This is a genomic window from Paenibacillus sp. Soil766, from assembly GCF_001428105.1.
Taxonomy (GTDB): Bacteria; Bacillota; Bacilli; order Paenibacillales; family NBRC-103111; genus Paenibacillus_E.
The window spans coordinates 1-55,330 of the sequence record NZ_LMSJ01000033.1 but is presented as its reverse complement, the minus strand read 5'-3'; the positions used below and the strand labels follow the sequence as shown (position 1 = coordinate 55,330).

General features: G+C 43.7%; 72 protein-coding genes and 1 other annotated feature (1 of these 73 cut by a window edge). Of the genes, 69 read left to right on the top strand and 3 right to left on the bottom strand.

Going from position 1 to position 55,330, the window contains the following annotated elements:
* From clpC to pssA, 4 genes are all read left to right on the top strand, one after another.
* Positions 1-1,304, top strand: the 3' portion of a protein-coding gene (gene clpC / locus ASG89_RS23570; RefSeq protein ID WP_057313474.1) for an ATP-dependent protease ATP-binding subunit ClpC. 1,141 nt of this gene lie to the left of the window's left edge; 1,304 of the gene's 2,445 nt are visible here — the last part of the coding sequence; its start codon lies beyond the left edge, outside the window; the stop codon is at positions 1,302-1,304.
* 187 nt (positions 1,305-1,491) lie between these two features.
* Entirely contained in the window at positions 1,492-2,859 is a 1,368-nt protein-coding gene (gene radA / locus ASG89_RS23565; protein ID WP_057313473.1) for a DNA repair protein RadA, read from the top strand.
* 39 nt (positions 2,860-2,898) lie between these two features.
* Positions 2,899-3,978 carry a DNA integrity scanning diadenylate cyclase DisA gene (gene disA, locus ASG89_RS23560; RefSeq protein ID WP_082593528.1) on the top strand — a complete coding sequence of 360 codons (1,080 nt, stop codon included), beginning with the start codon at positions 2,899-2,901 and terminating at the stop codon, positions 3,976-3,978.
* 85 nt (positions 3,979-4,063) lie between these two features.
* A complete protein-coding gene (gene pssA / locus ASG89_RS23555; RefSeq protein ID WP_057313471.1) occupies positions 4,064-4,822 on the top strand; it encodes a CDP-diacylglycerol--serine O-phosphatidyltransferase in 759 nt (252 codons plus the stop codon).
* 78 nt (positions 4,823-4,900) lie between these two features.
* Here the strand turns inward: pssA and ASG89_RS23550 are convergent, their stop codons facing one another.
* Positions 4,901-5,296: a hypothetical protein gene (locus ASG89_RS23550; RefSeq protein WP_057313470.1), complete on the bottom strand. Its 396-nt coding sequence runs from the start codon at positions 5,294-5,296 to the stop codon at positions 4,901-4,903.
* Positions 5,297-5,449: 153 nt separating this feature from the next.
* Between ASG89_RS23550 and ASG89_RS23545 the strand changes: the two genes are divergently transcribed.
* The 62 genes from ASG89_RS23545 to ASG89_RS23245 all read left to right on the top strand — a co-directional run bounded on the left by ASG89_RS23545 (position 5,450) and on the right by ASG89_RS23245 (position 51,543).
* Positions 5,450-6,517, top strand: a complete 1,068-nt coding sequence (locus ASG89_RS23545) for a PIN/TRAM domain-containing protein (RefSeq protein ID WP_057313469.1) — start codon at positions 5,450-5,452, stop codon at positions 6,515-6,517.
* Positions 6,518-6,618: 101 nt separating this feature from the next.
* A complete protein-coding gene (gene ispD / locus ASG89_RS23540) occupies positions 6,619-7,326 on the top strand; it encodes a 2-C-methyl-D-erythritol 4-phosphate cytidylyltransferase (protein ID WP_057313468.1) in 708 nt (235 codons plus the stop codon).
* A complete protein-coding gene (gene ispF, locus ASG89_RS23535) occupies positions 7,323-7,808 on the top strand; it encodes a 2-C-methyl-D-erythritol 2,4-cyclodiphosphate synthase (protein ID WP_057313467.1) in 486 nt (161 codons plus the stop codon). Before ispD ends, ispF begins: the two co-directional genes overlap by 4 nt.
* A 38-nt stretch (positions 7,809-7,846) precedes the next feature.
* Positions 7,847-9,304 (top strand): glutamate--tRNA ligase, encoded by a 1,458-nt coding sequence (gene gltX, locus ASG89_RS23530; protein ID WP_057313466.1) that lies wholly within the window; start codon positions 7,847-7,849, stop codon positions 9,302-9,304.
* A 344-nt stretch (positions 9,305-9,648) separates the two neighbouring features.
* Positions 9,649-10,305: a serine O-acetyltransferase gene (gene cysE / locus ASG89_RS23525; RefSeq protein ID WP_057313465.1), complete on the top strand. Its 657-nt coding sequence runs from the start codon at positions 9,649-9,651 to the stop codon at positions 10,303-10,305.
* Positions 10,302-11,702, top strand: coding sequence for a cysteine--tRNA ligase (cysS, locus tag ASG89_RS23520; RefSeq protein WP_057313464.1), 1,401 nt, complete (start codon positions 10,302-10,304; stop codon positions 11,700-11,702). Before cysE ends, cysS begins: the two co-directional genes overlap by 4 nt.
* Complete coding sequence (locus tag ASG89_RS23515) at positions 11,699-12,133, top strand: Mini-ribonuclease 3 (RefSeq protein ID WP_057313463.1); 435 nt, start codon at positions 11,699-11,701, stop codon at positions 12,131-12,133. The genes cysS and ASG89_RS23515 overlap by 4 nt, the downstream gene beginning before the upstream one ends.
* Positions 12,134-12,167: 34 nt before the next feature.
* Complete coding sequence (rlmB, locus tag ASG89_RS23510) at positions 12,168-12,908, top strand: 23S rRNA (guanosine(2251)-2'-O)-methyltransferase RlmB (RefSeq protein ID WP_057313462.1); 741 nt, start codon at positions 12,168-12,170, stop codon at positions 12,906-12,908.
* A 5-nt stretch (positions 12,909-12,913) separates the two neighbouring features.
* On the top strand, positions 12,914-13,426 hold the full coding sequence (locus ASG89_RS23505; RefSeq protein WP_057313461.1) for an NYN domain-containing protein: 513 nt from the start codon (positions 12,914-12,916) through the stop codon (positions 13,424-13,426).
* Between the two features lie 119 nt (positions 13,427-13,545).
* Complete coding sequence (sigH, locus tag ASG89_RS23500; RefSeq protein ID WP_028557511.1) at positions 13,546-14,190, top strand: RNA polymerase sporulation sigma factor SigH; 645 nt, start codon at positions 13,546-13,548, stop codon at positions 14,188-14,190.
* A 223-nt stretch (positions 14,191-14,413) separates the two neighbouring features.
* Positions 14,414-14,563 carry a 50S ribosomal protein L33 gene (rpmG, locus tag ASG89_RS35790; protein WP_079418041.1) on the top strand — a complete coding sequence of 50 codons (150 nt, stop codon included), beginning with the start codon at positions 14,414-14,416 and terminating at the stop codon, positions 14,561-14,563.
* Positions 14,564-14,582: 19 nt separating this feature from the next.
* Positions 14,583-14,795, top strand: a complete 213-nt coding sequence (gene secE / locus ASG89_RS23495; protein ID WP_047683213.1) for a preprotein translocase subunit SecE — start codon at positions 14,583-14,585, stop codon at positions 14,793-14,795.
* A gap of 24 nt (positions 14,796-14,819) precedes the next feature.
* Entirely contained in the window at positions 14,820-15,353 is a 534-nt protein-coding gene (nusG, locus tag ASG89_RS23490; RefSeq protein ID WP_028557509.1) for a transcription termination/antitermination protein NusG, read from the top strand.
* Between the two features lie 135 nt (positions 15,354-15,488).
* The gene (gene rplK, locus ASG89_RS23485) at positions 15,489-15,914 is read left to right on the top strand and encodes a 50S ribosomal protein L11 (protein ID WP_028557508.1); all 426 of its coding nucleotides are present in this window, start codon (positions 15,489-15,491) and stop codon (positions 15,912-15,914) included.
* 116 nt (positions 15,915-16,030) lie between these two features.
* Positions 16,031-16,723 (top strand): 50S ribosomal protein L1, encoded by a 693-nt coding sequence (gene rplA, locus ASG89_RS23480; RefSeq protein WP_057313460.1) that lies wholly within the window; start codon positions 16,031-16,033, stop codon positions 16,721-16,723.
* Between the two features lie 54 nt (positions 16,724-16,777).
* Positions 16,778-16,931 (top strand) — a sequence feature (ribosomal protein L10 leader region).
* Between the two features lie 67 nt (positions 16,932-16,998).
* Positions 16,999-17,508, top strand: coding sequence for a 50S ribosomal protein L10 (gene rplJ, locus ASG89_RS23475; protein ID WP_057313459.1), 510 nt, complete (start codon positions 16,999-17,001; stop codon positions 17,506-17,508).
* A gap of 65 nt (positions 17,509-17,573) precedes the next feature.
* Positions 17,574-17,939, top strand: coding sequence for a 50S ribosomal protein L7/L12 (gene rplL, locus ASG89_RS23470; RefSeq protein ID WP_057313458.1), 366 nt, complete (start codon positions 17,574-17,576; stop codon positions 17,937-17,939).
* Between the two features lie 188 nt (positions 17,940-18,127).
* Entirely contained in the window at positions 18,128-18,724 is a 597-nt protein-coding gene (locus ASG89_RS23465) for a class I SAM-dependent methyltransferase (protein WP_057313457.1), read from the top strand.
* Positions 18,725-19,080: 356 nt separating this feature from the next.
* On the top strand, positions 19,081-22,620 hold the full coding sequence (gene rpoB, locus ASG89_RS23460; protein ID WP_056618311.1) for a DNA-directed RNA polymerase subunit beta: 3,540 nt from the start codon (positions 19,081-19,083) through the stop codon (positions 22,618-22,620).
* 69 nt (positions 22,621-22,689) lie between these two features.
* Positions 22,690-26,310 carry a DNA-directed RNA polymerase subunit beta' gene (rpoC, locus tag ASG89_RS23455; RefSeq protein ID WP_057313456.1) on the top strand — a complete coding sequence of 1,207 codons (3,621 nt, stop codon included), beginning with the start codon at positions 22,690-22,692 and terminating at the stop codon, positions 26,308-26,310.
* Positions 26,311-26,494: 184 nt separating this feature from the next.
* Complete coding sequence (locus ASG89_RS23450; RefSeq protein WP_056618306.1) at positions 26,495-26,746, top strand: ribosomal L7Ae/L30e/S12e/Gadd45 family protein; 252 nt, start codon at positions 26,495-26,497, stop codon at positions 26,744-26,746.
* Between the two features lie 162 nt (positions 26,747-26,908).
* Positions 26,909-27,328: a 30S ribosomal protein S12 gene (rpsL, locus tag ASG89_RS23445; RefSeq protein ID WP_028557500.1), complete on the top strand. Its 420-nt coding sequence runs from the start codon at positions 26,909-26,911 to the stop codon at positions 27,326-27,328.
* A 44-nt stretch (positions 27,329-27,372) separates the two neighbouring features.
* A complete protein-coding gene (rpsG, locus tag ASG89_RS23440; protein ID WP_028557499.1) occupies positions 27,373-27,843 on the top strand; it encodes a 30S ribosomal protein S7 in 471 nt (156 codons plus the stop codon).
* 39 nt (positions 27,844-27,882) lie between these two features.
* Positions 27,883-29,958 (top strand): elongation factor G, encoded by a 2,076-nt coding sequence (gene fusA, locus ASG89_RS23435; protein WP_057313455.1) that lies wholly within the window; start codon positions 27,883-27,885, stop codon positions 29,956-29,958.
* 39 nt (positions 29,959-29,997) lie between these two features.
* Positions 29,998-31,188 (top strand): elongation factor Tu, encoded by a 1,191-nt coding sequence (gene tuf / locus ASG89_RS23430; protein ID WP_028557497.1) that lies wholly within the window; start codon positions 29,998-30,000, stop codon positions 31,186-31,188.
* A gap of 401 nt (positions 31,189-31,589) precedes the next feature.
* On the top strand, positions 31,590-31,898 hold the full coding sequence (rpsJ, locus tag ASG89_RS23425) for a 30S ribosomal protein S10 (protein ID WP_028557496.1): 309 nt from the start codon (positions 31,590-31,592) through the stop codon (positions 31,896-31,898).
* Positions 31,899-31,941: 43 nt separating this feature from the next.
* Complete coding sequence (gene rplC, locus ASG89_RS23420; protein WP_057313454.1) at positions 31,942-32,565, top strand: 50S ribosomal protein L3; 624 nt, start codon at positions 31,942-31,944, stop codon at positions 32,563-32,565.
* Positions 32,566-32,581: 16 nt separating this feature from the next.
* The gene (rplD, locus tag ASG89_RS23415; protein ID WP_028557494.1) at positions 32,582-33,208 is read left to right on the top strand and encodes a 50S ribosomal protein L4; all 627 of its coding nucleotides are present in this window, start codon (positions 32,582-32,584) and stop codon (positions 33,206-33,208) included.
* Complete coding sequence (gene rplW, locus ASG89_RS23410; protein WP_056618288.1) at positions 33,205-33,495, top strand: 50S ribosomal protein L23; 291 nt, start codon at positions 33,205-33,207, stop codon at positions 33,493-33,495. The genes rplD and rplW overlap by 4 nt, the downstream gene beginning before the upstream one ends.
* Positions 33,496-33,524: 29 nt before the next feature.
* Positions 33,525-34,355 carry a 50S ribosomal protein L2 gene (gene rplB, locus ASG89_RS23405; protein WP_057313453.1) on the top strand — a complete coding sequence of 277 codons (831 nt, stop codon included), beginning with the start codon at positions 33,525-33,527 and terminating at the stop codon, positions 34,353-34,355.
* A 48-nt stretch (positions 34,356-34,403) separates the two neighbouring features.
* Positions 34,404-34,682, top strand: coding sequence for a 30S ribosomal protein S19 (gene rpsS, locus ASG89_RS23400; protein ID WP_028557491.1), 279 nt, complete (start codon positions 34,404-34,406; stop codon positions 34,680-34,682).
* Positions 34,683-34,711: 29 nt separating this feature from the next.
* Positions 34,712-35,044: a 50S ribosomal protein L22 gene (rplV, locus tag ASG89_RS23395; RefSeq protein WP_028557490.1), complete on the top strand. Its 333-nt coding sequence runs from the start codon at positions 34,712-34,714 to the stop codon at positions 35,042-35,044.
* 13 nt (positions 35,045-35,057) lie between these two features.
* Positions 35,058-35,720, top strand: a complete 663-nt coding sequence (gene rpsC / locus ASG89_RS23390) for a 30S ribosomal protein S3 (RefSeq protein ID WP_028557489.1) — start codon at positions 35,058-35,060, stop codon at positions 35,718-35,720.
* Positions 35,721-35,723: 3 nt separating this feature from the next.
* Positions 35,724-36,158, top strand: a complete 435-nt coding sequence (gene rplP / locus ASG89_RS23385; RefSeq protein ID WP_028557488.1) for a 50S ribosomal protein L16 — start codon at positions 35,724-35,726, stop codon at positions 36,156-36,158.
* On the top strand, positions 36,148-36,345 hold the full coding sequence (rpmC, locus tag ASG89_RS23380; RefSeq protein WP_028557487.1) for a 50S ribosomal protein L29: 198 nt from the start codon (positions 36,148-36,150) through the stop codon (positions 36,343-36,345). Before rplP ends, rpmC begins: the two co-directional genes overlap by 11 nt.
* 27 nt (positions 36,346-36,372) lie before the next feature.
* Positions 36,373-36,636, top strand: a complete 264-nt coding sequence (gene rpsQ, locus ASG89_RS23375) for a 30S ribosomal protein S17 (RefSeq protein ID WP_057313452.1) — start codon at positions 36,373-36,375, stop codon at positions 36,634-36,636.
* Between the two features lie 35 nt (positions 36,637-36,671).
* Complete coding sequence (gene rplN / locus ASG89_RS23370; protein WP_028557485.1) at positions 36,672-37,040, top strand: 50S ribosomal protein L14; 369 nt, start codon at positions 36,672-36,674, stop codon at positions 37,038-37,040.
* Positions 37,041-37,095: 55 nt separating this feature from the next.
* The gene (gene rplX, locus ASG89_RS23365) at positions 37,096-37,449 is read left to right on the top strand and encodes a 50S ribosomal protein L24 (protein ID WP_081787661.1); all 354 of its coding nucleotides are present in this window, start codon (positions 37,096-37,098) and stop codon (positions 37,447-37,449) included.
* A gap of 33 nt (positions 37,450-37,482) precedes the next feature.
* Positions 37,483-38,025: a 50S ribosomal protein L5 gene (gene rplE, locus ASG89_RS23360; protein WP_057313451.1), complete on the top strand. Its 543-nt coding sequence runs from the start codon at positions 37,483-37,485 to the stop codon at positions 38,023-38,025.
* Positions 38,026-38,061: 36 nt separating this feature from the next.
* Positions 38,062-38,247, top strand: coding sequence for a type Z 30S ribosomal protein S14 (locus ASG89_RS23355; RefSeq protein ID WP_028557482.1), 186 nt, complete (start codon positions 38,062-38,064; stop codon positions 38,245-38,247).
* Positions 38,248-38,280: 33 nt separating this feature from the next.
* On the top strand, positions 38,281-38,679 hold the full coding sequence (gene rpsH, locus ASG89_RS23350; protein ID WP_028557481.1) for a 30S ribosomal protein S8: 399 nt from the start codon (positions 38,281-38,283) through the stop codon (positions 38,677-38,679).
* Between the two features lie 29 nt (positions 38,680-38,708).
* Positions 38,709-39,251: a 50S ribosomal protein L6 gene (gene rplF / locus ASG89_RS23345; protein ID WP_028557480.1), complete on the top strand. Its 543-nt coding sequence runs from the start codon at positions 38,709-38,711 to the stop codon at positions 39,249-39,251.
* A gap of 101 nt (positions 39,252-39,352) precedes the next feature.
* The gene (rplR, locus tag ASG89_RS23340) at positions 39,353-39,721 is read left to right on the top strand and encodes a 50S ribosomal protein L18 (protein ID WP_057313450.1); all 369 of its coding nucleotides are present in this window, start codon (positions 39,353-39,355) and stop codon (positions 39,719-39,721) included.
* Between the two features lie 27 nt (positions 39,722-39,748).
* Entirely contained in the window at positions 39,749-40,246 is a 498-nt protein-coding gene (gene rpsE / locus ASG89_RS23335; protein WP_056618277.1) for a 30S ribosomal protein S5, read from the top strand.
* 11 nt (positions 40,247-40,257) lie between these two features.
* Entirely contained in the window at positions 40,258-40,446 is a 189-nt protein-coding gene (gene rpmD / locus ASG89_RS23330; protein ID WP_057313449.1) for a 50S ribosomal protein L30, read from the top strand.
* A gap of 36 nt (positions 40,447-40,482) precedes the next feature.
* Positions 40,483-40,923, top strand: a complete 441-nt coding sequence (gene rplO / locus ASG89_RS23325; protein WP_056618269.1) for a 50S ribosomal protein L15 — start codon at positions 40,483-40,485, stop codon at positions 40,921-40,923.
* On the top strand, positions 40,923-42,227 hold the full coding sequence (secY, locus tag ASG89_RS23320) for a preprotein translocase subunit SecY (protein WP_057313448.1): 1,305 nt from the start codon (positions 40,923-40,925) through the stop codon (positions 42,225-42,227). Before rplO ends, secY begins: the two co-directional genes overlap by 1 nt.
* 86 nt (positions 42,228-42,313) lie before the next feature.
* Positions 42,314-42,964 (top strand): adenylate kinase, encoded by a 651-nt coding sequence (locus ASG89_RS23315; RefSeq protein ID WP_056618263.1) that lies wholly within the window; start codon positions 42,314-42,316, stop codon positions 42,962-42,964.
* Positions 42,964-43,716, top strand: a complete 753-nt coding sequence (gene map, locus ASG89_RS23310) for a type I methionyl aminopeptidase (protein ID WP_057313447.1) — start codon at positions 42,964-42,966, stop codon at positions 43,714-43,716. Before ASG89_RS23315 ends, map begins: the two co-directional genes overlap by 1 nt.
* A gap of 9 nt (positions 43,717-43,725) precedes the next feature.
* Positions 43,726-44,031 carry a KOW domain-containing RNA-binding protein gene (locus ASG89_RS23305; protein ID WP_057313446.1) on the top strand — a complete coding sequence of 102 codons (306 nt, stop codon included), beginning with the start codon at positions 43,726-43,728 and terminating at the stop codon, positions 44,029-44,031.
* Positions 44,032-44,033: 2 nt separating this feature from the next.
* On the top strand, positions 44,034-44,252 hold the full coding sequence (infA, locus tag ASG89_RS23300) for a translation initiation factor IF-1 (RefSeq protein WP_009676800.1): 219 nt from the start codon (positions 44,034-44,036) through the stop codon (positions 44,250-44,252).
* A 104-nt stretch (positions 44,253-44,356) separates the two neighbouring features.
* Positions 44,357-44,470 carry a 50S ribosomal protein L36 gene (gene rpmJ / locus ASG89_RS23295; protein ID WP_003333770.1) on the top strand — a complete coding sequence of 38 codons (114 nt, stop codon included), beginning with the start codon at positions 44,357-44,359 and terminating at the stop codon, positions 44,468-44,470.
* 19 nt (positions 44,471-44,489) lie between these two features.
* Positions 44,490-44,858, top strand: a complete 369-nt coding sequence (gene rpsM / locus ASG89_RS23290; protein WP_028557471.1) for a 30S ribosomal protein S13 — start codon at positions 44,490-44,492, stop codon at positions 44,856-44,858.
* Between the two features lie 18 nt (positions 44,859-44,876).
* Positions 44,877-45,272: a 30S ribosomal protein S11 gene (gene rpsK / locus ASG89_RS23285; RefSeq protein WP_028557470.1), complete on the top strand. Its 396-nt coding sequence runs from the start codon at positions 44,877-44,879 to the stop codon at positions 45,270-45,272.
* Between the two features lie 125 nt (positions 45,273-45,397).
* A complete protein-coding gene (locus tag ASG89_RS23280) occupies positions 45,398-46,342 on the top strand; it encodes a DNA-directed RNA polymerase subunit alpha (RefSeq protein WP_056618255.1) in 945 nt (314 codons plus the stop codon).
* 24 nt (positions 46,343-46,366) lie between these two features.
* Positions 46,367-46,732: a 50S ribosomal protein L17 gene (gene rplQ / locus ASG89_RS23275; RefSeq protein ID WP_057304263.1), complete on the top strand. Its 366-nt coding sequence runs from the start codon at positions 46,367-46,369 to the stop codon at positions 46,730-46,732.
* Positions 46,733-46,874: 142 nt separating this feature from the next.
* A complete protein-coding gene (gene truA / locus ASG89_RS23270; RefSeq protein ID WP_057313476.1) occupies positions 46,875-47,636 on the top strand; it encodes a tRNA pseudouridine(38-40) synthase TruA in 762 nt (253 codons plus the stop codon).
* Between the two features lie 174 nt (positions 47,637-47,810).
* Positions 47,811-48,248: a 50S ribosomal protein L13 gene (gene rplM / locus ASG89_RS23265; RefSeq protein WP_057313445.1), complete on the top strand. Its 438-nt coding sequence runs from the start codon at positions 47,811-47,813 to the stop codon at positions 48,246-48,248.
* 18 nt (positions 48,249-48,266) lie between these two features.
* Positions 48,267-48,659 carry a 30S ribosomal protein S9 gene (gene rpsI / locus ASG89_RS23260; RefSeq protein WP_057313444.1) on the top strand — a complete coding sequence of 131 codons (393 nt, stop codon included), beginning with the start codon at positions 48,267-48,269 and terminating at the stop codon, positions 48,657-48,659.
* Between the two features lie 206 nt (positions 48,660-48,865).
* Positions 48,866-49,558 (top strand): phosphoadenylyl-sulfate reductase, encoded by a 693-nt coding sequence (locus ASG89_RS23255; protein ID WP_057313443.1) that lies wholly within the window; start codon positions 48,866-48,868, stop codon positions 49,556-49,558.
* An 80-nt stretch (positions 49,559-49,638) separates the two neighbouring features.
* Positions 49,639-50,400, top strand: a complete 762-nt coding sequence (gene cwlD / locus ASG89_RS23250) for an N-acetylmuramoyl-L-alanine amidase CwlD (RefSeq protein ID WP_057313442.1) — start codon at positions 49,639-49,641, stop codon at positions 50,398-50,400.
* A gap of 54 nt (positions 50,401-50,454) precedes the next feature.
* A complete protein-coding gene (locus ASG89_RS23245) occupies positions 50,455-51,543 on the top strand; it encodes an Mrp/NBP35 family ATP-binding protein (RefSeq protein WP_057313441.1) in 1,089 nt (362 codons plus the stop codon).
* Between the two features lie 50 nt (positions 51,544-51,593).
* On the opposite strand, the gene gerD is transcribed toward ASG89_RS23245, so the two are convergent.
* Positions 51,594-52,367 carry a spore germination lipoprotein GerD gene (gene gerD, locus ASG89_RS23240; protein ID WP_057313440.1) on the bottom strand — a complete coding sequence of 258 codons (774 nt, stop codon included), beginning with the start codon at positions 52,365-52,367 and terminating at the stop codon, positions 51,594-51,596.
* A gap of 139 nt (positions 52,368-52,506) precedes the next feature.
* Between gerD and ASG89_RS23235 the strand changes: the two genes are divergently transcribed.
* The gene (locus tag ASG89_RS23235) at positions 52,507-53,103 is read left to right on the top strand and encodes a KinB-signaling pathway activation protein (RefSeq protein ID WP_057313439.1); all 597 of its coding nucleotides are present in this window, start codon (positions 52,507-52,509) and stop codon (positions 53,101-53,103) included.
* Between the two features lie 37 nt (positions 53,104-53,140).
* On the opposite strand, the gene pdaB is transcribed toward ASG89_RS23235, so the two are convergent.
* On the bottom strand, positions 53,141-53,923 hold the full coding sequence (pdaB, locus tag ASG89_RS23230; protein WP_057313438.1) for a polysaccharide deacetylase family sporulation protein PdaB: 783 nt from the start codon (positions 53,921-53,923) through the stop codon (positions 53,141-53,143).
* A 114-nt stretch (positions 53,924-54,037) separates the two neighbouring features.
* On the opposite strand from pdaB, the gene ASG89_RS23225 reads away from it, so the two are divergent.
* Both ASG89_RS23225 and ASG89_RS37860 read left to right on the top strand, forming a co-directional pair.
* Positions 54,038-54,649, top strand: a complete 612-nt coding sequence (locus ASG89_RS23225) for a stage II sporulation protein M (protein WP_057313437.1) — start codon at positions 54,038-54,040, stop codon at positions 54,647-54,649.
* Between the two features lie 154 nt (positions 54,650-54,803).
* Positions 54,804-55,034 carry a hypothetical protein gene (locus tag ASG89_RS37860; RefSeq protein WP_056618222.1) on the top strand — a complete coding sequence of 77 codons (231 nt, stop codon included), beginning with the start codon at positions 54,804-54,806 and terminating at the stop codon, positions 55,032-55,034.
* Positions 55,035-55,330: the final 296 nt, after the last annotated feature.

The window sequence follows — 55,330 nt, the reverse complement described above, 5'->3', positions numbered from 1 at the left end:
ACATCACAGATCGTTTCTTGCCAGATAAAGCGATCGACTTGATCGATGAAGCGAGCTCCAAAGTTAGATTGCGTTCGTACACAACGCCGCCTTCCTTGAAGCAGCTTGAAAGCAAGCTAGAGAACATCCGTAAGGAGAAAGATGCTGCGGTTCAAAGCCAAGAGTTTGAGAAAGCAGCAGGACTTCGGGATACGGAGCAAAAGCTTCGCGAAGAGCTAGATTCCACGAAGAACGAGTGGAAAGAGAAACAAGGTCGTCTGGATACGGAAGTTACACCAGATGACATCGCGCAAATCGTAGCGAGCTGGACGGGAATTCCGGTAAGCAAGCTTGCTGAAGAAGAGACAGATCGCTTGCTCAAAATGGAAGACATCCTTCACGAGCGTGTCATTGGACAAGAAGAAGCGGTTAAAGCGGTAAGCCGTGCAATCCGCCGCGCAAGAGCAGGTTTGAAGGATCCGAAGCGTCCGATGGGCTCCTTTATTTTCCTAGGACCAACGGGTGTTGGTAAAACCGAGCTTGCACGCGCATTAGCAGAGTCTCTCTTCGGGGATGACAACGCTGTTGTTCGTATCGATATGTCCGAGTACATGGAGAAACATTCGACTTCCCGCCTCGTTGGGGCGCCTCCAGGGTATGTTGGTTATGAAGAGGGCGGTCAGCTAACTGAGAAAGTTCGCCGCAAACCTTATTCGGTTGTTCTTCTAGATGAAATCGAGAAGGCGCATCCGGAAGTGTTCAACATCCTGTTGCAAGTGCTAGAGGATGGTCGCCTAACTGATTCCAAAGGACGTACAGTTGATTTCCGCAACACGTTGATCATTATGACGTCTAATGTCGGCGCGGACATGATTAAGAAGAATTCTTCGCTTGGCTTCACCGCTGCCTTGGATGCTGGTAAAGACTACAGCAACATGAAAGACAAGGTGATGGGCGAGTTGAAGAAAAGCTTCCGTCCAGAGTTCCTTAACCGGATTGATGAAATCATCGTGTTCCACTCTTTGGACGAAGCGCACATTGCGCAAATTGTTAGCTTGATGGCTGATGATCTACGTAAGCGCCTGAAAGAGCAAGAAGTTGATTTCTTATTGACGGATAAAGCGAAGATGTTCCTTGCGAAGGAAGGCTTTGATCCAACCTATGGTGCGCGTCCATTGCGTAGAGCGATTCAGAAGCATATTGAAGATCGCTTGTCGGAAGAACTGCTCAGAGGCAATATTTCCAAAGGCGATTCACTGACCATTGATGAGAATGAAGGCGAGCTGGTTGTCCTGAAGGGCGAAGGCGTCTCATTAACGAAATAAGAGCAAGTGAAGAAGCATTTCACTTCATCCGATGAGGGTGGAGTGAGGTGCTTTTTTTTCAAATAATAGGAGGACGGTGTAGTTGTTTATTTTGCCTCAGCACTTTCATGAGAAACATAAAAATGGTAAACTTTATTGGTAAGGATAGCCAAAAAGGATATCCCCATGTTAAGGAGTAGCGTCTTCTATGAGTAAACAAAAAACGAAATTCAGCTGCCAAGAATGTGGCTATGATTCACCGAAATGGATGGGCAAATGCCCAGGTTGTCAGTCTTGGAATACGATGGTGGAAGAAATTGAAACAGTCGTTCGTACGCAGGGCATGACATCTTCAATCCCCAAAACGAAAGAAAAAGCGATCCCCATCATACATATAGAAAGCAGCTCTGAACCGAGAGTTGTCACAAGCAACAAAGAATTAAATCGGGTCCTAGGTGGAGGTATTGTTCCTGGATCACTTATCCTCGTTGGTGGAGATCCCGGCATCGGGAAATCAACTTTGCTTCTGCAGACGTCCTTCGAACTCACACAAGCCCAGCAAAAAGTCCTTTATATATCAGGAGAAGAATCCATTAAGCAGACCAAGCTTCGCGCCGACCGCCTAAATGCGTCATCTCCGCTGCTATACGTATTATGTGAGACGAACCTCGAGCTTATCGAGGAGGCTATACAAGAAACGAATCCTGACTTTCTCGTCATTGACTCGATCCAAACGGTATTTCACCCGGCGATTACTTCGGCGCCTGGGACCGTATCGCAGGTTCGAGAATGCACAGGCCATTTTATGAGAATAGCTAAGGGTAAGGGAATTGCAACGGTCCTTGTCGGGCATGTGACGAAGGAAGGGGCAATAGCGGGGCCTAGAATGTTGGAGCATATGGTCGATTGTGTGCTCTACTTTGAAGGGGAGCGGCATCACTCCTATCGTGTGTTAAGAGCGGTAAAGAACCGTTTTGGCTCAACCAATGAAATCGGAATCTTTGAAATGCAAGAAGTTGGTCTTGTCGAAGTTAACAACCCATCTGAGCTGTTTCTATCAGAAAGGCCGCTTGGCGTGGCCGGATCGGCCGTTGTTGCTAGCATGGAAGGGACGCGTCCCGTCTTAGTAGAGATTCAAGCACTCGTCTCCTCGACGAACTTCCCATCTCCGAGAAGGATGGCGACGGGTGTTGATCACAATCGTCTCTCCTTAATTATCGCAGTATTAGAGAAACGCATGGGCATGTTCTTGCAAAATCAAGATGCTTATCTCAACGTGGCAGGTGGAATCAAGCTCGATGAACCAGCGGTGGATCTGGCGATTGCTATTAGTATTGCATCCAGTTTCCGAGATCAACCGACGCAACCTTTTGATGCTGTGTTCGGTGAAATTGGCTTAACAGGAGAAGTCCGCGGCGTATCTCGGATTGATCAGCGTGTGAAGGAAGCAGAGAAGCTTGGTTTCCGTAGAGTGATTATGCCTGAGAAAAGTTTGAAGGGGTGGACACATCCGAAAGGCATGGAGATTATTGGGGTAAACACGGTGGCTGAGGCATTGAAAGCAGCACTGGGTTAGCGTGAGTTCTGCAAGCTATAAGCCTTCAGGAGGAAAATGATGAGTAAAGAAGAGATGAAACGAGATGTGATGAGCCAATTGCTCCAACTGGTAGCACCTGGTACGCCATTTCGTGATGGTTTGGAGAATGTCTTACGGGCCAAAACAGGAGGACTGATCGTTGTAGGTTTCAGTTCTGAGGTAACTGAAATTGTGGACGGCGGATTCTCCATCAATTGTGATTTTTCGCCTAACTATTTGTATGAGCTTGCCAAAATGGATGGTGCGATTATTCTCAGCGAGGACATCAAGCGCATCCTTTATGCGAACACCCAATTGATCCCGGATTCCTCTATTTCCTCGTCTGAAACGGGGATTAGACACCGAACAGCGGAGCGTGTGGCGAAGCAAACGAATAAATTAGTTGTTTCCATTTCACAGCGGCGGAATGTCATTACGCTGTATCAAGGCAATTTAAGGTATGCGCTGAAGGATATTGGTGTCATCCTGACCAAAGCGAACCAAGCGATCCAAACGTTGGAGCGATACAAGGTTGTTTTGGATCAGTCGTTAACCAATCTTAGTGCATCGGAGTTTGAGGAACTAGTTACCTTGCATGATATTACCAATGTCATTGCCAGATTTGAGATGGTTTTACGCATCAAAGCGGAAATTAATCGTTATATTAACGAACTTGGCAACGAGGGACGATTAATTAGTATGCAATTAGAAGAACTTGTTGGGAATGCGGAACTTGAAGCGCGTTTGCTCGTAAAAGATTATGTAAGAGAATTATCAGAAGATAGAGTCAAGGAGATGCAGGCTGGTTTGAAGCGTCTGTCATCTGACGAGCTGCTTGAGCCCCAGCAAATTATTCGCTTGCTAGGGTATTCTCATACCAATTCGATTGCTGAAGAGCCTGTTTCCCCACGTGGCTTCCGCATTTTAGGCAAAATTCCGCGATTACCATCCATCATTATTGGTAATCTAGTGGAGAAGTTTGGCTACTTGCCACACATGATGATGGCGACGATCGAGGAATTGGATGAAGTTGACGGAATCGGAGAAGTGAGAGCCCGCGCCATTAAGGAAGGTCTCAAAAGAATTCAGGAACAAGTGTTCATTGACAGACATATTTAAAGTGGATACAATCATAAAGTATCATTGTTAAGGTTTCATGTAGTCAAGTTTAGGGTATAGTAAATCCAGAGGTGGACAAAAACATATGTTAACAAAATCAATTCCCAGTCTCTTTACAGTAGGGAACTTATTCCTAGGCGTACTATCGATTATCCTAGCCTTCAGTGGAGAACATGGCATCGCTGCCGTGCTGGTCATTGTCGCTATGCTATTGGATGGACTCGATGGACGTGTTGCGAGAGCGTTGAACGCTCAAAGTGAGTTCGGTAAAGAATTAGACTCCTTATCCGATGTGATCTCTTTCGGTGTCGCTCCTGCTTTTATCATGTATGTAGTTGCATTTAACGACCCTACCGTTATTAGCCCAGCTTTTGCTTGGATTGTAACGGCGATCTTCCCGATCTGTGGAGCGCTGCGCTTAGCTCGATTTAATGTTGTTGCCGGTACGCCTGGCTATTTCATCGGTTTACCGATTCCAGCAGCAGGCGGTGTTCTCTGTACATTAGCTCTTTTCGTGAATGATATTAACGTCTATGTACTTCTTGTAAGTACAGTCCTATTGTCATACTTAATGGTCAGCACAGTGAAGTATCCGAATTTCAAAAAAGCGGGCATTCCCAAAGCTGCGATTTGGATTACGCCAATCATCGTTGCAGCAGCGGTTCTGATTGCAATCAAATGGCCAGAATCCATTTCCAAAATGATTTTCGTTCCACTTTTGATGTACGCTCTTTACGGCCTAAAAAAAAACGTTGATGGATACTTCATCCGTCTTCGGAATCTTCGCAGAAAGAACAAAAGACGTGGCGTAGATGACACGAATTCAGTGAAATCTGACGTATAGCGCATTGTTCGAAAATAAAAAGCATTTATTTTCTCCTGACCTTCAGGAAGAAAATAAATGCTTTTTTTGTTTTCATCATCATGACATGTTGAATAGGCCTAGTGTTGAACATTTCTTTGATTCATTCTCAACGACTTGTTCCAAATTAATATCAAGAATGTTGCTTAGCGCAGACATGTAGAAGAGATTCCTACCTAGTTCGCTACTAACGACCTCAATGCATTGCTCACATAAGTGACCAGATACATGGGTGCCTAGAACATCCTTAGCCTCATCCAAGGTCATCTCTGGATGATACTCTTGCTTAGCTGCATGGACCTGGATACATCCACATTCGGTAATGGATTTCACCACGGACCGGTTGGCAGCTGCGCCTGACTGTTGAAATTTGGATAAGACATCAAGCAGACTGCGGTGACGGAGTAACAAATCAGAAACTTGATCTTGAAACTGCTTTAAAGTCAAGGAGCTCATTCCATCCACCTCGGGTAGGTTGGTAACTTCCATTTCATTATAATGGATGCCCTCTAATAATTCAATTTTCCGACGAAAGAAGTGATTAACGTTGCATAAATTGGAACATAATTGTAATAAGGCTCAAAAAAAGTTGATGCAGGAGGTGAATCTGTGATGAAGAAATGGGTACAAATCATTTTAGCTATCATGGGTGGCAGTTTAGGTTATAGGTGGAGCGATTCGTTCTTACGAGCAACGGATGTGACAAGTCATGCAGGACAAGTATTCTGGATTAATAGTTTATGTGCAGTAGGGATGTTTTTGATTTCAGCGTGGGTAGCTAACATTGGTATGAACTTGCTGATGAGAGGTGAGCGCAATGTCACGGATATTCCCGTGTCGGACTTGCTTTCTGGTACATTAGGACTAGTGATTGGGCTATTGGTTTCAGTCATGTTATTTCCCGTGCTTGAGCAAGCCAAATGGGCAGGGCCATTCTTGCCTTTCCTTGTATCGGCTGTGTTGGGCGTTATGGGCTTCCGTATCGGTTACAGCAAGCGGGAAGAACTTGTGCAGGTCATTGCGAAGAGTCGATCCACAGGTCCTGAGAAGCAGACGCATCGTCCGTACGAGGAACATAAGATTTTGGATACGAGTGTCATCATCGATGGCCGGATCGCAGATATTTGCAAAACCGGATTTATCGAGGGAACCCTGGTTATTCCGGAGTTCGTTTTGGAAGAGTTGCAGCATATTGCAGACTCATCAGATTTACTGAAGCGAAACCGTGGGCGTCGCGGACTGGACATTTTGAACAAAATCCAAAAAGAACTCGAAGTGAAGGTCCTCATTTATGAAGGGGATTTCGAAGAAATTGCCGAAGTGGACAGCAAGCTGGTGCGCTTAGCTAAAGTTCTTCAAGGGAAAGTGATTACGAACGATTTTAACCTGAATAAAGTATGTGAACTACAAGGTGTATCGGTGCTCAATATCAACGATCTTGCGAATGCGGTGAAACCAGTTGTCCTACCGGGAGAAGAAATTATTGTTCAAGTCATTAAAGACGGCAAGGAACATGGACAAGGTGTAGCTTATCTCGATGATGGTACGATGATCGTAGTCGAAGGCGGACGTGATTTCATCGGTATGACGCTGGAAGTGATGGTAACGAGTGTGCTTCAGACATCGGCGGGTCGAATGATTTTTGCGAAACCAAAACTATTGGAAAAAGCACAGTAAAACCAGTATGATAAGGAGATGTAACATAGCTCTTTCAAGTTGACTTGGGCATATGATTACGAAGAAAGCTTTCGCTCTGAAAGCGCCAAGTTGGAGGACTTATGGGGAAGCTAGGAGTTATCATCGTAGCAGCGGGCAAAGGTTCGCGCATGGGTACAGCAGAAAGCAAACAATACCTGCAACTGGGACAGAAGCCAATTCTGGTACATACCTTGCAATTATTTCAAAACATACATGAAGTGGATGAAATTATTCTCGTTGTGGGTGCAGATGATGTGAGTCGCTGTAACGGCTATGTCACGAGCTATGCACTTACGAAGGTAACATGTGTGCTGGCGGGTGGCGCAGAGCGGCAAGATTCCGTTAGACGAGGTCTCCATTTCTTGCAAGAGGGCACGCAATGGGTGCTTGTGCATGACGGTGTTCGCCCTTTCGTAAAAAAAGAACATATGTTCGCGTGCCTGACAAAGGCGCAGGAAATGGGAGCAGCAGTCTTAGCCGTTCCCGTCAAAGATACAATTAAAGTTGTGGATGCAGCGGATCATCGCATTCAATCAACACCGGATAGACGAAGCTTGTGGGCGATCCAAACGCCGCAGGCTTTTCGTCTTTCTCTCTTGCGGGAGGCACATGAGAAGGCCTTAGAGGACAAGTTCATGGGGACAGATGATGCGAGCTTAGTAGAGCGTTTAGGTGCTGCGGTGCATGTGGTTGAAGGGGACTATTATAATATTAAAATAACAACCCCAGAAGATTTACCTTGGGCAGAATGGATTTTACATAACGTAAGGGGAGAGGATCACAAATGATTCGTGTAGGAAATGGCTTTGATGTCCATCAATTAGTAGAGGGTCGAAAATGCATTATTGGAGGCGTAACGATTCCTTATGAAAAAGGGTTGCTAGGTCACTCCGATGCGGATGTACTGTTGCACGCGATTAGTGACGCGATCTTAGGCGCACTAGGCCTTGGTGATATCGGGAAGCACTTCCCGGATACAGCTGCCGAGTACAAAGACGCGGATAGCTTGGTCTTATTGAAGCGGGTATGGCAATTGGCAAAAGAAAAAGGCTACAAACTGGGGAACGCAGATTCCACGATTATTGCGCAAAAGCCAAAAATGCTTCCATACATCCCGCAGATGGTTGAAATTATCGCAGCTGCTCTAGAGGCAGAGCCAGATCAAGTGAATGTGAAAGCGACAACGACCGAACAGCTTGGATTTACGGGTCGTGGTGAGGGAATCGCGGCACAATCGGTTGTTTGTTTAATTCGAGATGTGATAAAATAGCAGGTATTCATAAATGGGAAGAAAAAGGGGATACATCGATGAATCAACCTTTACGCGTGCGTTATGCACCTAGTCCGACTGGACATTTACATATTGGCGGTGCGCGGACAGCACTGTTTTGTTATTTACTAGCTCGCCGCCATGACGGTGCGTTTGTTGTTCGTTTTGAAGATACGGATCAAACGCGTCATAAAGAGTCAGGAATCCAAGATCAGCTGAATGGGCTTCGTTGGCTTGGCCTGGAGTGGGATGAGAGCGTAGATATCGGAGGCCCTTACGGTCCTTACCGTCAAATGGAGCGTCTCGATATTTATCGAACCTACCTAGACAAGCTGCTAGAGAGCGGACATGCCTACGGGTGCTACTGCTCAGAAGCAGATCTGGAGCAAGAACGCGCTGAACAAGAGGCGAACGGGGAAATGGGCGGCTACTCAGGTAAATGCCGTAACTTGACGCCTGAGCAGATTGCCGCTTTTCAAGCGGAAGGTCGTGTGCCTTCTACACGTTTCCGTATCCCTGCTGACCGCGTGATCGGTATTGACGATAAAGTCCGCGGGCATGTGGAATTCGAGTCCAATGGGATCGGTGACTTTATTATTGCGCGTCCGGATGGTATTCCGACATATAACTTTGCTGTAATTGTGGATGATCACTTGATGAAAATCAATCTGGTCATACGCGGGGAAGAGCATCTGACAAATACACCGAGACAAGTTCTCATGTACGAAGCGCTAGATATGCCGATTCCGGACTTTGCGCATTTAGCTTTGATTTTGAATCCCGACCGCAAGAAAATGAGCAAACGGGATGAGTCCATCATCCAGTTCATCGAGCAGTACAAAGAGCTGGGCTATCTACCGGAAGCAGTAGTGAACTTTATTGCGCTGCTTGGTTGGTCCCCTGGCGGAGAAGAAGAGATGTTTACGAAGGAAGAATTGATCGCGCAGTTTGATCTGGATCGTGTATCCAAGAGCCCGGCTGTGTTTGATATGGATAAATTGAACTGGATGAACAATGCCTATTTGAAAAAGGCACCACTTTCCCGCATCGTTGACCTTTGTGTGCCGCATCTACGCAAAGCTGGATACCTTCAAGAAGGTGACTTGGATGCTGTTACTGGGGCATGGGTAGAAGCACTCGTTAGCCTCAATCAAGAAAGAATGCGCTACGCGGCTGAAATTGTGGAATTGTCCGCGATCTTCTTCAAGGAGGAGCTGGTCATCGATGATGAAGCGGCTGCTGTATTGAAAGAAGAGCACGTGCCAGTCGTACTGAAGAGTTTCTTAGCACAAGTGGAGCAAGCAGAAGGATTCACGGTTGAAGCGATCCCGGCGCTGCTTAAAGCAGTGCAGAAGGAAACAGGTTTCAAAGGGAAGCAACTGTTCATGTCTGTTCGCTCTGCGTTGACAGGTCAAGTCCATGGACCGGATCTGAATGTGTCCCTTTTCCTACTTGGGAAAGAAAAAGTCGTTTCACGCCTTCAGAGCTTATTGTAAAGCGGGATTCTTTTCGCTATACTTAACGTAAATAGAATATGAAATGCCATGATCAGGAGAGTATGGTTAAGTGAGGATTCGTCAGAGAGGATAATCAAGGCCGCGAGGCTTTGGCTGTGAGTTATCCAATCCTTGTAATCAGAAATGCACCTGGGAGCAGCCGCGCCGAATACTCACTGAGTAGGGTAGGCGTAGCCGGAACACCCACGTTACGGGTTTGAGTTGGGAGACTTCCGAGTCACCAAGCAGAGTGGAACCGCGATCACCACGCCTCTGCAGCCTTAGGGCTGCAGGGGCTTTTTTTATTTTTTACCAATATTATTCTAGGCAAGAAGGTGAGCAGTATGTGGTCAACGATCAAATCTGATATATCCGCCGTATTCGATAACGACCCCGCAGCGCGCAGTTGGTTTGAGGTTGTTTTTACGTATTCGGGACTTCATGCGATTTGGTCGCATCGGATTGGACATTGGTTTTATACGAGAAAGATGTATACCCTGGCACGTATCGTTTCTCAAATAAGTCGATTCATGACAGGCATCGAAATTCATCCAGGAGCAACAATTGGCAGAAGGTTGTTTATTGATCACGGGATGGGTGTTGTCATCGGGGAAACCTGTGAGATCGGGGATGATGTGATCTTGTACCAAGGTGTAACTTTAGGTGGAACGGGGAAAGAGAAAGGTAAGAGACACCCAACAATTGGTAATAATGTAGTTATTGGTTCTGGTGCCAAAATTCTCGGGTCCTTCCTCGTAGGTGAGAACTCACGTATTGGCTCTAATGCGGTTGTGATTCAAGAAGTTCCTTCCAATAGTACAGTCGTCACGATTCCTGCCAAACTTGTAAAGCGTGACGGTATCCGCGTGAATAGACTAGATCATGGTAATTTGCCCGATCCGATCGTCGATATTTTCCAAGAATTACAGAATCAAATTAATGAGTTGAAATTCCAATTGGAAGAAGAACGGAAGCAGAATGGAGAATTGAGGAGAACATGACACTCAAAGTATATAATACCTTAACGCGCAAGAAGGAAGAGTTTATTCCGATTGAGCCAGGCAAAGTGAAGATGTATGTATGTGGTCCAACCGTATATAACTATATTCATATTGGCAACGGTCGGCCTGTTATATTTTTCGACGTAGTTCGCCGTTATTTGGAATCTCAGCAGTATGAAGTCAACTACATTACGAACTTTACCGATGTGGATGATAAAATGATTCGCAAAGCCGAGGAGATGGCGGTTTCCGTACCAGAACTTGCCGAAACGTTCATCGCGGCTTTCTTAGAAGATATCCAATCTTTAGGTGTTCATGAAGCCACGCTGAATCCGCGTGTAACGGAGAACATTCAAGAAATCGTCGATTTCATAGCTGCGCTTGTCGAGAAGGATTTCGCTTATGAAGCTCGCGGTGATGTCTATTATAGGACTTCTAAATTCTCGGATTACGGCAAGCTCTCTAAACAAAACTTGGAAGAGCTTCAGCACGGAATTCGTATTGAGGTGGATGAGCGTAAAGAAAATCCACAGGACTTTGTCCTATGGAAGGCTGCGAAGCCAGGAGAGATTTATTGGGATAGCCCTTGGGGCCAAGGCCGCCCAGGTTGGCATATTGAGTGCTCCGCGATGGTGCGCAAATATTTGGGCGAAACGATTGATATTCATGGAGGCGGGCAAGATTTAACGTTCCCTCACCATGAATGTGAGATTGCTCAAACCGAGGCGGTAACGGGTCATCCAATGGCTAATTATTGGTTGCACAATGCTTTTCTAAATATCGATAATGAAAAAATGTCGAAATCACTCGGAAATGGTATTTTAATTCGGGATCTAGTTAAACAAATTAAACCGCAAGTATTTCGTTTCTTCATGTTATCCGCGCATTATCGGAATCCGCTTAATTTCAGTGATGAGAGCTTGAAGCAAGCGGCAAATGCGTTGGAACGGATTCAGAATGCTTACGATAATATGAAGCATCGTCTTGCTACAGCATCTGCTACAGGTGAAGTTGAAGCGGGAATTGCAGATAAACTACAAGCGATTTCGAAACAATTTGTGGATAAAATGAATGATGATTTCAATACACCGGATGCGATTACCGCGGTGTTCGATCTTGTTGCGGAAGCGAATTTGTACTTACAACAGGAGCGGGTACATGCGGATGCAGTGAAGCTATACATGGAGCAATTAGAAGCATTCGATGGAACGCTCGGCATTCTTTCGCAACAAGGGGATGAATTGCTGGATGAAGAGATCGAGCAGCTGATCATTGAGCGTACGGAATCACGGAAATCGAAAAATTGGGCACGCGCGGATGAAATCCGCGATTTGCTGACGGAGAAAGGGATATTCCTTGAAGACACACCGCAAGGCATACGCTGGCGCCGCAAATGACCGAAATAAATCTTGAAGCTGCTAACTTGTTTTCGTTTCCGCCATCGAAGAGCCCGCATTTATTAAATCCGCTAGTGTTGGCGTATATTGGGGATGCGGTGTATGAAGTCTACATCCGACAATATGTCATCTCGGGGGCGAATCATCGCCCTAACCATTTGCATAAGGCATCAACAGGGTTTGTGTCTGCCAAAGCGCAGTCCAAATTATTGGCGGCCTTGATGCCCACATTAACGGAAGAAGAAGTAGACATCGTGAAGCGGGGGCGTAATGCCAAGTCAGGAACGACAGCCAAAAACGCGGATGTGCTGGAATACCGGCACAGCACCGCGTTTGAGTGCTTAATCGGATATTTATATTACAAACAATCTTTTGAGCGGTTGAAAGAGATTTTAAACTTTGCCATCACGTATGATCAGAAACAGAAATAGACAAGCATTTGCACGTACTTTAGGAGGAATTAGGATGGATGAAGACATTATCGGCGGGAAGCACTCCGTATTGGAGGCGCTACGTGCCGGCCGGACGATTAATAAAATATGGATTGCCGAAGGTGCTCAGAAGCAATTCGCGGGGCCGATTGTGGCAGAAGCCAAGAATCTAGGAATTATTGTCCAATTTACGGACAAGCGTAAGCTGGATCAAATGGCAGAGGGCCTCCAACATCAAGGTGTAGTTGCACAAGTCGCAGCGTATGCCTACGTAGAAGTTGAGGATATCTTAGCCAAGGCGAAAGCGCTTGGGCAAGAACCATTCATTTTGATACTCGATGAAATTGAAGATCCGCATAACTTAGGTTCGATTCTGCGTACAGCAGATTGTACGGGGGTTCATGGTGTCATTATACCGAAGCGCCGCTCCGTAGGGTTAACGGCAACAGTTTCCAAAACATCTGCGGGCGCAGTTGAGTATGTTCCAGTTGCGCGTGTAACGAACATTGCCCAAACGATTGAGCAATTAAAGGAGCAAGGTGTCTGGGTTGCAGGTACGGACGTTACTGCTGCTCAAGATGTCTATAGAGCCAACTTTACGATTCCGATTGCACTAGTTATTGGAAACGAGGGTAAAGGTGTGGGGCGACTTATTAAAGAAAGATGCGACTTCTTAGTCAAGCTGCCAATGGCTGGGCATGTTAATTCGTTGAATGCCTCTGTTGCCGCTGGTGTATTGATGTATGAAGTGGTAAGACAGCGCAATAAGAGCTAGATGGGATGGAACAGATCCTAATTGTAGATGGCTACAACATTATCGGCGCTTGGCCCGAGTTAAGTAAATTAAAGGATACCGATCTTGAAGGAGCGCGGGACGGTCTGATTCATATGCTTGCGGAGTTTCAATCCTTTTCGGGTATGAAAGTCTATCTGGTCTTTGATGCCTACATGGTACCTGGACTCGGCAAGAAATATGTGCAGAATAAACTGGCTGTGCTCTATACCAAAGAGAAGGAAACCGCAGATGAGCGAATCGAACGATTGGTTACGAATCTGATGGGAAGGCGTAAGGAAATATTCGTGGCGACGTCGGATATGATTGAGCAGCATGTCATATTTGGCAAGGGAGCACTCCGTATGCCCGCGAAAGAATTACTAGTGAAAATTAAACAGAATCGTAAAGAGGTTCGTGAACGCATTGTATCGGAGACGACAACCAAACGAAATCCATTCGGAGGCAAGCTGAGTGAAGAGATGAAAGCGAAGTTAGAACGATGGCGAAGAGGGGAGTAAATCCTCCAAATGCTAGAAATGGTGGGGTTCCCCGTTGACGGTGTGAGTTTTCATCATGTATACTTAACCTAACTTTTATAGTGAAATCTGGGTAGTCTTGCAGGCCGGAGGGATTGTTGGTGAGTGTCGACCTCAAAGAACTGAGAATGTATGATTATGACCTCAAGCCAGATGAAGACATTGTCGAAGCAGTCCGTGAAGGCAGTAGCGAAGCTTTGGAATATCTTATCAACAAGTATAAGAATTTTGTTCGTGCCAAAGCACGTTCTTATTTTTTGATAGGTGCAGACCGAGAAGATATTGTGCAGGAAGGTATGATAGGTTTATATAAATCTATCCGCGACTTCCGAGGAGACAAGCTTGCTTCATTCAAAGCCTTTGCTGAACTGTGTATCACGCGGCAGATCATCACGGCGATTAAGACAGCAACTCGTCAAAAGCATATACCTCTTAATTCCTACGTGTCACTGGATAAGCCCATCTATGATGAAGATTCTGATCGTACACTGCTCGATGTGATTAGCGGCTCCCGGGTAACAGATCCCGAGGAATTGGTTATTAATCAAGAAGAGTTTACGGGACTTGAAGATAAAATGGGAGAGATATTAAGCGACTTAGAGCGTAGAGTGCTTATGCTCTATCTCGATGGCAGATCTTATCAAGAAATTGCTGTGGATCTCGATCGCCATGTGAAGTCAATTGACAATGCTCTCCAACGTGTTAAGCGCAAGCTTGAGCGGTATTTGGAAGTCAGAGATTTATAGAAATGCCCGTGCCGCATGAGCTGTACGGGTGTTTTTCTTTCTTAGTATGTTTAGTAACCCTCGGGAGAGCCTATACTGGTGATACTCTTGCATTTGTGAGACTTCTACCTTGACACTCGGGGGACAGTTGTGATAAAGTGTTTCAGGTAGCCCTAAAAGTCGCTTTCTTTTTGATGCGCTTAGAAGGGCTTTAATTAGAAAGTGTCTGTAGGAGGTGTACATCATGCGGGTCATCATCACATTAGCGTGCACAAATTGCAAACAAAGAAACTATGCATCCACTAAAAATAAGCGCAACAATCCCGACCGTATTGAGTTGAAGAAATATTGCAAATTTTGCAATGAACATACTGCTCATCGCGAGACTAGGTAGTTCTTTGGAGGTGTAGTTTGTGGCGTTCTTGGCTAGAATGAGACAAAGCTTCGGATCCACTTTTTCCTTCTTCACCGACAGTTGGTCAGAACTCAAAAAGGTCAAGTGGCCAAGTCGCAAAGAGATGACTACTTATACGCTTGTCGTTATAGGTACAGTAACTTTTGTTGCTATTTATTTTTTTGTGCTGGATCTAGGAATTTCTGAGTTGCTGCGCCTTGTTTTTAAATAAACAGGACTATAGGTGAATTTATTCATGGAAAAAAGATGGTACGTCGTACATACCTATTCAGGGTATGAGAACAAAGTGAAAGCCAACTTAGAGAAGCGCGTTGAGTCTATGGAAATGACGGACAAGATCTTCCGTGTGCTTGTGCCTATGGAAGAAGAACTGGTAAACAAGGATGGCAAGAAGAAAGTTGTCATGCGTAAAGTTTATCCAGGGTATGTCCTTGTGGAAATGATTCAAACGGACGACTCTTGGTACGTAGTGCGTAATACGCCAGGAGTGACTGGGTTTGTAGGTTCTACAGGATCCGGCTCTAAACCAACTGCATTGTTACCTGAGGAAGTTGAATCGATTCTGAAGCATATGGGAATGGAAGAGCCGAAGGAAGTAATCGACTTCGAACTCAAAGAGACCGTACGCGTCAAAGTGGGTCCATTTGCAAACTTTGTTGGCTCTGTCGAAGAGATTATTGCCGATAAGGGTAAACTGAAGGTGCATGTCAACATGTTTGGTAGAGAAACGCCGCTTGAGCTCGATTTCGATCAAGTGGAAAAACTCTAACAGCGTGACAACCAAAAGGTTCTACCAGGTCTATTCCTTGGGATAGACCTACGTTAGTGGGATCGCATTATTTTCCTGAATAGTGAGACTTTGATTCGTCGAAGACTCCTATATTACTGCAAGGAGGTGTCTATCATGGCAAAAAAGGTTATTAAAATCGTGAAGCTTCAAGTTCAAGCTGCGAAAGCAAATCCAGCACCACCGATCGGTCCAGCATTGGGTCAAGCAGGTGTGAACATTATGGCTTTCTGTAAAGAGTTTAACGCTCGTACTGCTGATCAAGTTGGTCTAATCATTCCAGTTGAAATCACAGTTTTCGAAGACCGTTCCTTTACATTCATCACTAAAACGCCTCCGGCTGCAGTTCTACTTCGCGTCGTTGCTGGTATCGAAAAAGGATCAGGCGAACCGAACAAGAAGAAAGTTGCAACTGTGAAACGCGCTAAAGTTCGCGAAATCGCTGAACAAAAAATGCCTGACCTAAATGCTGCATCCGTTGAGGCTGCAATGCGTATGGTTGAAGGTACTGCTCGCAGCATGGGAATCGTCATCGAAGATTAATTCCGCAAGGAATGCGACTGTGTAAGCTCGATGCTTACGGAAATGTTTTCTACGAAATCATGGAAGTCGCTCGGTGGGAGGATTATCCGCTAATACCACTAAGGAGGATAAATAATATGCCTAAACACGGTAAAAAATACCGCGAAGTAGCTCAGCTTGTTGATGCTGAAACTTTGTATGATCCGTCAGAAGCAATCGAGCTAGTTAAGAAAACAGCTCCTGCTAAATTTGATGAAACTGTAGATGTTGCAGTTCGTCTGGGTGTTGACCCAAGAAAACAAGATCAGGCTGTTCGTGGTGTTGTTGTACTTCCACACGGTACTGGTAAAACAAAACGCGTTCTCGTATTTGCAAAAGGCGAGAAAGCAAAAGAGGCTGAAGCAGCTGGTGCAGATTTTGTTGGTGATGCAGACATGATCAACAAAATTCAACAAGGTTGGTTCGAATTCGATGTTTGCGTAGCTACTCCGGACATGATGAGCGAAGTTGGTAAACTGGGTCGTATCCTCGGGGGTAAAGGTTTAATGCCAAACCCTAAAGCAGGAACAGTTACTTTCGACGTTACCAAAGCTGTTCAAGAGATCAAAGCTGGTAAAATCGAATACCGTCTTGATAAAGCAGGTCAAATCCATGCTCCACTTGGTAAAGTATCTTTCGATGCAGACAAGTTGAACGAAAACTTCAAAGCATTGGTTGATGCACTTGTTCGTGCGAAACCAGCAGCTGCTAAAGGTGTATACCTTAAGAACATTGCTGTATCTTCCACAATGGGTCCAAGCGTACGTGTGAACCTGTCATCCTTTAGATAAGTAAAAGCTTCCAGTTGACTTCGGTTACTGGGCATGATACTCTATCAAAGGTCCTAAAAATGAATATGCAAACCGTAGACAGTAGGTGCCGATGAGCTTAATTTCCTACCGAGGTGTTATGATATATATAGCGATTTCTTTGTACGCAAGGGAAAAGTGAACACATCATGCCTTCGTAGCGTCTACGAAGGCATTTCTTATTCATAGATAAGAAATGCTAATGCTCCTACTGTTTGCGATCTTGAAAGATAAATGCATAAGAAGTGAGGTGTACTATGGCAAACGCGAAAATTCTTGCAGAGAAAGAACAAGCTGTAGCTGAAGTAACTGAGAAGTTTAAAGCTAGCACTTGTACAATCGTAGCAGATTACCGTGGTTTGAACGTAGCTCAAGTAACTCAGCTGCGCAAAAGCTTACGTGAAGCTGGTATCGAATTTACAGTTCTCAAGAACTCCCTAGCGAGACGCGCAACGGCTAACGCTGATCTGACTGGTTTGGATGAGTTCCTTACGGGACCAACAGCTATTGCTTTCAGCAAAGACGATGTAATCTCTCCAGCTAAAATCTTGACTGAATTTGCGAAAAAGAACGATAAATTGAGCGTGAAAGCTGGCGTGGTCGAAGGCCGCGTAGTTGGATCCGCTGAAATCAAAGCACTTGCAGAACTTCCATCCAGAGATGGTCTTCTCTCCATGTTGCTTAGCGTTCTTCAAGCTCCAGTTCGTAACTTTGCTCTTGCTGTTAAAGCAGTTGCAGAGAAAAAAGAAGCTGAAGGTCAAGCTTAATATTAACGCACTATCTGAATTACAAACAAAAAAACTAATTTATTAATGATAATGGAGGTTTAACCATGAGCACAAATGCAACGATCCTAGAAGCAATCAAAGGCATGACAATCTTGGAATTGAACGACCTGGTTAAAGCAATCGAAGAAGAGTTTGGCGTAACAGCAGCAGCTCCAGTAGCAGCAGGCGGCGGCGCAGCAGTAGCAGTTGAAGAAGCTCAAACTGAGTTTGACGTTATCTTGACAAGCGCTGGCGCTTCCAAAATCAACGTAATCAAAGTAGTTCGCGAAATCACAGGTCTTGGCCTGAAAGAAGCGAAAGACCTTGTTGACGGAGCTCCAAAAGCAGTTAAAGAAAAAGTTAGCCAAGAAGAAGCAGACGCTGTTAAAGCTAAGCTTACTGAAGCTGGCGCTTCCGTAGAAGTTAAGTAATTTCTTTTTCTTAAGAAACCTCTTGAAGCTTGACTTCAAGAGGTTTTTTTCAACATTAAAGTACGATAGGTTCGCAGGATATGAACGGCAACGCCGTTTATTGTGCCTAAGTTTTACCCTTAGGAAAGCCTTAGGAACGCACGTGGTTATTTGTTTTTCCTATAGGTAGAAAAGGAGGGAATTCAAACGTGTCAGAGCATTACTACACAAGGCGGCCGACAGTGAAGAGTGATGTCCATACGACACAAGAAACACTTCGTGGCAAGACGTTTACTTTTCTTACGGATGCCGGTGTGTTTTCTAAAAAAGGTGTCGATTATGGCAGTAAGCATTTAATAGAAACAATGGAACTATCGGAAAATGCTAGTGTTCTTGATATGGGCTGTGGCTACGGACCGATGGGGCTGAGCGCAGCGGTGATGTGTCCGAATGGGCATGTGACAATGGTCGACATCAATGAAAGAGCAGTCGAACTTTCGGTGGAGAATGCGCGGCGAAATGGTATTACCAATGTCACTATTCTTCAGAGTGATCTGTTGGAACAGGTGAAGGATAAGAAGTTTGACGCTGTTCTAACCAATCCGCCGATCCGTGCGGGTAAAGAAACGGTTCATAAGATATTTGTGGATGCTTATGATTGCTTGAAGGATGGGGGCTCTCTGTGGGTTGTCATCCAGAAGAAGCAAGGGGCGCCATCGGCAGTGAAGAAGCTGGAAACCATGTATAGTGAAGTGGTGGAGGTTTCGAAGGACAAAGGCTACCGCATTCTTAAAGCAACGAAGTAAAGCTCACGCAATTATATGTGGGAATTTGTTTGACTTGACATTTCAATTGTGATATTATTAAAAAATGTCAGTATTAAGATGGGACACATGTCTTTAGTTGGTAAAAATGTCAAGTCTTTTTTTAGCCAGTAGGAATAAAATTCGAACCAGCGACGTATAATGTTTGAATTTTGGGAAATTCTAACAGGATGGGAACAATTCTTGATAACGTGTTATTGAATACAGAAAAAAACCTTCATCCATACAGTCGCTTAATTCGGACGGGCTCCACTAACGGAGGCGTCCTGAGTGTACGTCGGTCGAAGTTTTTCTTCTTTCTTTTTATTTATTGAGTAGAGTTGAGGGGTGAATGAAAGTTGGCGGGACATCTTGTTCAATTTGGACGACGTAAACGCAGGACTTATGCACGAATTAATGAGGTTCTGGGCATTCCAAACCTGATTGAAATCCAGCAAAAATCGTATGAGTGGTTTTTGGAAGAGGGACTTCGTGAGATGTTTCAGGATATCTCCCCGATTCAGGATTTTACAGGGAACCTAGTACTGGAGTTCATCGACTATAGCTTAGGCGATCCTAAGTATTCCGTTGATGAGTCCAAAGAACGCGACGTAACATATGCGGCGCCGTTAAGAGTCAAAGTCCGTTTGATTAATAAGGAAACTGGCGAGGTCAAGGAACAAGAAGTGTTCATGGGGGATTTCCCTATTATGACCGATACAGGAACGTTCATTATTAACGGTGCGGAGCGTGTAATCGTCTCCCAGCTCGTTCGATCTCCCAGTGTTTATTATAGCACGAAAGTGGATAAAAACGGCAAAAAAACTTACACAGCAACAGTGATTCCGAACCGCGGAGCGTGGCTGGAGCTTGAGACAGATGCGAAGGATATCATCTATGTTCGTATCGATCGCACGCGTAAAATCCCAGTTACTGTATTGCTTCGTTCATTAGGATTTGGTACGGATGCTGAAATTCTAGATTTGCTTGGCGATAACGAATATATTCGTAACACGCTAGATAAAGATAACACCGATTCTACGGAAAAAGCGTTGATCGAAATCTACGAGCGTCTTCGTCCAGGTGAGCCGCCTACGCTTGATAATGCAAGAAGCTTGATCGTTGCTCGTTTCTTTGATCCGAAGCGTTACGATTTAGCGAACGTAGGTCGCTACAAAATCAATAAAAAATTACACATCAAGAACCGTTTGTTCAATCAACGTTTAGCTGAAACTTTGGTGGATTCCGAAACTGGGGAAATCATTGCTGAAGCTGGACAATTGTTGGATCGTCGTGTGCTTGATGAAATCCTTCCTTTTATCGAAAAAGGTGCGGGATATAAAGAGTTTACGATTCCTAAAGGTGTAACTGGCGCGGATACAATCCCTGTTCAGTGCATTAACGTTTACTCACCAACAGAAGAAGGCAAGGTAGTTAAGGTTATTTCTAACGGTGTTATTGATAAAGCTGTCAAAAACATCACGCCTGCCGATATCATCTCATCCATTAACTACTTTATTAACTTACTGCATGGTATTGGAAATACAGATGATATTGACCATCTTGGTAACCGTAGACTTCGTTCTGTAGGTGAATTGCTTCAAAATCAATTCCGTATCGGTCTTTCCCGTATGGAACGTGTTGTTCGTGAACGTATGTCGATTCAAGACGCTAACGTGATCACGCCGCAAGCATTGATCAACATTCGTCCTGTTATCGCGTCGATCAAAGAGTTCTTTGGTAGCTCCCAACTATCGCAATTTATGGACCAAACGAATCCGCTTGCTGAATTGACGCACAAGAGACGTCTATCTGCACTCGGACCCGGCGGTTTGACGAGAGAGCGCGCAGGGATGGAAGTTCGTGACGTGCATCACTCTCACTATGGCCGTATGTGTCCAATTGAGACGCCTGAGGGACCGAACATTGGTTTGATCAACTCCTTGTCTACGTTTGCCCGTATTAATGAGTATGGCTTCATTGAAGCACCGTATCGTTGGGTAGATCCGAAGACAGGTTTGGTAACTGATCAAATCGCTTACCTGACAGCAGATGAAGAAGATAACTACGTTATCGCGCAAGCGAATGCGAAGTTGACGGAAGAAAATAAATTCGTTGAAGATGCGATTATCGTTCGTTACAAAGATGATAACTTAACACTTCCGGTTGAACGTGTCGACTACATGGACGTTTCTCCGAAGCAAGTTGTTTCTGTAGCGACAGCGTTAATCCCGTTCCTTGAAAATGATGACTCCAACCGTGCCTTAATGGGTTCCAACATGCAGCGTCAAGCTGTTCCACTTCTTATTCCTAAAGCTCCGCTTGTAGGTACAGGAATGGAGCACAAGGTTGCTAAGGACTCCGGAGTATGTATTGTCTCCAAATTTGATGGAATTATTGAGAAAGCTGCTGCGAACGAAATTTGGTTGCGTCGCCAAGAAATGGTTGATGGCAAGCTAGTTAGCGGTAACATCGTGAAATATAAGCTTCACAAATTTATGCGTTCTAACCAAGGTACTTGCATTAATCAACGTCCGATTGTAAAAAAAGGTCAATTGATTAAAGCAGGAGATATCCTTGCTGATGGACCGTCTACAGAACAAGGTGAATTGGCGCTTGGACGCAACGTAGTCGTAGCTTTCATGACTTGGGAAGGTTACAACTATGAGGATGCGATCTTGCTAAGCCAAAAGCTTGTTAAAGAAGATGTGTACACCTCCATTCATATCGAGGAATACGAGTCGGAAGCTCGTGATACGAAGCTTGGACCTGAAGAAATTACTCGCGACATCCCGAACGTAGGGGAAGACGCACTTAAGAATCTTGACGAGCGCGGAATCATTCGTGTTGGTGCTGAAATCGGCGCTGGCGACATCCTCGTTGGTAAAGTAACGCCGAAGGGTGTAACGGAGCTAACGGCGGAAGAAAGATTGCTGCACGCAATCTTCGGTGAGAAGGCTCGTGAGGTTCGTGACACGTCCCTACGCGTACCGCATGGTACAGATGGTATCGTGGTTGATGTGAAAGTATTTACGCGTGAGAACGGCGATGAGCTGCCTCCAGGTGTTAACCAACTCGTTCGTGTCTATATTGCTCAAAAACGGAAAATTTCCGAAGGCGACAAAATGGCGGGACGTCATGGTAACAAAGGGGTAGTTGCACGTATTCTCCCTGAAGAAGATATGCCTTTCCTTCCAGATGGTACACCAGTAGAAGTCGTTCTGAATCCACTAGGGGTTCCTTCCCGGATGAACATCGGTCAAGTACTTGAAGTTCACTTAGGTATGGCTTCCAAGTATTTGGGTATTCACGCTGCAACACCAGTATTCGATGGAGCGCGTGAGTATGACGTATTTGATGCCATGGAAGAAGCAGGTATGCAACGTAGCGGTAAAACGATTCTGTACGATGGTCGTACAGGTGAGTCCTTCGAGCGTGAAGTAACCGTTGGCGTTATGTACATGATCAAATTGGCACACATGGTTGACGATAAAATCCATGCCCGTTCCACAGGACCTTACTCCCTTGTTACTCAGCAGCCGCTGGGTGGTAAAGCGCAGTTCGGTGGACAACGTTTCGGGGAGATGGAGGTATGGGCACTCGAGGCATATGGAGCTGCTTATACATTGCAAGAAATTCTTACCGTTAAGTCAGATGACGTTGTGGGCCGTGTGAAAACGTACGAATCCATTGTCAAAGGCGAGAACGTTCCAGAACCAGGTGTTCCGGAATCCTTCAAAGTTTTGATCAAAGAGCTTCAAAGCTTAGGTATGGATGTTAAGATCCTGTCTGGCGATGAAGAAGAGATCGAGATGCGCGAAGCTGATGACGACGACGAAGTGACAAGCGATAAATTAAACCTAAACATTGAGGGCTCCGAGCTTGGGGTCAACGAATAGTAACATAGCTTTAGAACGAGAACGATTCACTGTAAAGTGGGTTTAAATTTCTTAAAGGAGGGTTGCTCCTTGATGGACGTTAACAACTTCGAGTTTATGAAAATCGGCTTGGCATCACCCGATAAAATTCGCTCTTGGTCCCGTGGGGAAGTAAAGAAGCCGGAAACGATTAACTACAGAACCTTAAAACCTGAGAAAGAAGGTCTTTTCTGTGAAAAGATCTTCGGACCTACGAAAGATTGGGAATGTCATTGCGGTAAATACAAACGTGTTCGTTATAAAGGCGTTGTTTGTGACCGTTGTGGCGTTGAAGTAACCCGTCAAAAAGTACGTCGTGAACGCATGGGACACATTGAACTTGCTGCTCCTGTTTCACACATTTGGTACTTCAAAGGGATTCCTAGCCGTATGGGTCTTGCACTAGATATGTCTCCAAGATCTTTGGAGGAAATCATCTACTTTGCATCCTACGTAGTAACGGATCCAGGTGATACGCCACTTGAGAAGAAGCAACTATTGTCTGAGAAAGAATACCGTAGCTATCGTGAGAAATACGGCTATGCTTTCCAAGCGGGCATGGGTGCGGAAGCCGTGAAGAAGCTTCTCATCGATATTGATATCGAACGCGAAGTAGACACACTCAAAGAAGAACTCAAAACTGCACAAGGTCAACGTCGTAATCGTGCGATTAAGCGTCTGGAAGTTATGGAAGCATTCCGTAACTCGAAGAACTTGCCTGGTTGGATGGTACTGGATGTACTTCCAGTTATCCCTCCTGAGCTTCGTCCGATGGTTCAACTTGACGGTGGGCGTTTTGCGACATCCGATTTGAATGATCTTTATCGTCGTGTTATTAACCGTAATAACCGTCTGAAGAGATTGCTCGACCTAGGGGCACCGGATATCATTGTTCAAAATGAGAAACGGATGCTTCAAGAAGCGGTTGATGCATTGATCGATAACGGTCGTCGCGGCCGTCCAGTAACAGGTCCAGGTAACCGTCCTTTGAAATCCCTCAGCCATATGCTGAAAGGTAAACAAGGTCGTTTCCGTCAGAACTTGCTCGGTAAACGTGTTGACTACTCTGGTCGTTCCGTTATCGTAGTAGGACCTAACCTGAAGATGTACCAATGTGGTCTTCCGAAGGAAATGGCGCTTGAATTATTCAAGCCTTTCGTTATGAAAGAGCTTGTGAATAAAGGTTTGGCTCATAACATTAAGAGTGCGAAGCGTAAAGTTGAGCGCGTAAGTCCAGATGTTTGGGACGTTCTTGAAGAAGTTATTAAAGAGCACCCGGTTCTTCTGAACCGTGCACCGACATTGCATAGATTGGGTATTCAAGCTTTTGAACCGATTCTGGTTGAAGGCCGCGCTATTAAACTTCACCCGCTCGTTTGTACAGCTTACAACGCTGACTTCGACGGTGACCAAATGGCCGTTCACGTTCCATTATCCTCAGAAGCACAAGCTGAAGCTCGCTTGCTCATGTTAGCATCAGGTAACATTTTGAATCCGAAAGACGGTAAGCCGGTTGTTACACCTTCACAGGATATGGTTCTGGGAAGTTTCTACTTAACAACGGATAACAAATTCGCTAAAGGTGCTGGTTCTATCATTAGAACCGTTCATGAAGCAGTTTCTTCTTACCAATCGGGCAAAATGGCACTACACGCTCGTGTTGCAATCCCTGCTAGAGCATTGAACAAAACGAGTTTCACTGAGAAGCAACAAAACGCTATGTTGATCACTACAATCGGTAAAATCATTATGAACGAAATCTATCCAGCTGATTTCCCGTTCATCAATGAGCCGACCAAAACGAACCTATTGAATGGTATTCCAGATGCGCATTTCGTATTTGAAAAAGGTGCAGATCTGAAAGCAATCATGTTGGAACGTGATGAGAACAAAGCGGTAGGTAAAGAATATTTAGGATCGATTATTGCTGAGTGCTTCCGTAAGTATCATACAACGCAAACATCGATGATTCTTGATAAAATTAAAGAGCTTGGATTCACGTATTCAACGAAAGCCGGTATTACCGTAGCTGTCTCTGACGTTGTAGTTCCAACCGAAAAAGTAGCAATCCTGAAGGAATGTGAAGAGAAAGTACGCGTAGTTACGAACCAATACCGTCGTGGTTTGATTACGGATGAAGAGCGTTACGACCGCGTTATTGCGATCTGGAGTAAAGCGAAGGATGAAATCACTGAGATTTTGATGAAATCCCTAGATAAATACAACTCTATTTCCATGATGGTTGAATCCAAGGCGCGGGGTAACAAATCACAGATTACACAGCTTGGCGGTATGCGTGGTTTGATGGCGAATCCATCCGGTAAAATTATGGAGTTGCCAATTAAATCGAACTTCCGTGAAGGTCTGACAATCTTAGAATACTTTATTTCCACGCACGGAGCGCGTAAAGGTCTTGCCGATACAGCACTTCGTACAGCGGATTCCGGTTACTTGACTCGTCGTCTCGTTGACGTAGCACAAGATGTTATCGTTCGTGAAGACGATTGTGGAACAGATAAAGGCTTCATGGTTAGCAAAATTCAAGACGGTAAAGAGGTTATTGAGGATCTCTACGATCGTATTGAAGGTCGCTACGCCTATGAAACGCTTCGTCATCCACAAACAGGTGAAGTGATCGTGCAACGTAATGAACTGATTGAATCTGGCATTGCAGATCGTATTATTGAAGCAGGTATTGAGAAACTTCAAATTCGATCTGTACTTAGCTGCCGCACCAATCATGGTGTTTGTAAGAAATGTTATGGTCGTAACTTGGCTACTGGTCAATTCGTTGAGGTTGGTGAGGCAGTTGGTATTATTGCCGCGCAATCCATTGGTGAGCCAGGGACACAGTTGACGATGCGTACGTTCCATACCGGTGGTGTTGCCGGAGACGATATTACACAAGGTTTACCGCGTATTCAGGAACTCTTTGAGGCACGTAATCCGAAAGGTCAAGCGATCATTTCCGAAATCGACGGTGTCGTTAAGGAAATTCGTGAAGCTAAGGATCGTCGTGAAATCGAAGTTCAAGGTGAAGCGGAATCCAAAGTATATGCAGTTCCTTACGGATCTCGTGTGCGTGTTTCGTTGAATCAACAAGTTGAAGCTGGCGACGAGCTAACAGACGGATCTATCGATCCGAAAGAAATGCTTCGCATCAAAGGTATTCGCGGCGTTCAGAACTATATTCTTCAAGAAGTACAACGTGTATATCGTAACCAAGGGGTAGAAATTAACGATAAACATATTGAAGTTATGGTTCGTCAAATGCTACGTAAAATCCGCATCGTAGACGCGGGTGATACAACGCTACTACCTGGTTCATTTGTTGATATTCATGAGTATGAAGCAGCTAATAAAGTTGCTTTGTTCGCTGGCACAGAACCTGCGGTTGCTCGTCCAATCTTGCTCGGTATCACCAAAGCTTCCCTTGAAACGGATTCCTTCTTATCAGCGGCGTCATTCCAAGAGACTACACGTGTCTTGACAGATGCAGCGATTAAGGGGAAAGTCGACCAATTGTTAGGTTTGAAAGAGAATGTTATCATCGGTAAACTGATCCCTGCGGGAACAGGTATGCCGAGATACCGTAACATTCGAATCACGAACCCGAACGAAGTTGTCGTTTTGGATGAAGATTTGGAGAAAGAAACAGTTGCTGTTGAGTAATTAAATATAGAGAAAGAGGTAGCCACTTGATTAGGGGTGCGCTATCTCTTTTTATTTAAACGAAAATGTCAGCTGCTTTTAGTAGAAATACTTGAACTAACCCTTGACACCACCCAATCAAAATGATAATATATCGAAGTGTGCCTAAGTCGATATTCTTTCCTTTCTTTGAAGGGGGTGCCTAATGTCTTATGAAATAGTCAAACAGGCGAAGAATAGATGTGTAGGCACGAAGAAAGTTACAAAAACAGTCGAGCAAGGTAAGGCGATAGAAGTTTTTGTTTCTAAAGATGCAGATCCGCGATTGACGATAAATCTGGTAGCTCTCTGTACGCAGATGGGTGTGCCTGTAACCTACGTAGATTCTATGAAGATGCTAGGTAAAGCATGTGGAATTGAAGTTGGAGCTGCGGTAGCAGCTGTTGTAAATGAATAAGTGCTAAAGGCGTTTTTGTTAGTGGAAGAAGTTTGCATAAGTACTCGTGACTTTGACAGCTCTCCATAACAAAGACTTTCTCTTTGCTCATTTATGACTCGCCTGGATCTGTGGGCTTGCAAGAAGCACATCATGTTATGAATGTAGGGAGGAGGTGGCGATATGCCAACAATTAACCAACTAGTACGTAAAGGTCGTCAAGCGAAGGTGGATAAGTCCAAATCACCAGCTTTACAAAAAGGTTTTAACGCTTTGAAAAGAGAAGCAACGGATTTGAGCGCTCCTCAAAAACGTGGTGTCTGCACGCGTGTAGGTACTATGACTCCTAAGAAGCCTAACTCCGCACTTCGTAAATACGCACGTGTTCGTTTAACGAACCGCGTAGAGGTGACAGCTTATATCCCAGGTATCGGTCACAACCTGCAAGAACACAGTGTTGTATTGATCCGTGGTGGTAGAATTAAAGATCTTCCAGGGGTACGTTATCACATCGTACGTGGAGCTCTAGATACTTCCGGTGTTAACAACCGTAAGCAATCCCGTTCCAAATACGGTACGAAACGTCCGAAAGTTAAAAAATAAGAGATAATAATCAGGGATGATTCTTATAAGAAAGGGGGATAACTATGCCTCGTAAAGGTCCAGTTACTCGCAGAGACGTATTGCCAGATCCTATTTATAATAGCAAACTAGTTACTCGTCTTATCAACCGTATTATGGTTGATGGAAAAAGAGGGGTAGCACAAACGATTCTATACAACGCTTTTAACCTCGTGAAAGATCGTACAGGTAAAGAGCCGATGGAAGTGTTTGAAGCTGCTATCAAAAACATTATGCCAGTACTAGAAGTTAAAGCTCGCCGTGTTGGTGGAGCAAACTATCAAGTGCCTATCGAAGTTAGACCTGACCGTCGTTCGACATTAGGTTTGCGTTGGTTGGTTAACTATTCCCGTCTTCGCGGTGAGAAGACGATGGAAGAAAGATTGGCTTATGAAATTATCGATGCTAGCAATAGCACAGGTTCTTCCGTTAAGAAACGTGAAGATACACACAAAATGGCTGAAGCTAACAAAGCTTTCGCTCACTACCGTTGGTAGAATTCAAATACAATTAACAGAAAGGAGACATAACGACCTATGGCTAGAGAGTTCTCCTTAAAAAACACACGTAATATCGGGATCATGGCTCATATCGATGCTGGTAAAACGACAACAACAGAGCGTATCTTGTATTACACTGGTAAAGTTCACAAAATCGGAGAAGTGCACGAAGGTGCAGCTACGATGGACTGGATGGAGCAGGAGCAAGAGCGCGGAATCACGATTACTTCCGCCGCTACAACTGCGCAATGGGAAGGTCACCGCATCAATATTATTGATACCCCAGGGCACGTTGACTTTACCGTTGAGGTAGAGCGTTCCCTTCGTGTGTTAGATGGAGCAGTTGGTGTATTTAGCGCGAAAGAGGGCGTTGAACCTCAATCCGAAACAGTTTGGAGACAAGCTGATAAATACAACGTTCCACGTATTGCTTACGTAAACAAAATGGACATCATCGGTGCAGACTTCCTGCAAGTTGTTGAGTCCATGCGTTTAAAGCTAGGTGCAAATGCAGTAGCTATTCAACTTCCAATCGGTGCTGAGAATGATTTTAAAGGCATCATCGACTTGGTTGAAGAAACTGCTTATATGTACAAAGATGATCTTGGTAAGGATATCGAGAAAATCGAAATTCCTGCTGAGTTCAAGGATCAAGTTGCTGAGCTTCGTTTGGAACTAATCGAGAAAGTTGCTGAGCTTGATGAAGAGCTTACAATGAAATACCTCGAGGGCGAAGAAATCTCTGTTGACGAGATCAAAGCAGCTCTACGTAAAGGTGTCTGTGATGTTAAAATCTTCCCAGTTATCGTAGGGTCTTCTTACAGAAACAAAGGTGTTCAATTGATGTTGGATGCAGTTATTAACTATCTGCCTTCACCACTTGATGTACCTGATATTAAAGGTGTACTTGACGATGGTACTGAAGTGGTTCGTAAGTCTGCTGATGATCAACCTTTCTCAGCGCTTGCATTCAAAATCATGACAGATCCTTTCGTTGGTCGTCTTACGTTCTTCCGTGTTTACTCTGGTACCTTGAACTCCGGTTCCTATGTCTCTAACGCGACAAAAGGCAAACGTGAGCGCGTTGGTCGTATCCTGCAAATGCATGCGAACAGCCGTCAAGAGATCAGCATTGTATACGCTGGTGATATTGCCGCAGCTGTTGGATTGAAAGATACAACAACTGGTGATACACTTTGTGATGAGAAAAATCCAGTTATTCTTGAGAGAATGGTCTTCCCTGAACCGGTTATCCAGCTTGCTGTAGAACCGAAAACGAAAGCCGATCAAGATAAAATGGGTATCGCATTGCAAAAACTTGCTGAAGAAGATCCTACTTTCCGTGCTTCTACTGACGAAGAAACAGGACAAACGATCATCGCAGGTATGGGTGAGCTTCACCTTGAGATCCTAGTTGACCGTATGCTTCGCGAGTTCAAAGTCGAAACCAATGTAGGTAAACCACAAGTTGCTTATCGTGAAACATTCCGTGCAGCAGCTAAGGTTGAAGGTAAATTCGTTCGTCAATCCGGTGGTCGTGGTCAATACGGACATTGTTGGGTTGAGTTCGAACCACAAGAAGCTGGTACAGGTTTCATCTTCGAAAACAAAGTTGTGGGCGGATCTATTCCTAGAGAGTATATCGCACCTATTCAAGCTGGTATCGAAGAGTCCATGAAGAACGGTGTAATCGCAGGATTCCCGCTTGTGGATATCAAAGCTACAGTTGTTGATGGATCTTACCATGATGTTGACTCCAATGAAATGGCGTTCAAAATCGCGGGTTCCATGGCACTTAAAGCAGCGAAAGAAAAATGTAAACCGGTTCTTCTTGAGCCAATCATGAAGGTTGAAGTTACTGTGCCAGAAGAGTACATGGGCGATGTTATGGGTGACCTTAACTCCCGTCGTGGACGTATCGAAGGTATGGATAGCCGTCATGGAGCACAAGTCATTCGTGCTAAGGTGCCTTTGTCCGAAATGTTTGGATACTCCACAACACTTCGTTCAAGAACACAAGGCCGTGGTGTTTACTCCATGGAACTTTCACATTATGAAGAGGTACCTAAGTCCATTGCAGAAGAAATTATTGCAAAAGGCAAAGGCGCTTAATATAAAAATACTAGTTACTCTAAGGAGGAATCGTTTAAAATGGCAAAGGCTAAATTTGAACGTAACAAACCGCATGTTAACATCGGAACTATTGGTCACGTCGATCATGGTAAAACAACTTTGACAGCTGCTATCACAACAGTATTGTCCAAAAGATACGGTGGAGCTGCAGTAGCATTCGACCAAATCGATAAAGCACCAGAAGAGCGCGAGCGCGGTATCACAATCTCCACAGCTCACGTTGAGTACGAAACACCTAACCGTCACTACGCACACGTAGACTGCCCAGGACATGCTGACTATGTTAAAAACATGATCACTGGTGCTGCTCAAATGGACGGCGCTATCCTAGTTGTATCCGCAGCTGATGGCCCTATGCCACAAACACGTGAGCACATTCTTCTTTCCCGTCAAGTAGGCGTACCTTACATCGTGGTATTCCTTAACAAATGTGACATGGTTGAAGACGAAGAGTTGCTTGAATTGGTTGAGATGGAAGTTCGCGACCTTCTTAACGAATACGAGTTCCCAGGCGATGATACTCCAATCATCCGTGGAGCTGCTCGTGAAGCTCTTCAAAACCCAGATGGTCCTTGGGCTGACAAAATCATCGAGTTGTTTGAGCAAGTTGATACTTATATCCCAACTCCTGAGCGTCAAACAGACAAACCTTTCCTTATGCCAGTTGAGGATGTATTCTCAATCACTGGTCGTGGAACAGTTGCAACTGGTCGTGTTGAGCGTGGTACTGTTAAAGTACAAGAAGAAGTTGAAATCGTTGGTATCGCTGAAGAAACTCGTAAATGCATCGTAACTGGTGTAGAGATGTTCCGTAAATTGCTTGATTCCGCTCAAGCTGGTGACAACATTGGAGCTTTGCTTCGTGGTGTTGATCGTAAAGATATCGAGCGTGGACAAGTTCTTGCGAAACCAGGTTCAGTTAAACCACACACAAACTTCACAGCACAAATCTACGTTCTAACTAAAGAAGAGGGTGGCCGTCACAAGCCTTTCTTCACTGGTTACCGTCCACAGTTCTACTTCCGTACAACTGACGTAACGGGTATCATCTCCCTTCCAGAAGGTACTGAGATGGTTATGCCAGGTGATAACATCACAGTTACTGTAGAACTAATCAACCCAATCGCAATCGAAGAAGGAACACGCTTCGCGATTCGTGAAGGCGGACGTACAGTTGGTGCGGGCGCGGTTGCTACAATTCAAAAGTAATCTCTCTTTGAGAGACAGAACATCCATCGTTTATGCGATGGATGTTTTTTGTTGTTTCCGCGGCTAATCTTTCTTGATATCTGACTAATGGACTGGAAACAGAATGCAGTAGTTTTAATAATAATCTTTTATTATAATGGAGAAACGGATTGAGGGTACGGCAGCGGAGTGTAACTTATATAGAAGAGAAAAGCATTTATAAATAATTTTGTGCATTAGCCTAAAATTTCACTTGCTTTTCGTTTTATAATTTTATATAATATTAAACGTTGGTCTGTGACGTTGCGATGATGCGAAAGGTTGCCGACACACCAGGCCCCTTTGCCATGGGGATGGCTGTTGGAGAATTTTCGCGGAGTATGTCCGATAATAAATTGGGCGATAGAAGGAGGGACTTTTAAATGGCAAAGCAAAAAATTCGTATCCGTTTGAAGGCTTATGATCACAGAATTATTGATCAATCAGCTGAGAAAATCGTGGAAACTGCCAAGCGTTCCGGTGCAGGTGTATCCGGTCCGATTCCGCTTCCGACAGAGAAGCAAATCATCACGATTCTTCGTGCGGTGCACAAGTACAAGGATTCGCGTGAGCAATTCGAAATGCGTACGCATAAGCGTCTAATCGATATTGTGAATCCAACACCACAAACAGTTGATGCTTTGATGCGTCTGGACTTACCGTCTGGCGTTGACATCGAGATCAAACTGTAAAACAACTATAGAGTTAACAATGGAAGGAAATGAGGTGTCAACGATGAAAGGTATCTTAGGAAAAAAACTTGGGATGACACAGTTGTTTACTCCGGAGGGTAATGTAGTTCCGGTAACTGTCATTCAAGCGGGACCATGTGTGGTACTGCAAAAGAAAGATGTGGATAACGATGGTTATGAGTCGATCCAAATCGGTTTTGATGATGTAAAAGCTAGCCGTATCATTAAACCAGAGCTTGGCCATGCGAAAAAAGCAGGGGCAACGCCTAAGCGCTACGTTAAAGAAATTCGTGGCATTCAGTTGGGTGACTATGAAGTTGGTCAAGAACTGAAAGCAGATCTGTTTACAGAGGGCGAATTCGTTGATGTAACGGGTACTTCCAAAGGTAAAGGTTTCCAAGGTAACATCAAAAGACATAACCAATCCACTGGGCCAATGGCACACGGATCACGTTATCACCGCGGACCAGGTTCGATGGGTTCCATTCAAGCAAACCGCGTTCCTAAAGGTAAGAAATTACCAGGACATATGGGTAACGAAACAGTAACACTTCAAAATCTTCAAATCATTAAAGTAGATGCTGATCGTAATGTATTGCTAGTTAAAGGTTCCATTCCGGGTCCTAAAAACAGCTACGTTAGCGTGAAGTCTGCTGTGAAAAAGTAAGAAAGGAGGAAGACAGATGCCAAAAGTAGCTTTATATAATGTAACAGGTGCTCAGGTAGGAGAAGTTGAACTGTCTGATGTTGTTTTCGGAATTGAACCTCACGTTCATGCGATTCACGAAGCTGTTCTATTGCAACAAGCAGCTGTGCGTCAAGGGACTCACAAAACAAAAGGTCGTTCAGAAGTTCGCGGCGGTGGTCGCAAACCTTGGAAACAAAAAGGTACAGGTCGTGCTCGTCAAGGTAGTATTCGTGCTCCACAGTGGAAAGGCGGCGGTACCGTATTCGGACCAACTCCTCGCAGCTATGGTTTCAAATTACCAAGAAAAGTTCGTCGCTTAGCGATCAAATCCGCTTTGTCCTCGAAACTTATCGATAACAACTTGATCGTTCTGGATCAACTACAAATGAATGCTCCGAAAACGAAAGAATTCGTTGCTATTCTGAATAACCTGAAAGTAGATACAAAAGTACTAGTTGTAGGCGTTCCTAACGACTCCAATGTTGCTTTGTCTGCTCGTAATATCCCAGGTGTGAAATTTGTTGCTGCTGATGGAGTTAACGTTCTTGATGTCATGCTTTATGACAAATTGATCTTAACACAAGAGGCTGTACAGAAAGTTGAGGAGGTGCTTGCACAATGAAAAATCCACGCGACATTATCAAGCGCCCGATCATCACTGAGCGTACAAGCGACCTAATGGCTAACAAAAAGTATGTTTTCGAAGTGGATCTTCGCGCTAACAAAACAGAAATTAAACAAGCTATCGAAGCAATCTTCAAAGTGAAAGTTACAAATGTAAACACACTCAGAATGCCAGCTAAGCCTAAACGTTATGGCAAACACTCTGGTTACACTTCCATCTGGAAGAAAGCTATCGTGTCCCTAAGCGCTGAGAGCAAAGAATTGGAATTCTTTGAAACGGTATAACCCATTTCTTGAAGTAAGGAGGAAACAGAGTGCCAATTAAAAAATACAAACCAACCTCACCAGCTCGTCGTGCGATGTCGGTTTCTACTTTTGAAGAAATCACAACATCAACACCCGAGAAATCATTGCTTGCTCCTTTGTTCAAGCATGCTGGTCGTAACAACCAAGGTAAAATTACGGTTCGTCACCACGGTGGTGGACACAAACGTAAATACCGTATTATCGATTTCAAACGTACTAAAGATGGAATACCAGGACGCGTTGCTACAGTTGAGTACGATCCTAACCGTTCCGCGAACATCGCATTGATTCATTATGCTGATGGCGAGAAAAAATACATCATCGCTCCTAAAGGTCTTAAAGTGGACGATCGTATCGTTTCTGGACCACAAGCAGATATCAAAGTAGGTAACGCTCTTCCATTGGAAAACATTCCAGTTGGTACAGTTATCCACAACATTGAGTTGAAACCTGGTAAAGGTGCACAACTAGTGCGCGCAGCTGGTACTGAAGCTCAATTGCTTGGTAAAGAAGAATCATACGTTACTATTCGCCTTTCTTCCGGTGAAGTTCGTAAAGTACTAAAAGTTTGCCGCGCAACAATCGGTTCTGTTGGTAACGAAGATCACGAACTAGTGAAAATCGGTAAAGCAGGACGTAATCGTTGGAAAGGCAATCGTCCTCAAGTTCGTGGGGTTGTTATGAACCCGAATGATCACCCACACGGTGGTGGTGAAGGACGCGCACCAATCGGACGTAAATCACCTATGTCACCATGGGGTAAACCGACGCTTGGTTTCAAAACTCGTAAAAAAGGTAAAGCATCCGATAAATACATTGTACGTGGTCGTACGAAGTAATCTAGGATATAGACATTCTCTTGAGGTTCAAGGAAGGGAGGAACACCCATGGGTCGCAGCTTAAAGAAGGGTCCATTTATTGATGGTCACTTACTGAAAAAAGTAGAAGACTTGAACACTTCTGGCAAGAAATTAGTTGTCAAAACGTGGTCCCGTCGTTCTACAATTTACCCGCAATTCGTTGGTCACACTTTCGGAGTTTATGACGGAAGAAAACACGTGCCAGTATATGTAACGGAAGATATGGTTGGGCATAAGCTTGGTGAATTTGCTCCAACACGTACGTATAAAGGTCACGATGACGATAAGAAAACCGGAAAACGTTAATTCATTTTTAACCGAGAGGAGGTACTACCATGCAAGCTAAAGCAATATTGAACCACGCTCGGATTGCTCCTCGTAAAGCAAAGCTAGTTGTTGACTTGATTCGGGGAAAAGCGGTAGGTGAAGCGATCGCAATTTTGCGTCATACACCAAAAGCAGCTTCTCCAATTCTGGAGAAACTATTGAATTCCGCAATTGCCAATGCAGAGCATAACTATTCATTAGATCCAAACAAACTTGTTGTTTCCGAGACTTTCGTAAATCAAGGACCAACAATGAAAAGATTCCAACAACGTGCGATGGGCCGCGCTAGCGCGATCAAAAAACGTACCAGCCACATCACAATCGTGGTATCTGAAAAATAAGGAGGGGTAACGTGTGGGTCAGAAAGTACACCCGATAGGCTTTAGAATTGGTGTCATTCGTGATTGGGAGTCCAAATGGTTCGCAGAAAAAGATTTCGGAACTCTGCTGCTTGAAGACGTCAAAATCCGCGAATACTTAAAGAATAAACTTAAAGATTCTGCAGTTTCCCATATCGATATCGAGCGCGCGGCTAACCGTGTTAACGTAACGATTCATACTGCTAAACCAGGAATGGTTATTGGTAAAGGCGGAGCTGAAGTTGAAGTTATTCGTAACTACATCGCAGCTATGTCGAACAAAAAAGTTCATATCAACATTTCTGAAATCAAACACCCTGATCTTGATGCTATCCTAGTAGCTGAAGCAGTTGCACTTCAATTAGAGCGTCGCGTTTCATTCCGTCGTGCTATGAAGCAAGCTATGCAAAGAACTATGAGATCCGGAGCAAAAGGTATCAAAGTTGCAACTAGCGGACGTCTTGGCGGTGCTGAGATTGCTCGTACGGAAGGATATAGCGAAGGAACTGTTCCACTTCATACACTTCGTGCGGATATCGACTATGGTACGGCTGAAGCAGCCACTACTTATGGACGTATTGGTGTAAAAGTATGGATTTATCGTGGAGAAGTGCTTCCGACAGCTAAGAAAAAGGCTCAGCCGGAAGGAGGAAATTAAATCATGTTAGTACCTAAACGTGTAAAACACCGTAAAGAACACCGCGGTAACATGAAAGGTCGCGCTAAAGGCGGTACGGAAGTTGCTTTTGGCGAATATGGTCTGCAAGCGGTAGAACCGGCTTGGGTTTCCAACCGTCAAATCGAAGCAGCACGTATTGCCATGACACGTTACATCAAACGTGGCGGTAAAGTATGGATTAAAATTTTCCCAGCTAAACCAGTTACACAGAAGCCGCTTGAAGTTCGTATGGGTAGTGGTAAAGGTAGCGTGGAAAAATGGGTTGCCGTAGTTAAACCGGGCAAAATTTTGTTTGAACTAGCAGGTGTAAGCGAAGAGGTTGCTCGTGAAGCAATGCGTCTTGCGGCTCACAAGCTTCCAATCAAAACGAAGTTCGTGAAAAGAGAAGAAGTAGGCGGTGAAGCAAATGAAGGGTAGTGAATTCCGGAACTTAACCACTGCTGAAATCGAGCAAAAAGTTAATGGTTTTAAAGAAGAACTCTTTAACCTCCGTTTTCAACTAGCTACTGGTCAATTGGACAACCCGACTCAGATTCGTGATTTGCGTAAAGAGATCGCTCGTGCCAAGACTATTTTGCGTGAAAGAGAACTGGGTATTGGGTAACCAAATCTAGAAGGGAGTGTTCCTTAGATGACTGAACGTAACGATCGTAAAGTTCTGATCGGTAAAGTTGTCAGTGATAAAATGGATAAAACCATTGTTGTTGCTGTTGAAACTTACAAAAAACATGAACTCTACCACAAAAGAATTAAATCTACAAAGAAATTCAAAGCGCATGATGAAAACAACCAAGCTAAGATTGGTGACACTGTGAAAATCAGTGAAACTAGACCATTGTCCAAAGATAAAAGTTGGAGACTGGTTGAAGTTCTTGAAGTGGCAGTTGTTATCTAATATTCTAGATATGAACCCCGAAAGGAGGGAATACGATGATTCAACCATTTACTCGTTTGGCTGTCGCTGACAACTCAGGTGCGAAACAATTAATGTGTATCCGCGTTTTGGGTGGTACTGGTCGTCGCGTTGGTCACATTGGTGATTTGATCGTATGTTCAGTAAAAGAAGCAACACCAGGTGGCGTTGTCAAAAAAGGTGACGTTGTTAAAGCAGTTATCGTTCGTACGAAGAGCGGTGCTCGCCGTAAAGACGGTTCATATATCTCATTTGATGAGAATGCAGCTGTTATCGTGAAAGAAGATAAAAGCCCACGTGGTACTCGTATCTTCGGACCAGTTGCTCGCGAACTTCGCGATAGAGACTTCATGAAGATCGTATCCTTGGCTCCAGAAGTTATCTAAGACGTGTTACGATGTTGTTTTCCATTGTGGAGAACCCCAGGAGGTGTAGAAGCTAATGCCAAGACTTAAAAAGAGACTAGAATCTCATAACAATAAATTGCACGTGAAAAAAGACGATACTGTTTTCGTCATCACTGGCAAAGACAAAGGTAAGAAAGGCCGCGTTATCGCTGCTTACCCTCGTCAAAATCGTGTTCTTGTTGAAGGTGTAAACATGGTTAAGAAACATGCGAAACCATCCCAACTAAACCCACAAGGCGGTATCTTGAATCAAGAAGCTGCGATCCACGTTTCTAACGTGATGCTAATTGATCCTAAGAGCGGCAAACCTACTCGCGTAGGATACAAAGTATTAGATAACGGAACGAAAGTTCGTATCGCGAAAAAATCCGGCGAAGTTATCGACTAATACACACATGTATGGAAAGGAGGAAACTAAGTCATGACAGTAAGATTGAAAGATCGTTACTTGAACGAGATTACACCAGCTTTAATTCAAAAGTTCAACTACACGACAGTTATGCAAGTGCCGAAAATTGAGAAAGTTGTAATCAACATGGGTGTTGGTGAAGCTGTTTCAAACTCCAAAGTACTTGACACTGCAGTAGAAGATCTTCAAAAGATCTCTGGTCAAAAACCAGTTGTAACTAAATCCAAAAAAGCAATCGCGGGTTTCAAACTTCGTGAAAACATGCCGATCGGTGCGAAAGTAACTCTTCGTGGCGAGCGTATGTACCACTTCTTGGATAAATTGTTTAACGTATCACTTCCACGTGTACGTGACTTCCGCGGTATTTCAAACAAAGCATTTGATGGTCGCGGTAACTACACGCTTGGTTTGAAAGAACAACTCATTTTCCCTGAAATTGAGTATGATAAAATCGATAAAGTTCGTGGTATGGATATTGTTATCGTAACGACGGCTAAGTCCGACGAGGAAGCTCGCGAGCTTTTAACACAACTCGGAGCGCCTTTCGTAAAATAGGTTACCAGTTGTACCTATCAGGAGGTGTTATATTAAGTGGCAAAAACTTCGATGAAAGTCAAACAGCAACGTACCCCGAAGTTTAAAGTGCAAGCATACACACGTTGTGAGCGCTGCGGACGTCCGCATTCAGTGCTTCGCAAGTTCAAAATTTGTCGGATTTGTTTCCGCGAATTAGCACACTTGGGTCAGATTCCAGGCGTGAAAAAAGCAAGCTGGTAATCACCCTATTTTCGGGAAGGAGGTTTACACAAAATGGTCATGTCAGATCCAATTGCAGATATGCTAACACGCATTCGTAATGCGAATATCGTACGTCATGAGACAGTTGAAATCCCAGCTTCAAAAGTGAAGAGGGAAATTGCTGAAATCCTTAAAAAAGAAGGATTTATCCGTGATGCTGAGTACGTTCAAGATAGCAAACAAGGTATCATTCGTTTGTTCCTGAAATACGGTTCAAACAATGAGCGTGTTATCTCTGGTTTGAAAAGAATTTCTAAACCAGGTCTACGCGTTTATACAAAATCACAAGAAGTCCCTCGTGTTCTGGGCGGATTAGGGATTGCCATCATCTCCACGTCTCAAGGAGTTATGACGGATAAAGATGCTCGTCAATCCAAAGCTGGCGGAGAGGTTATCTGCTACGTTTGGTAATACAATTGTAATTGAATGGAGGTGCAAACATGTCTCGTATTGGTCGTAAGCCAATCACCATTCCAAGTGGTGTAAATGTAACACTAGACAATACTCAAATCACGGTTAGTGGACCTAAAGGTTCCCTGTCCCGTGTACTTCATACTGATATGAAAGTTAACGTTCTAGAAAACGAGATTTCCGTTGAGCGTCCTTCCGATAACAAACTCCACCGTTCCCTGCATGGTACAACACGTAGTGTTGTTGCCAACATGGTAAGTGGTGTTACGGAAGGTTTCACGAAATCTTTGGATCTAGTAGGCGTAGGTTACCGTGCAAACAAAAGCGGTGACAAATTGGTTCTTAACGTTGGGTACTCCCATCCAGTTGAAATCAACCCTGAAAACGGCATTGAGTTCGATGTTCCAACGAACACGAAAATCATCGTTAAAGGTATTGATAAAGAGCTAGTTGGCGCAATGGCAGCTAAAGTTCGTTCCGTACGTGAACCAGAGCCGTATAAAGGTAAAGGTATCAAGTATGAAGGCGAACGCATTCTTCGTAAAGAAGGTAAAGCTGGTAAGAAGAAATAAGATCGAAAGATCGCGGGTAATAGCTAAGAGTTTTCTTAGGAAAACTTGCTACGTAAGCATAAGCCTCGCATCATAAGATGATGAAAGGAGTGTAAGTATAGATGATTACTAAAAGCGATAAAAATAAAGCTCGTCTGAAAAGACACCTTCGTGTTCGTAAGAAAATTGAAGGTACAACTCTTCGCCCACGTTTGAACATCTTCCGTTCTTCCAAACATATGTATGCTCAACTTATCGATGATACAACTGGTGCAACTATCGTTGCAGCATCAACACAAGATAAAGAGCTTAAAAGTGAAGTAGGTAACGGTGGAAACGTTGAAGCTGCTCGTAAAGTTGGCGCATTGATTGCGGCACGTGCGAAAGAAAAAGGTGTAGTGCAAGTGGTTTTTGACCGCGGTGGATACCTTTATCATGGACGTGTTCAAGCATTGGCTGACGCAGCTCGTGAAGCTGGACTTGAATTCTAGAAATACATTAATAAGGAGGTAAAAGACTTGCGTGTAGATCCTAATACTTTAGAGCTAACAGAAAAAGTAGTAAATATTAATCGCGTAGCTAAAGTAGTAAAAGGCGGACGTCGTTTCAGCTTCAGCGCACTTGTTGTCGTTGGCGATGGCAATGGCTGGGTTGGTGCAGGAATCGGTAAAGCTTCCGAAGTTCCAGATGCAATCCGTAAAGGCATTGAAGATGCGAAAAAGAACTTGATTCATGTTCCTATCGTTGGCACTTCGATTCCTCACCTTGTTACTGGTAAATTTGGCGCGGGACGCGTTCTATTGAAACCAGCATCCCAAGGTACAGGAGTTATCGCAGGCGGACCAGTTCGTGCAGTACTAGAACTTGCTGGTGTTGGCGATATCTTGACAAAATCCCTAGGTTCATCGAACTCCATGAACATGGTTAACGCTACGCTTGAAGGCTTAAGCCGCTTGAAAAAAGCGGAAGAAGTTGCAAAGCTTCGTGGTAAAACTGTTCAAGAGCTATTAGGTTAGGAGGGGTATACATGGCTAAACAATTACAAGTTACCCTAAAACGCAGCTTGATCGGCCGCCCTGAAACGCAACGCGTTACTGTGAAAACACTTGGTCTTCGTAAGATTAACCAAACTGTTCTTCACCAAGATAATGCTGCAATCAGAGGTATGGTTAACCAAGTAAGCCATTTGGTAGAAGTTAAAGAAATCGAAGCATAGAAACACGAATTTAAGATCTAGAGGAGGTGTGCAACGATGAAGTTACATGAGCTAAGTTCTGCTACTGGCGCTCGTAAATCACCTAAGCGTGTTGGACGTGGAACAAGTAGTGGTATGGGTAAAACATCAACTCGCGGACATAAAGGTCAAAACGCACGTTCCGGTGGAGGCGTTCGTCCTGGATTTGAGGGTGGACAAAACCCATTGTACCGTCGTTTACCTAAACGTGGATTCACGAACCGTTTCCGTACGGAGTACGCGATCGTTAATCTTGAAGATTTGAACAATTTCGCAGCTGGTACTGAAGTTACTCCAGAAGTATTGATGGAGACTGGTATTGTTAAAGCTCCTAAAGACGGTATTAAGATTTTAGGAAACGGTGAAATCACAGTAAAATTAACCGTTAAAGCGAATAAGTTCTCTCAATCAGCGATTGAGAAAATCCAAGCTGCCGGCGGTCAAACCGAGGTGATTTAATGTTCAATACCATAGCCAACATCTTCAAAGTAGAAGATTTACGCAGAAGGATTCTCTTCACGCTTATCTTGCTAATCGTCTACCGTTTGGGTGCCTTTATTCCGGTCCCAAACATTAATACAGATGTTCTGAAACTTCAAGATCAAGCGAATCAGAGCGATGTCTTTGGTTTGCTTAACACGTTCTCCGGCGGTGCGCTCTTCCAATTCTCCATCTTCGCGATGGGAATTATGCCTTATATCACGGCTTCGATCATTGTTCAGCTTTTGTCCATGGATGTTATCCCGCGCTTTGCGCAGTGGGCAAAAGAAGGAGATGTCGGAAGAAAGAAAATGACGCAGGTGACTCGTTACGGTACGATTGTTCTAGGGTTGATTCAAGCTTTCGGTCTATCAATTGGCTTCAACCGCCTATACAGTGGTTTGGTCATTGATGCTGGGTTTACAACTTTCGCACTAATCGCTATCGTGTTGACAGCTGGTACAGCTTTCTTGATGTGGCTAGGTGAGCAAATCACGGAATACGGGATTGGTAACGGTATTTCCATTATCATCTTTGCTGGTATCGTTTCTGCGATTCCAACAAGCATTCAACAAATCTACAAAACACTCTTTGCAACCGATGGAGCCCTGTTCCTGAACATTGTGAAACTGATCATTATTGCTCTGGTTGTTATCCTGATTATCGCTGGCGTTATATTCGTACAACAAGGTGTTCGTAAGATACCTGTACAGTATGCTAAGCGAGTAGTTGGTCGTAAAATGTATGGTGGGCAAACAACACACATTCCACTTAAAGTGAATGCTGCTGGCGTTATCCCTGTAATCTTCGCATTATCACTTTTGATGTTTCCTCCAACCATTGCAAGTTATTGGAGAGGGAATGTAGTCGCAGAATGGATTATCAACAACTTGAGTATTAACCAAACTGCACCATTAGCGATTGTACTGTATGTACTGCTGATTATCGGTTTCACCTACTTCTACACCTTCGTACAAATTAATCCAGTTCAAATGGCTGATCAGATGAAGAAAAACGGCGGATACATACCAGGTATCAGACCAGGTAAAACCACGTCGACTTATCTGACACGCGTAATGACTAGAATTACTCTTTCTGGAGCTTTGTTCCTCTCAGCAATTTCTATTCTTCCAATGTTATTTGGGGGACTTGCTGGATTGCCTAGTTCGGTTCAAATAGGTGGTACATCTTTGCTTATCGTAGTAGGCGTTGGTCTTGAGACAATGAAGCAAATCGAGAGCCAATTGATTAAGCGTCATTACAAAGGGTTCATCAATAAATAGCTAATAGGTACTGATGGGGCAAGTTCTGCGACATCGGCACCTATTGTGCTGTTCGTAATGCCGAGTGCGATGGGGAGGTTTTAATTGTGAACGTAATATTTATGGGGCCTCCTGGTGCAGGCAAAGGTACGCAAGCAGAGAAAATCGTTTCTGAGTTTCAAATTCCTCATATTTCAACTGGCGATGCATTTCGCGCAGCCATGAGCCAAGGTACTCCTATGGGAATCGAAGCTAAAGGATATGTAGATAAGGGGCTTCTTGTTCCCGATGAAATTACGAACGGTATTGTGAGAGAGCGTCTTGCTCAACCGGATTGCGATAAAGGATTTTTGCTAGATGGGTTTCCTAGAACGGTAGCTCAAGCTGATGCATTGTCTGAAATCGTTGATTCACTTGGCAAGAAGATTGAGGTCGTAATCAATCTAGCTGTTGATCGCAGTTATCTGTTAGCACGACTAACTGGCCGAAGAATTTGTAAATCCTGTGGTTCTACGTATCATGTCATCTTCAACCCACCTCAGCAAGAAGGCGTATGCGATAAATGTTCCGGTGAGTTGTACCAACGATCTGATGATACGGAAGAGAAAGTCGGAACACGTTTGGATGAATACATCAACAAAACGGCTCCGCTACTGGATTACTACCAAAAGAGGGAATTATTGCGTGAGGTTAACGGGGAACAAGACATTCATGCGGTAACCGAACAAATTAGCTCACTGCTACGAGGTCTAGCGTAATGATCATTTGTAAGTCCGAGGTTGAACTAGACCTAATGCGAGAAGCTGGTCGTATCGTAGCCGAAACGCACCGCTTATTGGCAAGGGCGATTCGTCCGAACATTACAACGAAAGAACTTGATCAGATCGCAGAGGGATTCATTCGCAGTCAGGGAGCAATTCCATCTTTCAAAGGTTACAATGGTTTTCCTGGGAGCATTTGTGCTTCAGTCAACGAAGAATTAGTTCATGGTATTCCTGGTCCAAGAAAGCTAGTTGAGGGCGACATTATCTCTATTGATATTGGGGCTCAATATAAAGGTTATCATGGAGATTCTGCTTGGACATATCCTGTCGGTGAAATTTCTGAAACAGCTCAGCGTTTGTTGACTGTAACAGAAGAGTCACTATACCGAGGCATTGCACAAGCTAAACCGGATGCTAGACTCTACACGTTGTCGCATGCAATCCAAACTTGTATTGAAGACGCAGGCTTCTCCGTGGTTATAGAGTATGTCGGTCATGGTATTGGAACGGATCTTCACGAAGAACCACAAATTCCGAACTATGGTATACCTGACAAAGGTCCCCGACTCAAACCAGGCATGGTCTTAGCCATTGAACCCATGGTGGTTGTTGGCGAAAGATTCGTCCAAACACTCGAAGACGATTGGACCGTAGTCACTTCAGATCGTACCCTATGTGCTCATTTCGAACATACGGTTGCCATAACGGCAGCTGGTTATGAAATACTAACTTTGCCTAGATCGTAGGTGAACTGAGTGGATAGTAAGATTCCGCAAGTGGGTCAAATCGTAAAGGTGCTTCGCGGTAGAGATCCCGGAGAATATGCGGTCGTGATTCGTATTGAAGATCATCGTTTTGTCTGGCTTGCCGACGGCGATCATCGTAAATTCGATCAACCGAAGAAGAAGAACCTGAATCATCTTCATTTACAAGAAACGATTAGCAGTGAAGTAGCGTCAAGCATTAGGGAGACAGGTCGTGTGACTAATGGGAAATTGCGCTTTGCAGTCGCCAAATTCGTTGAACTTATGCAAGTTGAAGCACAAGAGAAAGGAGAATGACTGTGGCCAAAGAAGATGTAATTGAAGTAGAAGGTACAGTGATTGAACCTCTTCCGAATGCAATGTTTAAAGTTGAATTGGAAAATGGTCATAAAATCCTAGCCCATGTTTCAGGAAAGATCAGAATGCATTTTATTCGCATTTTGCCTGGAGATAAGGTTACCGTAGAATTATCGCCTTATGATTTGACGAGAGGCCGTATAACCTACCGTTTCAAATAAATGTTCGGCTTAGAAAGTAATACTCTCTCAAGGCGTATGCTTACGAAGCAAGTTTTCTAACGAAAACGCAACATGGTTGCTTACGATAAAAAGGAGGGCTTAAAATGAAAGTAAGACCGTCAGTAAAACCGATTTGTGAGAAATGTAAAGTTATTCGCCGTAAAGGCAATGTAATGGTAATTTGCGAAAATCCTAAGCACAAACAAAAACAAGGTTAAAAGGAGGTGCATTCTGTAGATGGCACGTTTAGCTGGAGTTGACTTACCTCGTGACAAACGAGTTGTAATCGCGTTGACTTACATTTTCGGTATCGGCACTACAACTGCTCAGAAAATCATTGCTTCCACAGGTATCGATGCGAGTACTCGCGTTCGTGACTTGACTGAAGATGAAGTGAGCAAAATCCGTGATGTAATTGACAAAACCCTTAAAGTAGAAGGCGATCTTCGCCGTGAAATTTCCCTTAACATCAAACGTCTAATCGAAATCGGATCCTACCGTGGTCTTCGTCACCGCCGTGGTCTTCCTGTTCGTGGTCAACGTACTAAAACTAATGCTCGTACACGTAAAGGTCCTCGTCGTACAGTAGCTAATAAGAAGAAATAATAAAGGGGGTTAGAGCTAATGGCAAAACCTAAAAAAGTCGTCCGTACGAAACGTCGTGACCGGAAAAATATTGAGAGCGGTGTAGCACACATCCGTTCAACATTTAACAACACGATCGTAACGATCACGGATCCGCATGGTAACGCAATTTCTTGGGCAAGTTCAGGAAACCTTGGATTCAAAGGTTCCCGTAAAAGCACTCCTTTCGCAGCACAAATGGCAGCTGAGAAAGCAGCTAAAGCAGCAATGGAGCACGGCTTGAAAACTGTTGAAGTTATGGTTAAAGGTCCAGGCGCTGGCCGCGAAGCAGCAATCCGCTCTTTGCAAGCAGCAGGTCTTGAAGTAAACCTGATTAAAGACGTGACGCCGGTTCCTCATAATGGCTGCCGTCCTCCAAAACGTCGTCGCGTATAATTCAGGATCACTTTGTAGTATAATTATTCCAAATCCGTGAATAATGGATTGAAGGATAGGTATACTATGAAATTTTCAACGAAGTATCCAGAGGGAACCGACGTATTGAATGGAGGGTACATTTCATGATCGAAATTGAAAAGCCAAAAATAGAAACTGTAGCTTTAAGTGAAGATGGCGCTTATGGTAGATTTATCATTGAACCGTTGGAGCGTGGCTACGGTACAACCTTAGGAAACTCACTACGTCGTATCTTACTGTCCTCTTTACCGGGGGCAGCAGTAACCTCTGTCCAAATCGATGGCGTTTTGCACGAATTTTCAACGATTCCAGGTGTGCTTGAGGATGTTACGGAAATTATCCTTAATCTCAAAGGTTTATCGTTGAAGATTCACTCCGATGAGGAGAAAGTGCTAGAAATTGATGCAGAAGGAGAAGGTAATATTACAGCGGCTGATATCCGCGGTGATAGTGATGTTGAAATCCTTAACCCGGATTTACACATCGCTACCTTGTCTCCAGATGCACGTCTTCACATGAGGATTCATGCGGGCAGAGGGCGCGGTTACGTCCAATCAGACAAAAATAAGCATGAAGAGCAACCAATTGGTGTAATTCCAATTGATTCGATCTACACGCCTATTACTCGGGTAAACTATGCTATTGAGAATACTCGCGTCGGCCAAGTGACTAACTATGATAAGTTGACCCTCGAAGTGTGGACCGATGGAAGTATTCGTCCAGAAGAAGCAGTAAGCTTGGGCGCTAAAATCTTAACAGAACATTTGCTCTTGTTCGTCGGTTTGACGGACGAAGCAAAAGATGCTGAGATTATGGTTGAAAAAGAAGAAGATAAGAAAGAAAAAGTTCTTGAGATGACGATCGAAGAACTAGATCTTTCCGTTCGCTCTTACAACTGTCTCAAACGTGCTGGGATTAATACCGTACAAGAGCTGATTACCAAAACAGAAGAAGACATGATGAAAGTTCGGAACTTAGGTCGCAAATCCCTTGAAGAAGTTCAAGAGAAGCTCGAAGAGCTGGGTCTGGGTCTACGTACCGAGGAATAATCTTGTCAGAAGGAGGTTAACTCAATGAACTACAGAAAATTGAACCGCGATTCCAGTAATCGTAAAGCATTATTTCGTGATCTGGTAACGGATCTGTTCATACATGAGCGCATTCAAACAACAGAAGCAAAAGCAAAAGAAATTCGTTCAATCGCTGAGAAGTTAATTACTCTTGCGAAACGCGGAGATCTTCACGCACGCCGTCAGGTTGCTGCTTTTGTTCGTAGAGAAGCTGCTAACGAAAATCAAGATGCGATTCAAAAACTATTCTCTGATTTGGCTACTCGTTACTCCGAGCGTCCAGGTGGATACACACGTATCCTTAAACTGGGACCACGCCGCGGCGACGCAGCACCAATGGTTTACCTAGAGCTAGTAGATCGCGCATAGAAGACGGATGGGAAAGGGTGGACGGAATCTACTTAGATTCTGGTGAAGCCCTTTTTTTGCAGTCTTGGCTCGCATTCTAGTACAATGAGCTGTTGAAGCAGCTCAGGCTAGGTAGAGAGGATGACTCATGGAGGAACAAGCCTTGAGAAATCTACGTTTTACCATAAGCTATGATGGTTCATCTTATTCTGGTTTTCAGATCCAGCCTAAATCCGATACGGTACAATATCGTTTAGAGCAGGCAGTGTTCTTGTTGACCGGTGAGACAGTGAAAGTCATATCGTCAGGGCGTACAGATGCCGGTGTTCATGCGAAAGCGCAGGTTATTAATTTTATAACGAGTTCGAAGATTCCTGTAGAACGTTGGTGTTTAGCTCTAAATGCTAGATTACCCAGGGACATTGTCGCACATACTGCAGAAGAAGTTCTCCCTACTTTTCACTCTCGCAAAGCCGCGAAACGTAAAACCTATTGTTATACGATTCGTTCGGCGCGCTTCCCTGATGTCTTTCACCGCAACTTCGAGTATCATCACCCCACACATCTAAATGTGGAAGCCATGAGAGAGGCGCTCCCTTGTTTGCTAGGTGAGCATGATTTTACTTCGTTTTGCACAGTGAGAACGGATAAGGAAATCAAAGTGAGAACCTTATATGAGGTTCGTATGGAGACTGAATCGGATGTATTGTTGGCGACAGGTAAAGTAGAACGAATCCGGTTAATCATAACTGGGAATGGTTTTCTTTATAACATGGTGAGGATCATCGTAGGGACGTTAATACAGATCGGTGAGGGTAAGAGACCACCTAGCGATATGCAACGTGTTCTTGAGGCCAGAGATCGCTCTCAAGCGGGTCCTACAGCTGAAGCCATGGGATTAACCTTGTGGAAAGTCGACTATTAAAAAGTTATCATCACTACTTGATTATTAAGAAGTTATCGTGTAAAATAAAACTTGGCGTTTGGCGATCGGCTACCCCACAGCCCCTGATCACAAATGACCATAACTATCCATCGCTTATGAATAAATGACAACTATAACTTATGTATTTCAGATATATTTTTAGGAGGATTAAGCATGCGCACCACATATATGGCTAAGCCAAATGAAGTAGAGCGTAAATGGTACATTGTTGACGCTGCAGGCCAAACACTTGGCCGTCTTGCAAGTGAAGTTGCTAGCATTATCCGCGGTAAGCACAAACCGGAGTTCACTCCACACGTAGATACTGGTGATTTCGTTGTTGTTATCAATGCTTCCCAAATTAAGCTTACTGGTAAGAAAATGCAAAACAAAATGTACTATCGTCACTCTTTGTACCAAGGTGGTTTGAAAGTGACTTCCGCTCAAGACTTGCTTAACAGCAAGCCTGATCGTATGATCGAGTTCGCAGTTCATGGTATGCTTCCTAAGAACCGTCTTGGCGATAGCTTGAAAACTAAGCTTAAAGTCTACGGTGGAGCAGAGCACCCGCACACAGCACAACAACCAGAAGTTTGGAATCTTCGCGGTTAATATAAGGAGGAACGTTTCGTGGCACAAGTTCAATATTATGGAACGGGTCGTCGTAAGCATTCGGTAGCGCGTGTGCGCTTAGTACCGGGCGAAGGACGCATCATTATCAATAAACGTGATCTAGATGAGTATTTCGGTCTAGAAACTTTGAAGCTAATTGTTAAACAACCGCTTGCTCTAACTGAAACTATCGGTCAATACGATGTTCTAGTTCTTGCGAATGGCGGCGGAATCAGCGGACAAGCTGGCGCAATTCGTCACGGTATCTCCCGTGCATTGTTGAAAGCTGATCCAGAGTACCGTGGATCTTTGAAAAAAGCTGGATTCCTGACTCGTGATTCCCGTATGAAAGAGCGTAAAAAATACGGATTGAAAGCAGCACGTCGTGCTCCTCAATTCTCCAAACGTTAAGATATTGTGCCTTTGGCACGCAAGAGGAACCTTTTCGGCTTATGGCTGGAGAGGTTTTTCTTTTTTTTGCATATAATGATCCAATATAAGAATAAGTTAATACCAAAATGGTGAAAAGTCATTGACACCATGTAGAAGTCAGATATAATTAAACTATAAATCATACAATAGCAGTCGGGATTATCGACTATTGGAGGACTCGTACGATGAATCTATTTGAAAAAGAAGCATTTGTAATGAAAGCTGCGGAAGAATTCGAAAATCAATCGCCTGAAGCCATATTGAAATTAGCTGTAGATACATTTCAAAGATTGACACTTGCTTGTAGTTTTGGTGCTGAAGACGTCGTGTTGGTTGACATGCTTCAGAAAATTAACCCTAACGTAGACATTTTCTATCTTGATACGAATGTGCATTTTCAAGAGACATATGAAACGAAAGAGCGTCTTGAGAAACACTATGGTACAAAATTCGTTCAAGTATTGCCTAAATTAACACTTGATGAGCAAGCTGAGAAATTCGGTGATGAGCTTTGGAAAAGTGACGCGAACCAATGCTGCAATATTCGTAAAGTGGATCCACTTACAGATATTCTTAGAAATTATGATGCGTGGATTACTGGTATTCGCCGCGATCAAGCACCTACTCGTGCAAATGCCAAGAAAGTTGAATATGACGTGAAATTTGGCCTAATCAAATTCAATCCACTGGCTGGATGGACATCAGAAGATGTATGGCAATATATCCGCGACAATGATGTTATCTACAACCCACTTCATGATCGTAATTATCCTAGTATCGGGTGCACGCACTGCACACGTCAAGTTGCTGAAGGTGAAGATCCGCGTGCAGGACGTTGGGCAAGTATTGAGAAAACAGAATGTGGTCTACACAAGTAAAAGTGCAACTGTGGTATATTTGTCCACCCTGTCCCATATAGATGTTACAGAGTCTATAGGGGAACAGAGGTGGTTTTTTTATGCGTAAAAGGAAGAAAAGGTTGGTGGTATGGCTGACCTTCCACAGTAGTCTGAAGCTATTGCTTTCTGCGATGCTGGTTGCCTTGGTTGTCTTTATTTATGCGTACGAGCTCCCTACAACGAAGACCTGGTCGGACTGGACGCTCCCATTATCGGGTAAGACAATAGCGCTAGACGCCGGTCACGGGGGGCCTGATGGTGGTGCGGAAAGCAAGGATGGTATCATCGAGAAGGATATCAACTTAGCTATAACCTTGCGGCTGCGTGATTATTTGCAACAAGCTGGTGCGATCGTGGTTTTAACGAGAGAAACGGATACAGATCTTGCGGAGTCTGGCACGAAAGGCTATAGCAAACGTAAGACTGAGGATCTCCATAACCGCGCGGACATGATTCAGAACAATAATGCCGATATGTTTTTGAGTATCCATTTGAACAGTATTCCTTCTAATAAGTGGAGGGGCGCACAAACGTTCTATTACTTGAATAATCCCGATAATCCCAACCTAGCGGCACTCATCCAATCCGAGCTTAAGCGTAATTTAGAGAATACCGATCGTGTTGCTAAGTTGGCTGATAAGACGGTGTATCTGTTAAAAACGTTAAAAATTCCAAGCGCGTTAGTTGAGGTAGGCTTTCTATCCAACCCAGAAGAGGCTAAGTTGTTAGCTGATGAGAATTATCAGAAGATGTTGGCTGCTTCGGTGTATCAAGGGATTTTGAGATATTATGCAGGTGAAAAAGTGGGTTCTGCCTCATAATGTGTTATAATAAAAGCCGCGAATACAATGTCCCAATAAAGGTGTGATGTGGCTATGGTACATAAAGATCAAATTCTAGAGGCGTTGAATAAGCTAATAGATCCCCAGTTTAATAAAAGTGTAGTGGAATTAAATTTGATTCGTGATGTAATGGTGAAGGAAGATGCGGTATCCTTAAGTTTGCTCGTATTAACCGAGGATGAAGGATATAAGGAGCAAGCCAAAGCATTTATTCAACAATCTTTAGCAAATATAGGAGTACCTCAAGTTCATATCCGGTTTAGGTTGATGACGGACCATGAGCGGAGTCGTTTGGAGGGAACTTCACAAGAGTCGGTAATAACTCCGCCGAAGCCGGTTCAACCTCCAATCCAACAGCCGATTCTCGGACAATCCTCTACCGTTGAGTTCATCGCAGTTGCAAGTGGTAAAGGTGGCGTAGGTAAATCAACAGTCACAGTTAATCTTGCAGTCGCGTTGGCTCTTAAGGGGAAAAAAGTAGGAATCATCGACGCGGATATTTATGGTTTCAGTATTCCGGATATGATGGGGATTGAAGAACAGCCGCAGTTAATAGAAAACGTGATCATTCCTGTTGAGAAATTTGGGGTAAAAGTAATATCGATGGGGTTCTTTGTTCAAGACAATGCACCTGTTGTCTGGCGTGGGCCGATGTTAGGCAAAATGCTACGCAACTTCTTCAATGAGGTCAATTGGGGAGATGTAGAGTACATTCTCTTAGACCTACCTCCAGGTACTGGTGATGTCGCACTAGATGTGCATCAGCTCATTCCGCAAAGTAAAGAGATCATCGTTACGACACCGCATGCTACAGCTGCATTTGTAGCTGCTAGAGCCGGTGCGATGGCCATTCAAACGAATCATGAGATTTTGGGTATTGTTGAGAATATGTCCTACTATGAAAGTAAGGATGGTAGTATTGAACATATTTTTGGTAAAGGTGGAGGTGCTAAACTTGCTGAAGATCTTCACAGTGAGCTATTAGCGCAAATCCCATTAGGAGCTCCCGATAACCATATATCCGAGAAAGATTACTCCCCATCTGTGTATAAGGCAGAGTCTAAAGCGGGTCAAATTTATTTGGAAATAGCGGATCGACTAATTGCGAAGTTAGTTAAATAGTGGAAAAGGAAGAGGGAGCAGAGGGAATCTGCCAACTCTTCCTTTTTTTTTTATGAATCAGAACCTCCATCTTTCTTCTCTTCACCTTGTTTTTCAGAGTCTCCTGAAGATTCATCTTTCTGCTTTTCATCTCCGCCTTCTTCTTTTTTATCTCCTTCTTTCGCTTTATCTTCACTTTTTTCTGTGGCTTTAGCAGAAGGCATTTGATCAGGCTTGCTTTGTTGCGCGATAGCTGACTTAAGCAATTCGACCATTTGAGCTCTGAAAAGGGGGCTTTGGATGGATTCCTCCATCACAGTCATCATTTGTTGGCGATATGGTGCTGTTTTCATCACATCAAGAACCATCTTCTCGTAATCTGGATTTTTCATAACATCAATCAGTGATTTTTGGTAGGTAGGGTCTTTGAGTAATTCTTTGAACATTTGTTTGGTTTCTTTTTGGATCGCCGTAGCAAAGTCACCTGCGAATTTAGGATCCTTCATCATATCGGTCAAAAACATATTATTTTCCTTAGCGGTCAGTACATCTTTGACAGCCATTTGAAGCTGAAGGGACTCATTGGCGGATAATAGCTTAATTTGAGATTGGCCAGCAACGCTGTTGGCTCCTACATCTCCATTCATGATACTTCGATTTGCAGCACTTATTGCTTTTTTACCATCATCTGATTTCAGGATATCAAGGATCATCGTTTTTTGTTCTTTGTACGTGTTGGCTTGTGATTGGCCTTGAGAAGAGTTATCTGTACCACAAGAAGCGAGAAGAAATGCCAATGATATAGCCGGTAGGACCTGAAGCTTTTTAAGTCTTGTCTTTAACATAACTACATGCTCCCTTCCCTTATCTTTAATGGTCTTAGTATGTGTGGTTAGGGTCAGAATATAAGGGGACATTATTGGCTTTTTATCGCAAAGGTTGGTACAATTAACAATTAGAGTTGATGTGTGGAGGTAATTAAAAGTGACATTACGTAAATGGTTTCACTTATTTTGGACAACATTAGTATTAGGATCAGCATCTTCAATAATAATGGGGCTTATTCTTCAATTTTCAGACAAAGAGTTTTCTGTGATGGGCATATCCGGAGTTGGGTTTAATGTTTTCAATATGCTGCTATGTGGCGCACTTATAAGTGTATTTAGTCAAATGGGATTTTTTGCATACTTAATTGTTAGATTTATTGCAGTTGGATTTGTTCGATCTAAGAGGATATTTGAACTTATTCAAATTGCCGTCATTATTTTTGTTTTATTTGAGCTTATATTTCTGAGAATCACGAATTCTAAGACTTCAGAAACTATGATAAGCTATTTCATTTTACCAATTGTACTAATAATAATTTCGTTAGCAGTGAGTTATTGGAAAGCGAAGTTAACTAATCAAAATGCATTTGTTCCGACCTTGTTTTTTATGTTTGCCGTAACTGTCCTGGAAGCTGTACCTGCTTTAAAATTGGATATTGCAGCCTCAACTATATTTATGTTGGCACCTTTACTTGTAAGTAATGCATGGCAAATTCTTACCCTACATAAAATATTGGATAACAAAAAGAGCTAATCCGATTAGCTCTTTTTTTCAAATCTATTCATACATATTAATGAATTTGTTTCATGGCTTGATCTTCGACAGGGGTTGTTTCCACCTGAGTTTGCTTAATGAGCTCGCTCACGCTTACGAACTGGTATCCCTTTGCTCGAAGTTGTTGGATGATGGCAGGCAATGCCTCGTGTGTTTGTTGAGAGGAGTCGCTCGCATGGAGAAGTACGATATCCCCAGGATGTGCTTTGCTGACTACTCGGTTTACGAGGGTGTCAACGCCTTTATTCAGCCAATCCTGAGAGTCCGTATCCCATTGAATGACCGAGTAGCCAAGATCATCAGCAATACGTAACACGCGTTTGTCAAAGTCGCCATTAGGCAGACGGATGAGGTTGGGCTCTTTGCCAATTAATTCTGTTAAAATGCCATGTGCAGTAGAAATTTCATTTCGGATTTCCTCATCACTTAGGTCGCTGTAGTTGTCAAATTTGTTGCCGTGACTGCCAATCTCGAATCCGTAGCTTTTGATATGTGAGACAATGTCGGGATGACTCTTACTCCAAGGGGAAGATAAGAAGAACGTCGCATCCTTAACGCCATTGTCCTTCAGGATTTTTAAGATTGGTTCAGCCCGAGTATCCCCCCAAGAAATATCAAAGGTAAGGGCGATGACCTTCTTTTCGGTCTGCACGCTGTAAATTGCCGATGGTTCAGAGTTCATGAAGACAGATACATTACTTTGTTCGGAATATACAATGGCCGCGGAGAAGATGATGGCAAGTGCAATGAATAAATATTGCTTGAATTTGCGTGCGTTGATTACAAAAAAGTAGTTCATAAACAGCTTGTACCTCCTTTATGTCAAGCTATGGATAAGCTTGTATTACCTTTAGTAAATAATGTATGCTCGTACACAAGGTACTTATGCTTCCGAAATTGGAGGAATTACAAAATGAATTTTCCAGCATTGCTAAGACATTTTAAAGAAATGAAACATTATTTTATTGTTGTTGTTCTCGTATTTGGATTTAGCTTGTATATGGGTTGGGCCAATTCTGAGCAATTCTCACATTTCCTGCAAGAGCAATTAAAGGGACTTCAGCCTATGATTAAAACGATAAACGCCAAGGAAAATCCACAGGTTTGGCTGTTCATATTTATCTTTTTAAATAACGCGATTAAGTCGGTGCTTATCGTTTTCTGTGGGATTTTCTTAGGTGTATTACCGCTCTTTATGTTAATTGCTAATGGAATGATTCTAGGTTATGTCCTTTCTTTGCAGACGCATGAAAGTACGCTGTACATTGTTCTTAAGGGCATTCTACCGCATGGTATCATTGAGATCCCTGTTATATTGCTCGCGTGTGCGTATGGCTTGAAGATAGGGATGCTAGTTTGGAAAATGGGTGTACAGCTACTTGTGCCCGCCGAGAAAAGAAGTGCTCGAATTGAATTGCTTCGAATATTCCAATTAACCAAACCGCTCAGTATTGGAATCGTTGCCCTTCTTTTGATTGCGGCAATAATTGAAAGCACGCTTACCTACTGGTTGGTGCATTTGTAAAATATTTTCAATCTCTCGTCATAAAATTGGCAAAATCTGAGCATAACAATAAGGCGGAAATGAAGAGGGGCGTAATTAGCCTAACTCTCCTTATCTGCCTAACGAATTGTTAGTGCCATGAATCTCTACAGTCGAGAGGGGTTTGGATGGATGTATGCTCGGATTTTTGTTCAATGAGAGAGAATGCAGAGAATTAGATTATGTATTGCGTAAAGAATTAGACGAAATGCTATTCGATCTCAATGATAAGAGAATTGATCAAGAGATAAAGGGAGCAATAGAATCCAGATACAAGGTCATCTTCAGGATGTATGCTCGCTTAGCGACACCGAAGGAAATATCGAAGTATGCTAGAAACCGCAATTACCAAGCTCAAAAAAAATAGGGGGTAAGTGCTTGACTTACCCTCTCTATCTGTGTTATTTTATAACTCGTCACTTCGAAACAAAAGAGAGTGAGTCTAATTGAAAAGATGTTCACATAAATCTTTTCGGAAAAAAGACTTGCAATCTTCGGTGAGACTGTGGTATATTTAAAAAGTCGCCGCTAAACGGATGGCGAATATAGAGTATAAGAAATTGATCTTTGAAAACTGAACAACGAGTGAGTAAGCACAGTCGAGTAATCGACTATAAAAGAGATTGCAAAATCTCGCTAGCTTCAAATGAGCAATTAAGCTTT

Excerpts from the sequence above, each read along its gene's own strand:
- ispF (WP_057313467.1), top strand. The coding sequence starts at position 7,323 with ATGATTCGTGTAGGAAATGGCTTTGATGTCCATCAATTAGTAGAGGGT.
- cysE (WP_057313465.1), top strand. The coding sequence starts at position 9,649 with ATGTGGTCAACGATCAAATCTGATATATCCGCCGTATTCGATAACGAC.
- rplO (WP_056618269.1), top strand. The coding sequence starts at position 40,483 with ATGAAGTTACATGAGCTAAGTTCTGCTACTGGCGCTCGTAAATCACCT.
- rplW (WP_056618288.1), top strand. The coding sequence starts at position 33,205 with ATGAAAAATCCACGCGACATTATCAAGCGCCCGATCATCACTGAGCGT.
- cysS (WP_057313464.1), top strand. The coding sequence starts at position 10,302 with ATGACACTCAAAGTATATAATACCTTAACGCGCAAGAAGGAAGAGTTT.
- rplJ (WP_057313459.1), top strand. The coding sequence starts at position 16,999 with ATGGCAAACGCGAAAATTCTTGCAGAGAAAGAACAAGCTGTAGCTGAA.
- rpmD (WP_057313449.1), top strand. The coding sequence starts at position 40,258 with ATGGCTAAACAATTACAAGTTACCCTAAAACGCAGCTTGATCGGCCGC.
- rpsQ (WP_057313452.1), top strand. The coding sequence starts at position 36,373 with ATGACTGAACGTAACGATCGTAAAGTTCTGATCGGTAAAGTTGTCAGT.
- ASG89_RS23255 (WP_057313443.1), top strand. The coding sequence starts at position 48,866 with ATGAATCTATTTGAAAAAGAAGCATTTGTAATGAAAGCTGCGGAAGAA.
- rplV (WP_028557490.1), top strand. The coding sequence starts at position 34,712 with ATGCAAGCTAAAGCAATATTGAACCACGCTCGGATTGCTCCTCGTAAA.
- pssA (WP_057313471.1), top strand. The coding sequence starts at position 4,064 with ATGTTAACAAAATCAATTCCCAGTCTCTTTACAGTAGGGAACTTATTC.
- rpsM (WP_028557471.1), top strand. The coding sequence starts at position 44,490 with ATGGCACGTTTAGCTGGAGTTGACTTACCTCGTGACAAACGAGTTGTA.
- disA (WP_082593528.1), top strand. The coding sequence starts at position 2,899 with ATGAGTAAAGAAGAGATGAAACGAGATGTGATGAGCCAATTGCTCCAA.
- gerD (WP_057313440.1), bottom strand. The coding sequence starts at position 52,367 with ATGTTAAAGACAAGACTTAAAAAGCTTCAGGTCCTACCGGCTATATCA.
- rplN (WP_028557485.1), top strand. The coding sequence starts at position 36,672 with ATGATTCAACCATTTACTCGTTTGGCTGTCGCTGACAACTCAGGTGCG.
- gltX (WP_057313466.1), top strand. The coding sequence starts at position 7,847 with ATGAATCAACCTTTACGCGTGCGTTATGCACCTAGTCCGACTGGACAT.
- secY (WP_057313448.1), top strand. The coding sequence starts at position 40,923 with ATGTTCAATACCATAGCCAACATCTTCAAAGTAGAAGATTTACGCAGA.
- rpsH (WP_028557481.1), top strand. The coding sequence starts at position 38,281 with ATGGTCATGTCAGATCCAATTGCAGATATGCTAACACGCATTCGTAAT.
- rlmB (WP_057313462.1), top strand. The coding sequence starts at position 12,168 with ATGGATGAAGACATTATCGGCGGGAAGCACTCCGTATTGGAGGCGCTA.
- ASG89_RS23550 (WP_057313470.1), bottom strand. The coding sequence starts at position 5,296 with ATGAGCTCCTTGACTTTAAAGCAGTTTCAAGATCAAGTTTCTGATTTG.
- rpsS (WP_028557491.1), top strand. The coding sequence starts at position 34,404 with ATGGGTCGCAGCTTAAAGAAGGGTCCATTTATTGATGGTCACTTACTG.
- tuf (WP_028557497.1), top strand. The coding sequence starts at position 29,998 with ATGGCAAAGGCTAAATTTGAACGTAACAAACCGCATGTTAACATCGGA.
- rplF (WP_028557480.1), top strand. The coding sequence starts at position 38,709 with ATGTCTCGTATTGGTCGTAAGCCAATCACCATTCCAAGTGGTGTAAAT.
- rpsG (WP_028557499.1), top strand. The coding sequence starts at position 27,373 with ATGCCTCGTAAAGGTCCAGTTACTCGCAGAGACGTATTGCCAGATCCT.
- nusG (WP_028557509.1), top strand. The coding sequence starts at position 14,820 with ATGGAAAAAAGATGGTACGTCGTACATACCTATTCAGGGTATGAGAAC.
- rplK (WP_028557508.1), top strand. The coding sequence starts at position 15,489 with ATGGCAAAAAAGGTTATTAAAATCGTGAAGCTTCAAGTTCAAGCTGCG.
- rpsJ (WP_028557496.1), top strand. The coding sequence starts at position 31,590 with ATGGCAAAGCAAAAAATTCGTATCCGTTTGAAGGCTTATGATCACAGA.
- ASG89_RS23225 (WP_057313437.1), top strand. The coding sequence starts at position 54,038 with ATGAATTTTCCAGCATTGCTAAGACATTTTAAAGAAATGAAACATTAT.
- rplP (WP_028557488.1), top strand. The coding sequence starts at position 35,724 with ATGTTAGTACCTAAACGTGTAAAACACCGTAAAGAACACCGCGGTAAC.
- rplR (WP_057313450.1), top strand. The coding sequence starts at position 39,353 with ATGATTACTAAAAGCGATAAAAATAAAGCTCGTCTGAAAAGACACCTT.
- rplX (WP_081787661.1), top strand. The coding sequence starts at position 37,096 with ATGCCAAGACTTAAAAAGAGACTAGAATCTCATAACAATAAATTGCAC.
- rplA (WP_057313460.1), top strand. The coding sequence starts at position 16,031 with ATGCCTAAACACGGTAAAAAATACCGCGAAGTAGCTCAGCTTGTTGAT.
- rplE (WP_057313451.1), top strand. The coding sequence starts at position 37,483 with ATGACAGTAAGATTGAAAGATCGTTACTTGAACGAGATTACACCAGCT.
- rplL (WP_057313458.1), top strand. The coding sequence starts at position 17,574 with ATGAGCACAAATGCAACGATCCTAGAAGCAATCAAAGGCATGACAATC.
- rplD (WP_028557494.1), top strand. The coding sequence starts at position 32,582 with ATGCCAAAAGTAGCTTTATATAATGTAACAGGTGCTCAGGTAGGAGAA.
- pdaB (WP_057313438.1), bottom strand. The coding sequence starts at position 53,923 with ATGAACTACTTTTTTGTAATCAACGCACGCAAATTCAAGCAATATTTA.
- rplM (WP_057313445.1), top strand. The coding sequence starts at position 47,811 with ATGCGCACCACATATATGGCTAAGCCAAATGAAGTAGAGCGTAAATGG.
- rplC (WP_057313454.1), top strand. The coding sequence starts at position 31,942 with ATGAAAGGTATCTTAGGAAAAAAACTTGGGATGACACAGTTGTTTACT.
- ASG89_RS23505 (WP_057313461.1), top strand. The coding sequence starts at position 12,914 with ATGGAACAGATCCTAATTGTAGATGGCTACAACATTATCGGCGCTTGG.
- ASG89_RS23245 (WP_057313441.1), top strand. The coding sequence starts at position 50,455 with ATGGTACATAAAGATCAAATTCTAGAGGCGTTGAATAAGCTAATAGAT.
- rplQ (WP_057304263.1), top strand. The coding sequence starts at position 46,367 with ATGAACTACAGAAAATTGAACCGCGATTCCAGTAATCGTAAAGCATTA.
- rpmG (WP_079418041.1), top strand. The coding sequence starts at position 14,414 with ATGCGGGTCATCATCACATTAGCGTGCACAAATTGCAAACAAAGAAAC.
- ASG89_RS23515 (WP_057313463.1), top strand. The coding sequence starts at position 11,699 with ATGACCGAAATAAATCTTGAAGCTGCTAACTTGTTTTCGTTTCCGCCA.
- ispD (WP_057313468.1), top strand. The coding sequence starts at position 6,619 with ATGGGGAAGCTAGGAGTTATCATCGTAGCAGCGGGCAAAGGTTCGCGC.
- map (WP_057313447.1), top strand. The coding sequence starts at position 42,964 with ATGATCATTTGTAAGTCCGAGGTTGAACTAGACCTAATGCGAGAAGCT.
- rpmJ (WP_003333770.1), top strand. The coding sequence starts at position 44,357 with ATGAAAGTAAGACCGTCAGTAAAACCGATTTGTGAGAAATGTAAAGTT.
- ASG89_RS23280 (WP_056618255.1), top strand. The coding sequence starts at position 45,398 with ATGATCGAAATTGAAAAGCCAAAAATAGAAACTGTAGCTTTAAGTGAA.
- rpsK (WP_028557470.1), top strand. The coding sequence starts at position 44,877 with ATGGCAAAACCTAAAAAAGTCGTCCGTACGAAACGTCGTGACCGGAAA.
- rpmC (WP_028557487.1), top strand. The coding sequence starts at position 36,148 with ATGAAGGGTAGTGAATTCCGGAACTTAACCACTGCTGAAATCGAGCAA.
- fusA (WP_057313455.1), top strand. The coding sequence starts at position 27,883 with ATGGCTAGAGAGTTCTCCTTAAAAAACACACGTAATATCGGGATCATG.
- ASG89_RS37860 (WP_056618222.1), top strand. The coding sequence starts at position 54,804 with ATGCTCGGATTTTTGTTCAATGAGAGAGAATGCAGAGAATTAGATTAT.
- ASG89_RS23450 (WP_056618306.1), top strand. The coding sequence starts at position 26,495 with ATGTCTTATGAAATAGTCAAACAGGCGAAGAATAGATGTGTAGGCACG.
- rpsL (WP_028557500.1), top strand. The coding sequence starts at position 26,909 with ATGCCAACAATTAACCAACTAGTACGTAAAGGTCGTCAAGCGAAGGTG.
- cwlD (WP_057313442.1), top strand. The coding sequence starts at position 49,639 with ATGCGTAAAAGGAAGAAAAGGTTGGTGGTATGGCTGACCTTCCACAGT.
- radA (WP_057313473.1), top strand. The coding sequence starts at position 1,492 with ATGAGTAAACAAAAAACGAAATTCAGCTGCCAAGAATGTGGCTATGAT.